Below are 57,671 nucleotides of genomic sequence, written 5' to 3'. Positions count from 1 at the left end.
CCACCTGGCCATCGGCCTCGCGGAAGCTGAAAACGCCGCTGGCGATATAGGCATCCACATCGAAGCTTTCATGCGCATGCGCCGCCTCATCCAGCAGACGCACCTCGGCCATGCGGTGCAAGGCGAACTGGCGCAGATCGCCATAGCCCTCCACCGACGCCAGCAGATAGCTCACCGCATGGCGCGACACCAGCCCAGCCGGGTGCAGACGGAACTGCTTGAGCCCGCCCTTACTGCGGCTGTGATAACTGACCAGCAGCTGCTTGCGCTCCAACAACCCGGCCGAAACCTGCGCCCAGGTGTCTGCGCCCACCGGCGCCGGCAGCAAGGCTTTGCCATTGGGCAGCGAGCGCACCCGCCTGGCCCAGTCCGCCAGACCATTGCCGCCCAGACCGTTGAGGTAGTTGCGAGCGCGGCGGAATTGCGGGCCCAGCTGGTCCAGCACGCTTTGCGGCAGGATCGGGCTCAGGTGGCCTTCGGAGAGGAACAACGCCAAGGCCGTGGGCGCGTCCATGTCTTCCAGCCGCAGCGGCGCTTCGCGGGTGAAGCTCCAGCGGAACGGCATTTCGCTGTCATCGCACTGCAGCGAGAACGGGATCGACAACCGGCTCAGGTCGCGCTGGATGGAGCGCAGGGTCACCGAGAAGCCCCTGTCACGGAGCTTTTCCAGCAGCGTGGGCGTCGCGATCCGATGCGGTTCGGTGGGGATCAGCCGGAGCAAGGCGAATAGCCTTAGCAACGTGTCCTTGGCTTGGGACATTTCAACTTCCTGTCATTTGTCACAACTGGGCGCCAAGAGAATGGCGTCAAGATGGGGTGGATCGTACTTAAATGGATGGCGTTGTGCTATCAAATATTTCTGGTGTTGGGGTGGGGTGGGTGGGGGGCATTGGGTTTGGCACTTGGGGTGTGGGCTTATGGTCGGGGTCGGGGGCGACAGTCTGTGTCGCGTTGGGGACGAGGGTTGGCAGTGGTGGGATAGGAAGTGGGACAGGCGGGCTTTTAGGGTTTCTTTGTGCGTGGCTGCGCGGCGGGTCGGGGATGGGGTTTGGCAGTTGGGGCATTGGGTGAACCAGTGGAGGTTTGGGGTTAGTACTTCGGTTGGGGGGAGGATGGTTTTTTTCCAGGGGCAGTTTGGGCAGGTTAGGGTGTAGGGGAGGGGGGTGGTTGGCATGGGGGAGATATTCGCGTGGGGAAGGTGGTGCGAGGATGCGGGTGGGGGGCGACAGGGCTTGTCGTCGCGAGAGCCGGGGTAATCTGAACTGGATATGTAAGGCATTGATTTAAAAATATTTTTACGGTTATATTTTTCTTTTGGAATGCCATTTGGAATGCCGATAGGATTTGCTTGGTACCTCGTGCCACCTTAAGGGGGTATAGCTAGCGTTCAGCTAGGTATACTCCAGCGTCAGTCTCCATCCTCACCAGGTTCTCAATAATTTGAGCTCGTTTCAGCCCGTGCGCCTTCGCTAGCGCATCAAGCTGGGCGATCACCGTTTTCGAGAGAATGACGTTGACCTGCTTCTTGTCGGCGGTACGCTCGTCAAATTGCTTACGACTCCATCGCCTTTTGATCTCTCGAAGTATGGCCGTCCGTTCGTGGCGGCCTATATCCCCTTGATCGAAAAACATCAGCAGCTCTTGGTAGTTGCTGATTGGCGTTTGCCTAGTGCGCGGCGACAGATGATTTTTTTTAAGCCACTCCCAGGCACAGGCACAGCGTCTTTCGCTCTCCTTTTTATCGGTGAACCATTCGAACTCACTGTCCTTCTCCTTGTGCCTGAGCCAGTCACGGTGAAGCTGTTCGACCTCAAATGCCTTTTCGACGATATCGATATCCCAAAGGTCGATCATGCCAATGAGGCGATCTCTGCCGATGAGGTGGACTAGGCCGTGAGGCAGGCGCAAGCCAGTCATTTTCTCGGTCTCGCGGATCAGCCATCGATGCTGCCGCTCATCCTCTTCGATCCACTCCAGCTTCTCGTTTGGAAGCAGGAGTCGATCTTTCTCTCGGGGGATGCGGGACAGTGGGTGCCGACGGTCCCTCAGGGCTCTGGCTATCTCGTCACGCATGGTTAGGCCATTGCAGGTTCTGAGGTCAAGCCTCGCCTCTTTGTAATGGTAGAGGTGCAGCCATAGCCAGATGTCGTGGCGATGGTTTCGATGAGGTTCTTGGAGCAACTCGCTCAGCCTGTCTGCATCTTTGTTACGCGCGTAATTGTCAGTCTTCACATTCTTTCAATCCCGATTTAAGGGTGTTTCCGGTACGGGTTTCATCTGATTCTACATCTATTCTAGATTGATTCTAGCCAGGTTCTTTGTGAATTCTATGCAGTCTCTATGGCGATTCTAGAATAGAATTTTTCGTGTGAACGCCATTTTTACTGGGGTTTCAGTAGGTTTTCGACTGTTTTTCGAGTTTTCTAAAGTAGAGTAACTGCGAGCCAGTGCTATGGCCTAAGTCAGCACTCGGGGGGGCAGAGAATTCACGGATGTACGTTCACGGGCTGTAGGTGACTTCGAGGAGCGCCAGCGGATCAGCCCGTCAGTATTTTTTTACCGTCTCTGCCAATCCTCTGAACGAATACGAGGAGCCCCGTTCATGAGGATCATCCGCCTGAAAGAAGTCATCGATTCGACCGGCCTTGCTCGGTCGACCATCTACAAATACATCGGGGAGGGCACCTTCCCGAAACCCGTCTCGCTGGGGGACCGCTGCGTCGGTTGGGTCGATAGCGAGGTGCACGACTGGATTCTGGTTAGGATCGAGGAGCGTGACCTGGCAGAGGGTATTGCGGTGCGCGGCACTGGCCACCTGAGTGTGGCCAGCTAGAACTGAATGACCATTTGCGCCATGACTGGCTACGGCTGGTCATGGCGTTTATGCCGCTTGGGAAGGTTCTGTGTTCTCAGCTAACTCTCCCAGGATGCGATTTGGCAAATCTCTCGGTCGGCAGGGTAATGTTGCTCCCCATTGCTAGGTCTCGCTGGGAGGGTTGATAATGTGCTGGGCTGCTTCTAGTAATATAGCTATTAACTATCAATGAATATAAGTCAATAGTTATTGGTGCCACTCCAGTACGACACCTATTGCAGAGGCAGGGATAGGTCATCGGTTAAAAAAAACACAACACGTGCCTGGTATGCACAACAAGCAACCAGGTACCCATCCATGACCAATCGTAAGACGTACACCCACCTTTCCCAGTCCGACATTGCTCTTCAGATCGAGCGACTTGTCCAGGCCGCCGAAGGTTCCGATTTACCGGCATACCGAATCAAGCAAGCCTGCACAGGGTACGAACGCATCCAAGAGACTCGGCTCTCTTGGTACTTCGATCATATCCAGCAGATGGTCGACCTATTCGAAGGTCGTACCGAATACAGCTACAGCGAGCACCTGCAAGCGTTCAAGGCTGCATGTCAGGACATCGGGCTGGAGCGCCACCCTGATGGCCCTGCCTGTCTGAATGAGGAGGGTACGGCCTACCTGGATCATCATCACAGCATGAACGTCTTGGTCGCCCGGATACGCCAGTTGACTCGTGAACGGTGGTATCTCCGCAGGAAGCATGACCTCCGCCACCAGGCTAAGGAGCAAGAGATCCAAGTCTGCGACTACGCCGATGCCTTATGTGAGCTCTACTCGCGCATCACCATCATCAGGGTCGACTTCCACTACCGTTCTGAGGCGCATGGCAGGCTGCGAGTCGAGCACGTGTTTGATGACCTGGATGAACTGATTGCCAAGCACAAGCGCAATCCGATTTTTGACCACCTCATCGGCCACATCTATTCGGTGGAGCAGGGAGACAAGAATGATGGCGGGGGCTACCACATCCATTCTGCCTATTTCTTCAATGGCAACGTGGTGCAGGGCGATGTCTACAAGGCCATCCAGCTCGGCGAGCTATGGGAAGACATCACGCATGGTCAGGGCTACATCTACAGTTGCAACCACGACAAGGAGAAATACGGTGACGAGTGTGGTATCGGCCGCATCCTGAGGAGTGATCGAGCAATTCGGCGCCATGTGCACAAGGCGGTGAAGTATCTCGTCAAAAATGCTCAACATCTGCGCTTGAGACCCGCGGGGGCACGAGGCTTGAGGGTGGGGCAACTGAAGCGATCTCGCCGGGGTGACAGGTGACGCAGTTGTTGCTGAGTTTTTGCTACGCGCAGCCCGAAGCATCGAGTAGGGTAGGTTGGCGATAGTCACAGCTCACATTGATTGCATACCCGTCACGTGAGTGTGCGATCTGCCTCCTTTGTTTACGGATGAGAAATGGGCAGGTCGCATTGGTCACGAAGTCTCGATATGGTTGAGGCTCGCCAGTGATCAGGAGGCTCCACCATGCTTATCGCTGATAACAGTAAGTGAGCCCTTGTCGATACTGGTCGTCCCACTGTTGTTGCTGGGTTTGGCACGCCTGACATCCTGACATATGGCAGCTGCGTTGATTAAGGTGAAGCGGCGCAACGGTGATGTCCGGTGTGCATGGCGGTGGGGGCGATGCGGTGACCTGAAGAAAATGTGACGGTAGGGGGCATTGTGCCGATTTTCATTGGTTGGGATGTTGGTGGTTGGAACTGTGACAAAAATCCGGCCAGTCGAGATGCTCTGGTGGTTCTGGATAAGCAGTGCCGAATCTTGGGAGCGCCTTGGCGAGGCAATTTGCGCAAAGTGATCAATCAGGCCAACGATAGTGTCGATTTCATCGCGCGGCTGCTGGCGTTGTGCGGGCTGGAAGATCATGAGTATTTCCAGGTCCCGGTGGTGCTGGCCATCGACACCCCACTGGGGTTCTCTGTTGCGCTGAGGGAGCTATTCGCAGGAAAGCCATCCGGTCCCATCGGTAACTCCTCTAGTAACCCCTATCTGTTCCGGTATACCGAGCGTCTCCTGTTCGAAAGGGGGCTATCGCCGCTGTCGGCCATCAAGGACATGATCGGCAGCCAGGCCACCAAGGGCATGCATGTGGTGGCGCGCTTTGCTCCGGTGATTGAACGCTGTGGTGTCTGGACAGACACGCTGCGGTTGAGGGTCATCGAAACCTATCCGGCTGCTTGCAAACATTCGCCAGCCATGGCCGCCCTCCGTGCTGTCAGTGCTACGGACACTGGCCTGGGGCATGCCGACCAGGACGATGCCTTGATCTGTGCGCTGCTTGCGTGGCTCTTCCATTGCCAGCCGGAACAATTGGTACAGCCGGATCCTAGCGTGGATCTGGGGGAGGGCTGGATCTTCGTGCTAGCTGATGGCTTGGCACCTGCGGGCTGAGCTTCTCAGCCCCAGAAGTTGTTGCTGATTCTCCTTACAGCTGTGTTTTCCGCCCGGCGATCAAAGCAGTCACCAACCCTCTTCAGAGCGTTGTGACCTTCCTCGCTGTTGAGCTGTTGGATGCTCTGCCGGAAATTCGGATATGCGTCCCTGCTTGGCGGGGTAAACCAGTTCATGGAGCCGCAGTTCGAGTTGGATGTGGCCTATGCCAACTATGTGGCGAGATTGCAATCGAGCATGAACATCAGGCTGATGTGCATAGGGCGCGGCGATGTAGCGAGAACATCCGTGTCCAAAACTGCCTCCCGGTGAATTGACTGAATCGGCAAAAAAACGCAATGCATTGCTTTACCCATGCTTTGCCAGTGGATAAGGTGATCGTCATCGCGAAATGCTGGGTTGAAATGTTCCAGGGATGGCTCTCTATAGGCGCAGGTTTTTGCCAGGCCCCTAGCGTCAGTTTCCCTCTGATTCCTTCCGGTCTATTTGTCGCCATATTTTGCTTTTGGCTGGCCCGTGTTGCGGCGGGCGGTAGGGGAGTGTCGTGGATGAATGAGTTGGTTGAGGCCTTACTGGCCGCCGTTCCTGCCGATGGTTCCACTATCGGTAACCAGTCGCTATTAGAGCGGCTCAGAGTTCAGTTCCCTCAGTTAACTGATGAGCTCTATTGGGAAACACGCGGCGCTCTGATTGATCAGGGGGTGCTGCAGACCGGTAAAGGTCGTGGTGGTTCCGTGCGGCGCACTGACGTTAAGGTTCCACCAGCAAGTGATTGGGTTCACTTTCTGCGTAGCTATGGACCATCATCGTCCAACTTGGCGATGTTCGACGAGTATGTTTCGAGGGCGTTGGCGCAGGCAGGAGTCCAGCCAATTAGCCTGTCAGCTCCTTTGTTAGAAGACATGGTGCGGCACATTGAATCCAAGGTACCAGGGTCTATTTTGATCGCCGGCACAGCTGGTGATGGTAAGACCTACCACTGCCGTGCCCTGTGGGAGCGCATTGGTGGAGACCCTAAGGATTGGGCCGCCAAGGGCAACGTTAAAGAGTTGCAACTGACGGATGGACGCTTGGCAGTCTTCATCAAGGACCTTTCCGAGCTCAATGGCGAGGAGAGCGATCTGCCCTTGCAGCGACTGGAAAGATCAGTGCTAGAAGGTGATGACTCCGAGGTCGTGATCCTAGCTGCAAACCATGGTCAGATTCTTGATCGTCTTCGTGATTTAGGTAGGCGCCAGGAGCGTGATCACCCACTACGCAAACCTCTGCAAGAACGTTTCTTACAGGCCGGCCCAGCCCCTGAGCGCTTAGCGGTGTTCGATCTTAGTCGCTCGACAAGCCGTAAGACGTTAGACGAGGTGGCTATGGCAGTCGCAGGGCATCCCGAGTGGGCCAATTGCAAGCACTGCGCGCTTCAGAGCGACGGTAGAGTTTGTCCCATTGACGAGAATCGCCGCAGACTTTTGGGTGAGTTAGATGGTGGTCAGCTCTCTCGCCGCTTGGGCGATTTGGTTGAAATTGCCAGGCACAATGGGCTGCATCTCCCTATACGCGACCTACTTGCGCTTTGTTCGAACATGATTCTTGGTTGCTCCGATGCCAAGCAGGCAAAGGACAACCTGATGACCTGCGCTGATGTCGCGAAGATCCAGGAAGGAGGCGACCTTGGCAAAGCTAGTGTCTATGCCAATGTCTTCGGAGCCAATCTCATTAAGCGAAGGACCTCTGGTCGTCCTATCTTCAAGGCGATGTCCAGCTTCGGTGTGGGTGATGAGTCCACCAATGCTGCTGATGGATTGCTTGTTTATGGCAAGGATGATTCACGACTGCAAGCCGACTTCGGCCGCTTGGTCGCGAGCGATCCGATATATGGGTCTACGACTGCCTTTCGCGCAGCCCAAGACGCCTATTTGGAAGGGTATGAGGGAGCTCGCTTGGAAGGAGGGGCCACCGAGTTTTTAGCGATGCTCGAAGACCAGCGACGCAGGCTGTTCTTCACACTTCCTGATGGGGAAAGGGGCTATCCGCATTGGTCGATGACAGCCTTCTGCTTTGCTGGGGACTACTTGCAAATCATCGCGGCGCTCAAAGCGCAGAAGCCTGTGAGCGAGACGATTCGTGGGCGCATCACTAAGGGCCTGAACCGAGTATTAACAGGTCTTCTTCTCGAGAACGAAGATCGCATCTTCATCGCCAGTTCGGGCGGTTTCACTCAAAGCAGGGTGAGTGTGCTTTGTGACTACGAGACGCTTTCCCGTAGGCAGAGTGGCGTTGGTATGGCGATCAGGCTTGTCGAGGAGACAGGCCGTCCTCGACTCGACATTTCGTTTGCTACGGGGCCGGGCAATTCGGTCGCATTCGACTTGACCCCTATCCGTCATGAGTTTCTCTCGCGTGTGGCTGAGGGCGCTTTGCCCGCTAGCTTCTCTAACGAGTGTCTCGAAGATCTGTTGGCTTTCAAGGCGAGGCTCTTGCGTAAGGCTGAGATCGTCAAGAAGGCCAGCGTGACTGGAGACGATGACGAAATCGGTGGCGAGACCTCCGTGCTGACACTCAACTTCATCGATATTGAGCCCGGTGGTCGAGGTTTTTCGCGCCCTGTGACTGTGAGGGTCTCTGAATGAGTGCAATTATCAAAAGGCCTGAGATTAGAAGCGTCGATTTTTGCGTCGACGAGAACATCTGGGGGCATCGTCTTTATGATGAGCAGCTTCCTCACCTGACGGTTCTGGAGTTTTTGGGCGTACTTGGCTCGAATCTGGATCAACCGCTTATGCCTCACCAAGAGCAGGGCGGCGCGGTCATGTTCAAGCCTCAGCGGCAAGTCCGCTTACGTGGGTTGCTGTTCAACAATCCCTACGTCGAATCGATTGCGCAGAGCGCCGCGTCTGATGAGGAGAAATGGAAGCAGTGGTTTGAGCGATTTAGGCAGGGAGCTACTGGTAATGGTGATGAAGATATGGCCTATCTGCGTCGCTCATTTACCAGCTTTGACGACTTCGCAAAGGCCATTGAGCTGCTGCGCTCGTCGTCATTCGAGTCTCGCAGTAACAAGCGTTGGAGTTCCAAGTTCGTCTTTCCTTTCGGCCCCGATGCTCTTTATGAGGACTTGGCGATCAATGCGAAAGGGAGCATGAGCAACGATCGTCGCTTCTTTGCTCGTACAGGTGAGCTGCTCTATCTCATGCTCACACGTGCCAAGCGTGGAGCGGAGCTCGGTGACAGCCTCGCCAAGCGTCTATTTGATCATGAGGCCCCGATGAATCGTTTGGTCAGGGCTTTGCAAGGAGCGCCGCAGAGTGCCGAAGAACCACGGCTTTCGGGTTATCTACCGGAGGTTGCCAATAATCGTTTCGACCAAATCTGCAACGACTGGTTATCGATCTTGAACAAGGATATGCCGATCTACGATGCCTTGGAGCATTTGATCGCGATCACTGGCCTAAACATGCTGCTCTACTTCTTGGAACGAGCTAAGCGGGTAGCAGGTGATGACGATCCGGTTGAAATCGTCTGCGAAATTGTCTCCAAGGAGCGCACGAAAGTGAGAGCGCTCTCTGGCGATAGCTATCAATTCAATCACGGGTTGCCAGCAAAGGCAGTGCGGGCTCATGTCGAGTCGATCCGGTTGGATGTTGGGTGGGTTGGGGCTGAATCTAGGGGCTCCCCAGATGCTGAGCGAGTGAAACTCATGCGCGATCGCTTTCAGTGGCCACCGACTGATGGTGGCGACGATGAGGACGTTGCCGATAAGAGTCCAGAAGAGTTGGTAGCCAAACTGGTCGAGAATGCCTTAGCGCGTCATGAACAGCATGTCGGCAAGATTCATGCGTCATGGTCGCGTGCAATCGGGCTCAGCTCACGCAGGCTCTCAAGACGCACCCGCTACGCCCCGAACGATAGGTTGCTTAAGTCGATCGTGGTGTCCATCGTGGAAGACCGGATGCAGTTCGATGAGTTTCTTGCTGAAGCCAAGAGCCGATATGGTCTGGTAATTGGTGATGCCGAGGGGGCGCGCTTAGTCGGTGCCAAGCTTGTTGACCAAGAAGAGCTCAGCGAAAACCGGAACAATCTTGAAGCCCGTCTCGTCAGCTTGGGCTTAGTTCGCAGGCTTTCCGACTCATGCTCGTTTGTAGAAAACCCATTCGCGTTTCAGGGAGAGGTCGCATGCTGAACGATCGCATTATTGGGCGCGTCGGTGCAGACATTCTCGCCCAGCGCATATCGAATCCTAGTCAGTCTGGTGATTTGGCCGCGCTCTTCAGGCTAGACAAGCTTTCAGCCAGTCAGATTGCGGCAGTCGCGCGAGCTATTCTCGCCAATCCGGATCTGCTCGCCCAAGTAGACCTCATGATCCCAGAGGCTCTGGTAGGAGGCCAAGGTCTACAGCCGGACATTCTGATTCCACATAACGCTGGCTACGTGCGGAACAACGCTCTCACCGCCAAGGCGGCGATTCTTACGGCCAATGGCAACGAGCACAATCTTGCGGACACGTTGGGTCACGTCATGGCCGTAGGCGCCAAAGAGATGCGGGCCGATCCTGAGCCGTGGGTCGAGGCCACGCTCCACTCGGGCGGCATTTCACCAGTGTCCGAGGACCGAGCGGTGTTCCATGCGGCACTTGGCGGGCTATTAGCAGCCTCGGAACTTTCGTTAGTGCAGCTTGGAGAATTTTGCTCTGCAATCGTCGAGGCTGTCGCCACACATGGGTTGCCCATCCGTGATGCGGTTGGCTTCGCTTTGCCATGCGCAGGACTTCCCAGAGACAGCACCTTCTTCTCTAATGCCAAAACTTTTGGAGCATTGCGCAAGCCATGGCACAAAGCATTTATCAAGCTCTTTGCTCAGCGTGCCCCACTGCTCAAAAAGCTCCGCCAGAATGGTTTACCTCTTGACTCGGAAGAGATCACCGAGCGAATCGAGGCGAATGCTGCAGAAATTTCGGAGGGGGCCCGCCAAGCTCTCGAAGCCTTCGCCGCCGCCCCCGCTGGAGATCAAGAGACATCCGAGGCCCTCGCCCGATTCGAGTGGGAAAGCGATGGCGTATACCTTGCCTTCGACAAGCCCAAAGATAAACAACTTGGCTTAGCAGAGTCGACAATCCGCTTCTTCGATCATGAGTGCGACCAAGAGGACTCACTTGATGCTGAGAGCCGTAAGCTATTGGAGGACTTGAAGGGCCGTGAGCGACGCTCAGACTTCACTGAGGAGGACGAAGAGTTTTTCGTGAAGCTGCGAAGACTCTTGGAGCAAGACGCCAAACTTTGCTCTCGGTGGGAAAAAGCTCTCTATGGCAAGCCCATCGATTGCAATGACTTCTTCGAGGGCTTCGCCCGGGTGGTCAATAGCTTGCATGCCGGCCTTCGCGATCCAGAGGGAGAGCGGATTCTGCGCTTCACGGTGACCAAGGGTCGCAAGGAGTGGCGCGAGCGATTCAACTACGACGCCGGTAGTTACTTCTCTGCAATGTACCGAGGCTTAAAGGAGCTCATGGGCTCCAAGGTTGAGTGGAGGGTCGAGCGGCTGGGAAACACAAACTTGCCTGACCCCCTCTTCGACTATGAAGCCTTCTTCGCCAAGGAGAAGGAGCTTCGTAACGATAAGAAGAGCAAGGTTCGACCGAACCAGTCACTATCGCGCTTAGCCCTGCAGATCAAGTTTGATGTGGCTTTAATTCAGGTTGCTAAGGACAAAGAGACTGTGCTGGCTAAGACGCAGCTCCTTTGGAGCTACAAGCCCACAGCGATTGGCTTGTCGCTGACTGCTGACATGCGTCGCCTCTTGGAGAAAGGAGCAGTAGGTTGTACTGAGGTTCCCCGCAAATTAGTGAGTAAGAAGGGGGGCGTACAAAACGTCTCTTTGCTCGACACCGGGACGTTGGAGGCGACGTACTCGACTGATGCAGGTTCACTGGTTCCTGCGGCTAGTAAGCTCCAAAGCCTGCGCCATGTGATTAAGACTCGGGTCAAAGAGCTCGCCGAAGAGGGTAGGCTGACGGCTCATCAGCACAGCGAGGTAAAGGCTTCTTGGAATAAGTTCGAGGAGGATTATATCAAGGCGATGGAGGACTTCGTCGCGACTGGGCTGCATGGCGATGCCGTTTTGCGTCAAGCGGAGTCTTACGCCGAACTGTTGAACACCCTGATGACACATGCTCGTGGTGACGTTTGTCGTTCGCGACTGGTTTCCGAAGTACTATCGGCGGGCACGGTTCGTGTTGCTGGCGACAACCCAGCAATTATCATCCCGCCGTGGCATCCAGAACGAATGAAGGCCCTTGCAGTAAAGACGCGGCGCGTTGCTGGTTTCGCCACCCACTTGCTATCCAGCGATAGCATTCTCTATGGCGATCGCGAGATTTTCATGCGGGAGCTCTCTGACGAGATCGCTCATCCATTCTATCCAGAGATTGCAGTTCTCAAGCAGGGCGGCGCTTTGGCGCTGGTTTCGGAAAGCAGCACAATCAATGGATATAGCCTTTTGGAGTCGCCCACGCGTGGTAGTGCGGAAGCTATGACCGATGTTGATCCAACGGCTGCAGCCAAACAGGTGCATGAGCTTTTGGGGCGCTATGTGGGGCTGCAGCCCCACGAGGCAAACAACCTGAGCGTCGTACTTTACAACGCTGATGCAGCCGAGCTGCCGCTGGCCACCGTGCGCGAACTATCCTCACTCCAAGAGGATGGCCAGTTCCAATGTAGCGTTTCTGTACGCCACTCAGATCCAGGAAAGCTGCGACGAGTCTATGGTGAGCTGGTTAACAAGGCCGGGGACGATCCGGATCTGCCAGTGGTCAGCGAGACCAGCGATAACTTTATCTCGAAGTTACGTATTTCTGTGACACCCCTCTCGGCGACCCCTATCGTGAGTGCGCAAGGTTTCAAAGCTTTTGATGTGGCTTTCCTGCATGACGTGGTCGCGCGGGAGGCTCAAACAGAGTGGCTTCCTGTGCAGTGGACTAATGACCGACCAATCTTGGATCATGCGCCGTCGCGCTGGTCTTACCGAAGCGTTTCGGGCGAGAACGAGCTGAAGTCGACCACATTCCTTGCCTGTCCGTGGCAAACGGCTTCAGGCTGGGCATATGTGTCGGCTGTCGCCGCGGTGTGCCGTCAGACGGACGCTATGCCAGAAGAGCGATTCCTACCGGCGCGTCGTATTTCCCTACAAAGTCCGGCGTTGGCTGCAATGATCAAGGACGCGCACGATCTGGCCGAATGGGTGGCCACATACGACGAGCTACTCGACAAGCGCCAGCTCCAGCACAACAACATCACAGTGGTGCGCTACCGTCGAGGCTCGACGAACGGCCGCAATATGATCGTAAGCTCGACCTCGGAACTCCGGTTGTTGGGCGTGTTGGTTCGCAGGCGATTGGAAGAGTTGAATCTTCAGCTCGGATCCGATGAGCTCCAAGCCGCTGCCGATAAGGCGAAGCGCGACGCGCTTTCAGTCTCCGGAGATATCGTACTGCGTGCGGCCAAGCGAGGCGTCTCTGCCGGAGAGATGCTTGGGCTTGTGCTAAGTCGTTACTTGCTCGCAGAGGAGTTCCTGGCCTCTGCGAAGGGTGGGCAGGTTTTGACCGCCTATTTCCTGCTTGATGATTACGCGAGTTGGTTATCCCAGCCGGAAAGCCGCATCGCGGACATTTTGGCGCTCAACGTTGAGGAGCACGAGGAAAGCGTCCGCGTCGTCATTTCAATTGTCGAGTCGAAATATGTCAGTGCCGATGCTCTGGCTCAGGCTCGACGAGGCTCCAAGGATCAATTGCTGGCAACATTGGGCATGTTCCGAGAGGCTCTTTTTGGTAATCCAGGACGTCTTGATCGGGACGTTTGGTTAGCCCGTTTAGCCGATATGCTTTTGGATGCTGATGTTCCGCCGGGTATGACGGGCTTGATGGAGCGCGCTCGTGCCAAGCTGCGAGAGGGCGATGTAGATATCTCGCTGCGTGGCTATTCGCATGTCTACGTCCATACCTCGGACGCGGGCTCTGCCTCAGCGTCTGAGCAAGAGCTCCTGGATGAGTCTGAAGGCGTGATGGCTTGGCAAGAGGTATTTGATCGACCAGATCTGCGAAAGCTCGCCGAAGCTTATGCCAAAGGTTCTGGTGGCCACGAGGTTCGAACAGAGCTTGGGCCCCAGCAGCCTTGGAGGGGACACTGCTTCAAAATGCCAGCCCCACGAGTACCATGGTTGTCCGCAATCGGACAGCTATCGGGTGGACAGATTGATACCTTTGTTGAGGACACTCCGCTGTTAGACAAAGGGAAAACGGTGGCGACGTTGGATGGCCTTATGGCCGCTTCCTCAATGCCGACAGAGGAGCAGGCTCTCGCCCCTGCAGCTAATGTTGACTCAGTCTCTAACCTGATTTCCGACACGCCACCCAGCTTTGGGGGGGAGCTCTCTTATCTGGTCGCATCGAAATTTTCTGGCGGTGCACAAGCCGATGCCGAACGGGAGGAGTGGGCTCAAGACGTCACTAAGAAGCTCAAGTCTGCGCTCAACAGCTACGGTCTGCAGGCGGCGATCCTCGGCACTCGATTGACTCCAAACGGCTGCCTCGTTCGTTTGGCGGGCTCTGATCGGTTACGTGTCGAAGATATCGAAAACAAGCGAACGCAGCTCCTCACTACCCACGCGATCAACCTCGTAACTGTCCAACCTAAGCCAGGCGAGATTGTAGTGACAGTTGCTGGCGCAAAGAGGCAGGCTGTGTCGCTGTGGGAGCTTTGGTCGCGTCGAGAACTTAATAGAAACGTCGCAGGTATCAATACCTCATTCCTTCTGGGCCTTCAGGAGATTAATGGCGGGCTGCTGTATCTGAACTTGGGGGCGGAGTTCGGTGGGCTTTCATCTCATGAACCGCATTCATTGGTGGCCGGGGCTACGGGGAGTGGCAAATCAGTACTAATCCAGGCTCTTCTCTTGGATATCGCTGCAACCAATCCCAAGGAGCTGGCCCAAATCATCTTGATCGATCCAAAGATGGGGGTGGACTACGCGCCATTGGCCGATTTGCCACATATGCGTGATGAAATCATTACCACCAAGGAAAAGGCCGCCGAGGTTCTCGACGCTTTGGTTCAAGAGATGGAGGATCGCTATCGCTCCTTTGCCAAAGCTAGGGCTCGCGACTTACCGACCTATAACTCGAAAGTCTCAACCGAAGAACGTCTGCCAATGGTCTTCTTGGTTCATGACGAGTTTGCTGACTGGATGCTTGACGATGCTTACAAAGCAGCAGTGGGGGCAGCGGTTCAGCGATTGGGCGTAAAGGCCCGCGCGGCAGGTATCCATCTGATCTTCGCGGCACAACGGCCTGACAAAGATGTCATGCCTATGCAGCTTCGAGAAAATTTAGGCAATCGCTTGATCTTGAAGGTATCCAGCGAGGCGACCTCAAAGATCGCGCTCGATCGGCCGGGCGCTGAGTTGCTGTTGGGTAGGGGGCATCTTGCAGCCAAGCTCAATGGAGAGCAGGGACTGGTTTTCGCGCAAGCCCCATTCCTTTCCGATCAGGATATTGAGGCTACAGTAGCCGCCATCCGTTTGGAAAATTCAAATAAGTAATTCAGGAGATTTTCGTGGCTCAGCCATTCAAACACGATGCAGCAAGCTTGCTCGATTTCTTTTCCCAAAGCGGTCGCGGTTTTTATGTCCCCTACTACCAGCGCAACTATTCGTGGGACGAAGAGAACGCCACGAAGCTGATCGAGGACATATTTTCCAGCATAAAACGCACTCTCACCAAGCCCGACAACAGCATCTTTCTGGGCACGGTCATCCTTCATGACGAGAAGAATGTTCAGGCTGGAGTTCACTCGGATACTCCGAATCTTTTAACCAAGGTGGCGAATGTTGTCGACGGGCAGCAGCGCATCACATCGATTGCGATGCTGGCTTGTGTAATCGCTGAGCAGATTGCTCAGACGGCGAAAAGGCTCAAATCATTGGCAGGGGCGGCGGCTGAGTTCGATTCTTTGGCAACAGAGCTGGCCGATGAGTTGCCGAACATCCGCAAGTTTTTTTCAGTCGAGATCACCAAAACCGGTGCTCAGCCTACATTGAAGCCGAAGATCATCAGGGCTGGCGATGTGTCTGCGAATCCTGTGTCGGATCAGTGGACGCTCAGCGGCAACATCGACAACTTCTATCGCTCCAACACGTCGAGCTTTCTTTCCAAGACCATTGCGGGGATCCCGCTCGATGCAATCCCGACTGATGAGCGCGTTGGCTCAGTGCTGAGGGTCTTTCGGGAAAAAATAGTGGAAGAGATCCAATCGGCCGATGCGGGGCTTGCCAGCGGGCTCTTGTCAGCCAATGGCGTCGCCGATGGGAGTCTACAGAATTTCATGACGTATCCTCCATCCTGGACGACCATTGATGCACTTCCGCCAGATGAGCAATCTGTCTATTACGGAGGGATGTTGCTCTTGGCTGTTTGCTCGTTCTTGAAGAATTCGTGTCACTTGGTTGTCATCGAGTGTCCTGACCTTGGATTGGCATTCGATATGTTCCAGTCTCTGAATGCCACCGGCACGCCCTTGACTGCCTTCGAAGTATTCAAGCCTCAGATTGTTAAAGCTTGGGGCACGGGTTACTCGACAGCGATTAAGCCGCAGGTTGATCGAATCGAAAAGGTGTTTGAGACAGAGAGCAACTCGGCGGACAAAGAGGAGCTGACCGATAAGGTGATCGTGTCTTCTGCCTTGATCTTCAATGGGATGGAGCGCAGCCGAAGATTCAGCGAAGAGCGCGATTGGCTGACTGACACGCTTGAAGGTTCGCTGTCGGCCGGAGTTCCGACACAAAAATCGATCGATTTCGTGACCTCCATTGCCGATCAGGCTGAGTATTTCCTGACCTTTATCAAGCCTCGAAAGTCACCGAAGAATTCGAACACTTTTGGCCTGTGCAATAACTTGGTGAGCATGGGACTCTCGCCGCAACAGGCTGATCGGGCCGGGCTGTGCGTGTTCTATCTCAAGGATGCGGGACATCTATTTGCTCATGCGGTGCTAAGTGTCTTCTACGCCAAGCTGCTTCGCTCGCAATCCAATGCTGCCAATAGGACTGTTGCCGCTGCTGAGTTTGTTGCGGTGTGTGAGGCCACTGCGGCCTTCTTTACGCTCTACATGGGAGCCCAACAGGGTCGATTTCCCGACTCAGACTATCGAGCCTTGTTTCAAGCGGCGGCTGGGAACATTTCTGTCGCAAGTGGAGCGGCTAATCAGACCGCTGCGTTCGTCAAAGCCGCATTCAGGCAAGCCTTGGAAAACCAGAAAGTCTACGACGCCGCAAACGCTGCCGCAGCACGCCAGATCTGGGTGGACTTGGCCAAAGAGAACGCGTGGTATTCCCGCAAAGCGGTTTGCCGGTTCGCGTTGTTCGCTTCGGCCCACGACGCTGCTCCGGACATCGCCGTCGACAATGAAGGCCTCTTCACCAACGGCATGGTCAGCTCGGCGGATCTGCTCAACTGCCGAGTCTGGCACTCGAGTGCCTATGAGGTCATTGAGCACGTTGCCACCCGCGATCAACCATCTTCGATCAAGTTCCCCACGCACTTCGACGCGACGATCTATCCAGGTAACTATTCGATCGTCGACAAGCTTGGCAATCTGACCTTGCTTTCGGGGCCAGTGAACTCGTCGATCTATTCGGAATGGCCTGACAAGGTCTTCTACTACTGGAACCTCACCACTCCTGGATCAACAGCTGCTGGTCCGAGCGGGGCTGCTTTAGCTGCGACTCTCGGTATCGGAAGCGTACCGCCGGCGCTGTCGACGCTGGCATCGGCTTCCAACTACCTCTCGCATTTGGCGCCGCTGGCGTTTCGAGGGCAGGCCGGGCTTAAGTGGGACGCGGCTTTCATCGCAAAGCGCTCCGAGCACTTATGCGAGCGCGTTTTCGACACGCTTGACGCTTGGTTGCGGTAATTGGATTGAACTCGGTGCGGCCCGTGGTCGGATAAGTCGCGCTACGTCTGATTTGAACCTGGTCGATAGATGACGACTTAGATGTCGTCATCTTCCTCGTCGTAAACGTAGGGATCTTGGTGAAGAGCGAAATCGCTCTTCAGATGTAGATCCAACACGTATTCGAGAGTGCACTTTTCGAGAAAGCGATCGAATTCTTTGCTGTGGGAGTCCCGGATGGAGTTGTAGTCCCAGGACTCAAATCCTGGGCTGAACCATCTGAGGATGATCTGTGTGTAAAGAGCCACTACTCGACATGCATGCCTGAGCATGAGCACCAACTCTTCGCTGTCCTTATAGCCGCCATAGTCCGAGGGGGGGCCTAAAGGGAAGGTGCCATGTGCGACATGGTTTCGAAGATTGCGTACGAGTTGGAGTGCGTAGCTGGGAAGCTTTTCTGCGCCGGGATCGATCCCGCCTACTGCAGCGTTGTGCTCAGCTTTATATCGATTGAAGAACCCGATGAAGTTTCCGCAATGGTGCTCGAAGCTCCGAGGCATCACCGCGGCTCCCGCTCTTTCAAAAAGATCATCCAACAACACCACCACCCGCAAGCTGCTGGTCCTTTTGAACTGACCCTTAGCTATACCCATACGGACAGTTATAGGTCCATAGAGGTGATCGATGAAGCGATAAGCCTCTTCCAGTGCATTGCAGACAAAGATGAAGCGCGTGAGTGCTGTCGCGTGCTTCGTATAGTGCTCCGAATGGGCGTTGATGTTATCTGCCACAGTCCCGCAGTAAAAACCAGCCTCGGAAGATTCGAACTTCCATGTGTTGACTTCAACGTTTTCTAGCTGCGCGGCTAACCGGAACCAATCTCCGATCGTCTCTGTCCGAATCGTTGCGGTGCCGTGTTCGCTTGTGTAGGTGGAACTGTTCCCGAGGTAGCTCGCTGCGAGACCTACTTCAACCAAGTGCTCGGATAGCCCACGAGTCGCAGAGCAGATAGAGCAGGATTGCGGAGCGTCGAGTTTAGAGTCATCTGCGCTCATCCGGTCATTCTCCATGAATTACTTGTGGCAGATGAGGCACGAGCTATTACCTTCGTCCTCCCCGTAGACATCATCGATGTCTTCGGGGCAGGTTTTCACTGGGCGCAGGGGATTTACCGGGATGTTTCTGCGAAGGCGAGCACGGCGAGACTCATATTCAGCCTTAATCTCAATAATCCGAGCGGGCTTTTCTAGATCCCAAAGCGACTCTCCCTTAGACCAGGTAAAAGGTGAACCGTGCTCTAGTGCATCTTTTTCTAGCTCCTTAGCCTTTTCGTAGTCCTCGGGGTGACGCTCTTTTAGACGAACCCATTCAATCTTCTGTTGGAAGAAGCAGAATGTGCAGCCACTGCGCGAGCGCCATTCGTAGTACTTCGGATAGCCCAATCCAGAGGATTCGAGTATGTCGACGACTCCAGCTTTATCGATGCCAGCCTGGCGGAAGGGGAATTTCACAATCATGTTTTCGGCTTTAGCCGAATACCCTTCGCGATACTCCTCATCAGCTCGGATTGCCACATAGGAGAACACTTTATCTCCTGCAGCCAGCCATGGTTTGACCCATTGCTCGAACGGCGCCAATTTAAGTTGACGAGTACACCAGCGAGTCTGCGGGCTAGGGAGGAAATGGTTGAATTCTCGCAGCCAAAAGCGGAAGTCGCGGCGAGGATTGAGCCGTTCGATGGGTTTGCCCAAATAGCCCTCGAGTCGCCCCAGGAACTCATAGACTTCGGGAAGCTCTTCACCGGTGTCAGTAAAGAAGTAGTCGATGTCTAGCTCAGGGTGGTGGTCTCGCATCCAAACGGCTAAGGCCGCGCTATCCTTTCCTCCGGACAAACCTAGTACGTGTCGCTCAGCCATCCATCTGCTCCTTTTCGCTGGCTAGGCTCATTCCTGCTTTAGCAAGAATGGCCAGCAAGATGTCGGTTTCAAGCCCTTGCTTTTGCAACATCAAGGCGAGTTCAGCGGCCTTGTCTTCGACCGTTTTACGGTGGCGCTCTGAAATCGAGAATGATTTAGAGATCGTTGTGGTTTCCGCTCCTGCGCCAATGACGACTGCGATTGCTTCGCTCCGTGCTGGACGATTTTTGACTGCGACGAAAGCCTCTGCCTCGCGGAAGCGCCGTGCGAACTGAACAAGTTCAAGCACCGCTGCGTCGATGTGCCGGTCAACCCAATCGCGGGGTGGTTTTTCGGCTGCCAGGCTCAGAATGCCCTCCAATGCTGGACGGCTGCCATCGTAAGACGCAAGTCGTGTCGAGAATGCATCGAGTCTGAAATTGCCAGAAACGCCCGCTACAGCTTTCGCTCTTTCACGGAGCGACTCCAAGTTGTCGAGAGATGCATCGAGCGCTTGAAACATCTTAGCTTCGACCTCGGCGAGCATCTTTGGATAAGCCGCGGCGATTTCTTGCAGCGGAGCGCGCAGTGCTTCCACATAGGTCTCACCATCATCAGCACCAAGAAGCGACGCTAGATCGATGAACAAAACTTTATGTGGATCGCTAGCTTTTAGCAGCATGTCGCGTATTGCTTTGGCTGTTTCGCCTAAGCGTTGTGTGCGCCGCGCCCACTCTGGCAGGCTGAAAATCAATGCTACGAGTCCGCGGGCGGCTTCGAGAGGTTCTGCAGAGCCGACTTTTTCCCCGACCTCCTCTAAGAGAGTGGAAATGCCCTCTAGAATTTGGACCTTGTCTTCATCAATCGCGATCCAGCGGAGTGTGAATCGCGTCGGGTCTTGGAGACACTCGTCAATATCCGCATCGCTCAGTCGGGGGATAAACATGCCGTCTTTGTAAACGGCAATGTTGGCTTTGTGCGCAAGCAAGAACGCAGTAAGAAACACAGGCAAAATGCCCTGCTTCATGCCAAATGGAGGTAGGCGCCAGCGGTCGTAGATCGAGCTCACACTCACTCGTGTACTGGCATCGAGGAAGAGCTTTTGCGTGACCTGCCAAAGCTCGTAAAATCCCTGGTGCAAAGCTTCAGGTGGATGGCAGAACTGCCAGATCTCACTTTCTTTGCGGTAGGTGCCAGATGCTACTAGCAATGTTTCGAACAGGCCGCGCTCTGCAGGAAAACCTTCGATATTCAACCGCTCGGTGCCTTCGGCGTTGATCATCGCGTGCAGCAAATCGCGGCGGGCTTTGACACTGTTGCTAGAGAGGCTATCGCGATTAACTAACTCGCTCCACACAGCTGGGCAGGCACAATAGAGCTCGTCAGCAAGCACAGAGGCTATCGGCGAGAGTTTGGTGCCTGGCTCGATGATCGTGTCGCCTCCATCGTGCCATTTGCAAAGTGAAACAGCTGCTTGTAGCTGCTCTTCGAGATCGGATTTGGTTGCGGCCAGGCGCGCAAAGACTTCGCGGCGAGCTACTGGGTCACCTCCGAGTTCGTGACGCTCTTTTACTTGCTCTAGGGCGACTAATTCAGTCGACAGTTCTGCGATGCGGGCATGGTTAGATGGGATGCCTACCAGTACTGGCCAAGGCTCCTCGTACGCGCATGCTTGGGCTCGCTTACGAGCTTCGCGTGCGGACATATCACGTCCTGGGAGCGCAAGTATGAACTGACCGAACTCGCCCCGTTGCGGTGTGTAGGTTTTGGCGATTTTTTCGGCCTGCTCAATACTCTGCAGTGATAGCTCCATCCAGCGCATTGCACCCGTTTCATGGTAATGTCGCTTGGCTACTACAGGGCGTATTCCCATCAGTTGGGAAAGTTTGGCGTAATCGACTCCAGCGGATGCAGCCAGTGCTTGAGCAATGGCCGCGTCGATGTCGAAGTCACTGCCCTCGAATACTGACCAAGAGCCGGTGTAGGTCTTGTATAACGCTACTTTGAGTGCTGAAAGTTTCTTCAGGGCATCCTCAATCTGCCCACCAGGCACATTGTGGAACAGGGCCGCGATAACTGGCAGATCCGCAGAAAGGCCTGAACCGTTGCGGAATAGATCAATCACGGCGATGTTTTTGATTATCGCCACAAGAAGTGGATCACCTGACTTTGCCTCGGCACGCTCTACAGCCTCAACCGCTTGGGACCAGCGATGCCCATCAGGCGAGGCCAGAATTGCAGGCTCTAGATTTGCACGTAGGTAGTCCCAATAGTCACTAGGGCGATACCAGGATGACTGGTCCAAGGGGGTGGACTGGAGGTAAGCGCGGAAGCCGTAGGGTTCAACCGACGATAGGAATCCAAAGGTGCTGCGCTCGTTCTGTCCGAATTGACGCTTAGAAATAGGTCCCAGCAATGCGGCCATGGCTGGGTGTAGTGGCCAACAACGTTCTAGGCCAGTAGAAAAGTCTTTCCCGACAGCTGGGCGGCGAGATCGGATGGCTTCGGCTATTGCGTCAGAAGCATTTTTTGCCCATTCGGGGCGGTGCTTGGCTTCGATCGCGCTGCCGATAAGCTCAACGACCTCGTCGCTTGCGGCGACGAAGGGGAGGTCTAAGTAACGCCCCTGAACCTTGCCCCAGTCGTCTCGAGTGTCGATGCCCAGTCGGTTGGAGTATTGCGCGAATGATTGGTGCAGAACGCCAATTACAACTAGTCTGCCATCGGCGCGAGCAGATGCTTCGGCGAGCTCTTGGAAGAAGTAGACGTCGTCGCCAGAGCCTAAGGCCGATGCTTCGAGAAACTTGCCCATTTCATCGATAAAGACCAAGACACCATCGTTTGGGCGGCTCTTGGCTTCGCTAATCAGATCGGCAATGACGTTTTGGGGGGTGGCCTTACTTCGGCCGTCAACGCTCATGCCCCGGCTTTTTTTGATAGCTGCGTCCAGTTCTTTTACAACACTACCGCGCCGGCCAACCAAAGGAATGACTAGCCACCCCTCTTGGACAGGAAAGGCTTGGTCGAAATCTGGTTTCGAGTCTAGTTTAAGGGCGGTGCGAGCTTTCGTTCGCAGGCTCTCGTCAGGATGGAGTGCGCTCGCCAGGGCGACAGCTAGAGAGGACTTTCCGCCACCGAAGGGCCCGGTCCATGTAAAGCTGCGCTGATTTGTGTTCGCAAGCTGTCTGCACATTCCAGCTATGACGGATGATGCAGTCGCATGGACGATATACCCGTCCAATGCGTCGGAGCGGCCAATGTCAGCGTCAATCCGGATTGATCGTTGGTATTGGCGTGAAATCTGAACAATATCCGAGAGTGTCGACTCTTTTCTCTCAGTCATATGCGCGCCTGACCATTTCTTTTTGATCTTCATTGGATAGAGCTTTTCTGTGTACTTGGCGTAGGCCTGCGGAGTCGGTCCAAGCAAGCTTGCCTCCGGTAAGGTCGGCCAACGAGATTAGTCTTTGAGCGATTGATTCTTCGTCTAGCTTGAAGACGCGGCCGGGAGACCCTTCTGCATAGGCAATAGTTTCGAAGGCTAACGAGCTTTGGCTGCCTGCGGTTCTATTCCAGAAGTCGATGAGCGCGTAGGCGAAAATACCGTCATGGAGAGACGCCTTAGGGCCTCGGCGGAAAGCATATTGGCCTTTGTGGACCTCTTGGAGTAGGCCTAATTCACCGAGTAAGGGTTCGGCAAAGTCTTCGGGCGAACCGGCTGCGGCTTTGGGGGCATAGCTGCGCAAGCAGGTCTCCAAATCTCGCGAGATAGTGGCATTCGAGAGCCGATGTTTAGGGTCGAGGCTGCGAGCGTATTCAGCCAAAGGCTCCTCGAGCTCTTGGCGTGTGAAGGTTGGCGCGGTCACATGGTTGAATAGCCAATACCATGTGGTTGAACGGTGACGCCGCCCGGCTAGCTGCCAATGAACAAGCCATGCTGTAGCAGGATCCTCTGCGTAGGGATCAAGACCTCCATCTTGCAGGACCTCCATGGCGAGGCTTGATATACGGAAAGTGTCTCCTTCGTCATCCATGACGCCGGATGCCAAGGCCCAATGTCGAATGGACGAAACCATGTTCTTACCTACTCCGAAAGCAGCGATAGAGCTTTCGGTAGTAAAGGTTGTCTTTGGGATCAGTCCGTCGCCGGTCGCTTGGTCGAAAGCTTTTTTGAGCCACATTTGACGCAGTGGAAACGTCTCATGGCCTGAGAAGTGAACAGATGCGACCCGACTGATTTTTGAGGAGGTATTTTTCATGGTTCGCAGCTTACCCTGAACTGGTGAATAGCTCCAGTTGCACGTTCATGGTTGATGGAACTGTATCAATATACAGCTATGAGCGCCCTGCGGCGATAGCGTAGGCACGTATCCTCTGTTGGTGCAGATCGTCTGAGAGAACCCGTTTCGATTGGCCCGCTACGAATTTCACATCGATTTGGACCCCTACCTTGCACATCCGGGCACAGATTTAACGGTCATCCGGACACTTTTTCAGGCAGGCAGCTGCTTATGGCTTTCACTGCCATCGGTCTCTTTTTCGAGGCGAAGAAGTCGTTGTGAGATGGGTGGAGTCCGATGTGCAAACCACACCTTGATCGATGTGATGATCCAGAACCCTAGCAATCGGAGTGTAGGCACCTGTCACGCTATTAGCGTAAGGCTCGGTCACATTCACCGAAGTCCGCATCTGACCAGCCCTGTCAGTGGAACGCTGTCCCCTGCACCCTTTGAGGACAAAAAAAAGAGGGAGATCTGGGCTTTCTCTATTGGTAGTACGGCTGTCGATGCAAGTGGGTGAGATAGCCGCGGTGGTCTAGTGGTGTGGATCAGTCTAGTGGAGTTCCGAATCGTTACTGCAGCAGGTAACCTAGGGCTGATCCCTGCTATCGAAGCAAAGGATGGTCCTGCAGTCCCCGCCCACTTACCCTGCTCGGTGGCTGGTTCCTTCCGATTGTTGATATGGCAGTCATCGTCAGTGCGGGGGTTACACCATGCGGAGGTGACCTCCGGCCTTTCCGCTTGGGTAGCCACAGCGCCCTTAGCTACCTGGGTGTGAGTTCCATTCGGATCGGCCGAATACTGCTTAAAGCCTTCGATATAGAGCACGCGGAACAGATCTTTGAGCGTGTTTTTCAGGGGGGCTGCTGTTTCGCAGAAGCCCTGCAGCAGATTGCCAGGTCGGGCGTAGCTGAGGCTATCTTGTCCTTTGGCCGGCCCGCTGTCCAAGCGATAAGCAACGGGCTTGCCGTCGTTGCTCTTGTCGATCTAGTACAAAGTCAATAGGCGATACCGAGTGTTGCCACGGTCAGCGTTGCTGGTGCAGACATGACGCTGTATGCGGCGCCCAGTGTTTCGCCTTGCACCATCGCGCTTTCACGTCGCTCTTGACCCGGCACTTCATCCCCAACTTTTCAATTTTGGTTTCAACCAGCTTGATACCGGGCATGAAGTTGGCCCCGAGGCCTATGATCTCGAAGGACGCCCGGCTGCGCACGAGGCTGTCGATCCGCGCTTCGTTCTGTCCAGTAATGACGTTCATGCTGTTCGGTGCTCCCTGCTAGGGCACATTGTCTGTTCATCTTCATGCTCCCTGGGGAGGGTTTGAGCAACCAGGGTTTACCTGGTTGCTTACGGGGGACGGTCACTGCAAGGAGGTGGGCGGCTTTGTCGGTGCTGCCTCTGACGTCCGGAACGGTTTCAGCAGTCGCCAGAGGATCCAGCACGCCAGTACCACGGCGATCAGCAGTGGAGGAAAGCGCGCCAGCAGAATCACCAACAGCAGGAGCGCCAGACAGCCGGCGAGAATGCCAACGAACATAAACGCGGCAGCCAAGATCCGTAGTAGCGTCATCTTCGTTTTCTCCTCACAGGTGACCCGGTTCTGCCAGCGATAGGCAGCCTTCGCGACCGACGATGATGTGGTCCAGCGTCCGCACCCCAATCAAGTTCAGTGCCTCCTTTAGCTTGTGGGTTAGGTTGTGGTCCGCCTGGCTGGGTTCGGAGTCCCCGGAGGGGGTGTGCACCAGGACCATGGCGGCAGAGTTGTGCTCCAAAGCTGCCTTGACGACCTCGAGTGGATAGACGCTGGCACCGTCGAGCGTGCCTCGGAACATTTCCTGGAAGGCAATGACTCGATGGCGGCTATCAAGGTGGAGAAGGGCAAAGACTTCATGCTCGTAATCGCTCAGCAGCGCCTGCAGGGGGTTGAACACCGCCTTCGGTGAGGTCAGTGCTGGTCCCCGACGCAGACGCAGGTTCGCCAACTGCCGGGCCATCAGCAGGATGTCGGTTTCGGTGACCGGCGACTCCACCAGGTAGGTGCCGGTCGAGTCACTGGCTTTCAGTTTGTGCAGGCGCATGGTCGGCTCATTGGTGGTGATCAGTCGGTGGGGTATTGCGCTGGGCTTGCGCCTCCAGCTTCTAGGCCAGGCTGTTTTTCACGGATCGCTGGGGAGTGTTGGCGATAGGGGATTGGCTTTCTTCGACGGGGTAGAACTCCTCGACGATGGTGCCGGCGTCTTCCGCGCTGTCCTCGAACGCACCATTGGCGAAGCCACGCTGCGCCGCCTCATCCAGAGCGGCTTGATCGAAGCCTGTTGCTTGCCGCTGCGCATCGAGCTCATTGGCGGCCTGTAGCGCCTCGGCCATGTCCATACCGCCACGTACTGTCAGGTCGACGTAGAAGATCGGCGTGCCGTGGCTCTGGCGAGTGGACTTGCCACGCAGGCGCAGTTCCAGCGGCAGGCACGCCAGACGGTTGCCAGAGATGGCCTGGAAGTAATGCAGCCGGGCGGCGAGGGTGCGGATGCTGTTGAAGCCGGTGGTGCGAAACACAAAGCTACCGAGCGGATCCTCATCGCCAATGACCACGTTCAGCCGTCCGTAGGGCCTGCAGGCATTACCCTTGGCCAATGGGCAGGCATCCGGCGAAGGGCAGAGCAGCGACTGCATACCGTCTTGGGTGATGCGCTTGCAGGTCTCACCGTTGCCCACGCACAGCGGTCGTCCGGACTGCCGATCAAACAGGGTGTAGTCGGCACGAAAGTTCAGCTCCGGCTCGTTGAACAGAAGGCGCATCGGGATGCTGCGCAGCTTGTCGTCCTTACCCTGACGCAGCCCGTCGTTGAGCGGGTGCAGCAGCCAGCCGTCCTTGCCTTGTACCTGGGAGGTGATGGTGAACTGGTCATCCTTCTCCGGCAGGCGCTTGCCGTTCTTCTCGATGACCTTGCCGATGGAAATCCGCCCGAGCACTGGGGGCGTCAGGGCTAAGCCTTTCAGCATGGTGGTTCTCCTAGAAATGAAAAGGCCAGCCACGCAGCGCGAACTGCATGGACTGGCTAAGGGGGAAGGGAGTGAGGGAAGTGAAAATCAGCCGACCAAGAAGCGCCGCGCACCGGGCTTCAGCAGTGGGTACCTAGCCTGCAGGTAGGGCTTGTCCTGGAGCAACTGAGCGACATCGAGGCCAACACTGTCCTTGGCTTTGCGCCAACTGACGTAGCCGCTGGTGAACTCCGCCCGGCTGGCATCGCCCATGGCCTGCTGCAGCATCTGCTTGAGCTCGGCCTCGCGCTTTTCCTTGTCGGCAATCGACTGGCGGACGGCCTTGAACTCGATGTAGGTCGCTGTCAGCCCAGCATGACTGCTGAAGTCGACGACCTGGCCGTTGTCCTCCGGATAAAGGCAGCGCAGGGCGGATTCAGCAGAGGCGGTACCATCGGCTGGCGGTGGCGTATCGGTCTCCACGTACTGCCAGAACGTGCGCTCCAGTTCGATCAGGCGCGCGATGAGATGTTCGTCCTTCTCTATTCGATGGACCTCCAGCGTCTGGCCGCCGAGCAGCACCGCGACATCTGCCGCCTGCTTGCCGGTGACGGCGAGCTGGTGCATAACTTGAAGCTGAACATACTCGGGCACGCCCTCTTTCCAGAGGCGTGCCCCGTTTATGCCGGCGGTCTTACATTCGAGGATCTGCACATCGTCGGCACCGATCACCTCGCGGTCGATATTCGCGAGCATCCAGGGCAGCTCCGGATCCGGATGCTGCAGCACGGCGTTGATGCGGCGGACCCTGTGCTTGGTGCGTTTTCTGTAGTGCCAAGCCACGATGGGCTCCAGGACATTGCCCCAGTACATCGGGTTTTCCTCATCGTGAGGATCAACCTTCGGTAGCCCAGCATCGCGACCGGTTTTCTCCAGCCACAGTTCTAGCTGCGACTTGTAGGGATTCAGCCCCACGGCGGCGGCGGCATCCGAACTGCCGATACCTTGCTTGCGGATCTGCAGCCAGTCCTCGCGCGGCAGCTCCTTGGTGTTGACCAGGCGCAGGGCAGGGCGTTTCTTGCGGGTGCTGCAGTCCAATGGCGTTGTTTTCATGTTATTCACCTGCAGACATAAAAACGCCCGAGCAGCACAAGGCTGACCGGGCGCGAGGGAAGAGGTAAGTGAGAGTTAAGCGGCGAGCTGCAGCGCGGCATCCAAGGCGCGTTGCTTGATCTGCGCGCCCTGGCCGAACCAGGCCGAGTCCATGCGGTACTCGTTGCTACGCGCGCGGCGTTCGTGGTCGACAAACTCGGTCACGGCATTGAGCAAGCCCCAGGCGGTGCCGCGTGCCGAATCCAGCTGGCTACCGCGACCATGGCCTTCGTACAGTTCCTGGACCTTGCGCAGGGCACGCTCGTTGGGCAGTTGCTCCGGCAGAGCACCGGTCGGGCTGGTCTCGCACAGCACGGTCATAAAGAAGCCCAGCGCCTCATGCCACTGCACTTTGCGCTCGGCCAGCGCGCGCATGCGGTACATGAAGTCGTCCCATTGCGAGACGGCGATACCGAGTTGCTTCTTTACCGCCTTGGGGTCGAAGCGGGTGTTGTGCGGCACCTTGATCGCTCGGCTGGTGCCGTCCAGGGCGATGGTCAGGGTGTTGTTGCAGACCACCCGCACGGTAGTTGGCGTGGCGGTGGTGGCCAGGGTGCCGTCGCAGGAGGTCGCCAGCAGCAGATAGCCATTCACTTGGTCGTTGCCCTTGAGCGCCGCGACTTGCCCGGTACGCGCCAGCGCCCAGAACTTGCGCCCGCCCTTGAGTACGCCGGCCGTTTCCAATTCGTAGCCGGAGACCTCTGTGAGGTCACGATAAAATTCGAGTACCTCTCGGGGCTGCACCGTGTGGTAGCGCTGAGATACCACCGACAGCGGCGCTTTGCTGTCGGAGCGGTAGAGCACCTTTTGCTCGGGGAAGGAGTGGATCGCACCCAAGTGGCCGACGGCATCCGATTTGAAATGCACGGGGCTTTCCTGAATCTGCCAGTCCATACCAGCTTCGCGTTGCCAGACTTCGATAGGTTGCTTCTGAGTGAGCTGATTGCCCAGGCCATGCCACGGGGTAGCGCCAGCGTAGGCCATGGTTTCGATGAGATGTGCCATGTGAGTGATTCCTTTTAGTGCAGGCCGGCACAAAGCGCTGCGCGAGGCGCAGCACTGACCGGACGAATAAATGGAAGGAGAGAGGGCCAATCAGGTCGGCAGGTTGAAGCGATGACCGCAGAGCAGGCAGAGGTTGTGGGCCAGGACGTGGCGGTCGAGTGATTCACCGAGCTGAGCGCCGAGCGCGCAGCCACCGGCACCGCCGGCCAGGCCGCCGAGCATGGCACCCGATACGGAACCGAGGGTGATGCCAACTGGCCCGGCGATAGCACCAATGGCTGCGCCTGCCTGACCACCGGCGAGGGCAGCGCTGACGCCGCGCGCAACACCGCCCACGGTGCCGATGGCCGCGCCGACTTTCATGGCGTGATGGAAAGAAGCGACTTTGGGGGAGTGACAGCGAGGGCACTGCAATGACATAGGACTAACCTCCTTGGGGCTGATATCAGTGCAGTAATGTGTGGCTAAGATTTCTTTGAATCGAACTGCTGTTTTAAACGGTGAACTCACAACCCAAAGGAGGCACTTGGCTAGAGCTGTGGAGCTAGGGAGGTATTGGCCAACAGATCCTAGCTATGTTTGTAAGGCTGGCTCACCAAGTAGCGGTCATGGACAGAAAGATGGCATTTTGCATACTCTGAGCATTGACCATGCACTCGGGTATTAAGGAAGCAAAATGCCAACCCTGGGATGGATTCAAGAAACAGGTCTGGACCGCTTCTGGGAGAGAGGTAGTGAGCCAGGCACCTCGGCCTTGCCGTCTCACTATGGATGTCGTTATTGCCACCAGGTTTTCGACTCGATTGCAGCACGCGAACAGCACGAGCTTGAGCATCCTCTACTCAATCCCACCATGTTCTATCGCGACCGTGAGCTTGGAGGTACGCATCTACTGATCAACACGCCGATTCAGCTTGGCGATATTGGTGCACGCAATGTCAGCAGGCTTGAGCTCAATGGTCAGCCACTTGGCTCTGTCGCCGAGTTGACGCAGGCTTTGCAGTCCGTCAGCAAGGGCTTTTTCAGGGTCACCTATTCCAATGAGGCGCTCGAAAAATGCCTTAAGATTGAGGTGTGCATTGCTGATCCTCAGCAACTGGCTGAGGTTGACCAAGCCTTCAGGATGCACTTTTCCTCCGGCAGCATTGCTGATCCGTTGTTGGAGGCATTCACTGCCTCCGTAAAACACTGCAACAGTGTCAGCCGCTACATAGATGGGCTGGTGCGCTACCTGCACGGATTGAAAGCCAAAGACCACCAATCTGATATCACTGCGTTTGAAAGTTTCGACAAACGCTTCAATCAGGCACTGGCTTCTTTGAATGATTACACTACGCCGCTTGCAGCAGCTTTGCGCGCCGTGATCCGGTTCAACAGAAACGATTTTGGTTTGATGCATTGCGCTTCAGGTCTGCCAGACCTAGACAGGGCGATTGCCTTTTTCTACGGCGACGACTTGGCCAGCAGTACATTCGCATCGCCAGATGCACAGCTGCCCGTCGATCAGGCTTCTGAGTTCATTCTTGCGAATCTGATTCCAGTTTTTTCCGACTCGAAGCTGGCAGATATCGAGGAAAGGCTGACCTGGCTGCCAGTCAAGTACCGGTCATTGCAGGACACCAGCAAACTCAACTATCTGTGTTTCCGTAAGGCGGTGGCGGTCGAGGATATGGGCGCAATCGAAAAATATCGCAAGAAGCTCCGGCACGATGACGTTTTCAACACCCTCATTGGAGAGACATGACCCCATGACCGGGCATGAGCTAGATACTGCATTACCACAACAGCAGGCTGCTGAGGGCAAGCCTGTTCGAAAACGAAAGCCAGCCCCACAAGGCAAACCGATTACGGAGATCATTTCGCAGATTTTCGAAGTTAGTCTGGATAAAGACCAGAGCATCAAGCCTGCTACCCTGAGCAAGACCGACTTCAAGATCATCGTTAGCTGCCAAGCCACTGGTGGCTTTGATGCTCAGCTGGCGGATAAAGTGGCTGAAGATGCGAGCAAAACTGACCCACAACTCAGTGCGCTGACGCAACTGGCGGTTGCTGCCAGCAGGTGCCGTGAGGACGCACTGCGTTATGCATTGCTGACCTTTTGTGTTCGCCTTGCCAGTGCTCTGTGGATAAACCGACACCGCGAGTCGCATGACCTGTTTCTGAACATTTTGGACGGTGACAAGGGGCTTGACTCCACCCCGCTGCGATTCCTGCGCAATTCCCTCGCAGCGCTTTACCAGAAGCGGATCGAATATGTGCGGAGCAGCCCGCCTGTTACACCTCCGGCGGCAACAGGCAGCGTAAAAGCCCTTGCTGGTTCGGAGCTCTTGACTCCAGCCGAACTAGTTCGTCAGCTCGACAATCTGCTGCTGATCGGTGGCCTTTGGCTGCTTGCCAAAGGAAAGAGCAATCCATCTCAGGCGATTGAGTTTTTTGCAGAGCTGCTTGAGGAGCGTCAATCACGCACTCCGAGCAACCGTGACGTGGCTCTTTATCTGGCCGAGCAGTATGTCCAGCACGAGAGCTTGCTGGCCGATACTCTCGACTACTTCAAGCAACGGGCCAAAGAGCAGGAAACGCATGGCAAGCGCTTGCAGTCTGCACTTGAGCATAGCGAGCATGAAGCTGCGCGCCTCAAGGCCCAGCTAACTGAACACAAGCGAAGAACTGCAGAGCAAGCGCAGCTGATTGCTGAGCTGGAAGCTGAAATTTCCCGGCTACAGCACACGTTTGAAGAGCAGCAGTTGGACGAGCGGGCCAAGCGCACCCATCTGCGTGACAACACTGGGCAGGTCAAAGCAAAGGCTTTCAATCTGTTGATTGAGAACGTGCTTGAACCTCTCAAGCTCTCACTCTCAGCCTTGCAGCGGGAAAAACCGAAAACGGAAGTCGCCGCGCATCACATTGAACTGGCTGTGGAAAGCATCGAAAGGGATATCAAATGGTTCAAAGAATAGGCATCGACTTTGGCACTACCAACAGTCTGATTTCTGTCGTTACCCGCGAAAGAAAGATCTCTTCGTTTGATGATACGGGCCGCCCGCACCCCTCAGTGGTGCGCTATGAGGGCGAGCAGGTAATTTGTGGTCGGCGAGCCCGCGATAAGCTAGATCAGTTGGGTATAGGGGTTCTGGGCAATACAGTCCGCGGCCCGAAAAAACTGCTGGGCAAGGAGCACGTGAACATCGATGGACGGGTGATGACGCCTGTTGGGGTAATTGCTGACTACATCAGTCATCTGATTGAGCATGCCCGTGCATCGGACGAAGAGCAGGTGGCCGACTTTACCCGTGCAGTCGTGACCATCCCGGTTGCCTTGGATGGCCAGGGCCGTCAGGACTTGCGCGAGGCCTTGCTTCAGGCGGGCGTACATGTTGAGACCTTTGTACATGAGCCGCTAGCGGCGCTGTACGGTTATTTCAAGGATCTAGATAACACTCACGACGCCCTGTCGTTCCATGAGGGCAGGATGATCTTGGTATTTGACTGGGGTGGCGGAACACTGGATCTCACACTGTGTAAAGTGGTCAATGGTGCTTTGGTACAAATCCTTAATCGGGGCAACAACTTGGTTGGCGGTGACTATCTTGATAATACGATCCTTACCTATGTCACCGATCAGCATGCGGCTAAATCTGGTTGGACTGCCGAGAGTAAGCTGTCAGTCAATCCTGGCATGCGTGCCAAGCTGTTGACTCAATGTGAGCGAGCCAAGATCACTCTGTCCTCACGTGAGAAAACTCATATTTTTCTGCCGGATTACTATCAGGGCGATAACGCCGAAGAAACCGAAATTGATATATGGCTGACGCGTAGTGAGCTTGAGAAAGTCTGCACCAGACTAATCAATCAGGGTATCAATGAGATCAATGCTCTGCTTGCGCCAGACAACGCAGATGTCGATCCACAAACCTTGGCGCTCTGCCTTGCGACTGGCGGCATGGTCAACATGCCGCTCATAAAGAGCAAGCTGACAGAGATATTTGGTATTTCTGCCCTGCACATTTCCGATAAAGGTGACCGCATCATCTCAGAAGGTGCAGCTTGGATCGCCCATGACAACCTGCAATTGGCGTTGGCAAAGCCCTTCGAACTGATCGAGGCAAGAAACTCTTTATTGACCATCATCCATGAAGGAACACGCTTGCCTCTGCGCGGTGAGTCCATCCAGAAGAAGCAGTCGATGTACTGTTCTGATCCGCGTGATGGCAAGGCCATCTTCACCTTCAAACGCCCTCAAATGGTTCAGAAGTCTGCTGCTGCAGATCCCAGAACCACCTTTGGTAGCCTAGTAGTGGAAGTGAATCCGGCGTTCCCTCCGCTGGGTGAGCGTATTGAACTGACTGTGACTGTCGACGACAACCTGATCTTGCATACGCGAGCGATTGCCAGTGATCGGAAAGAAGCGGTCGGGATTCAGTTCTACGATCTTGAGTTCTCGCTTGTAGTCAATGAGCAGCCCGCCAATGTGGAGCAAAAAAAAAATAGAGTAATCCAGCGCATTGATTCCAAAGGCCCAAAGCAGCTCGTGGTTCAGGCCAACGTGACCAATGACTGCGAGCATTGGGCTGCCGTACCTGGTGAGTTACTAAAGACCTATAACGACCGGCACATCTACCTTCGCAAACAACTCACAGCCCTACAGGGGGATGAATGCGTCAGATATCAGCCATGCTCCAACTGCGGCGCTCAGTGGTCCGAAAAGTGCTGTGGCGGCGATCTTACGAAGTGAATAGTCTGTGATTTTGTAGGCGTCCTATGAGCAGCTCCACATAACCGGAAGCTCTTTGATTAGCGTATCGGGACGACTTTTCTGTCCCGATTTTCCTTGATGGCTGACATCGAAAGGTTACCGGTAGCTGCCCCCTGAATGTGCTCACTCCACCAGGTCATCATGGGGCGTCTGCGCTCTATGTAGTCTGCCCGGTTGTAGGCGCTGCGAACCTCGTCTTTATCGACGTGGGCAAGTGCTACCTCGATCAATTCGGGATCCCAGCCGTGTTCGTTGAGGATGGTGCTGGCCATCGACCGCATGCCGTGGCTGACCAGACGCCCCTCGAAGCCCATTCGTTTCAGCGCCATGTTGGCGGTCTGGCTGTTGCAGTGGGTACGTGGGTTTCGATCTGCTGGAAACACAAATTCCCGATGTCCACTGTAGGGCTTGATCGCTTCTAGGAGTGCAAGAGCCTGCTCTGTGAGCGGGACAATATGCGCGCGGCGCTTTTTCATGCGCTCCGCAGGAATCGTCCAGATCTTCTTCTCGATGTCGATATCTGCCCAGCGGGTGGTCGCTGCCTCGACTGGTCGAGTCATGGTGTGGAGCTGCCACTCGATCAGGCAGCGGGTTGTTCTTTTTATGCTGGCATTGGCGATTGCCACCATTAGCTCTTTCAGCTCATCGGGTGGGAGTGCTGCCATGTTTTTCTTTTTCGGCTTCTTGAAGACGGAGCGGATACCGCTGAGCGGGTTTGCATGAATCAGTCCCGAGTTGACCCCATAGGTCATGATCTCGTTGAGCCGCTGGGTCAACCGCTTCACGGTTTCAAGGCTGCCCTTGGTTTCGAGTGGCCGGAGTAGATTGATGACTTGCGGTGCGCTGATGGCTGGGATCGGTGTGGAGCCCAAGTCCGGGAATACATGCAATGTTAGCGAGCGCCAGATGTCCTCAGCGTAGGCCGGCGTCACAGCATCCTTCTTCAGTTCATACCAGGACGTCGCCACATTCTGGAATGTGTGCTCAGTGGCAGCTTGCTTAGCTTGCAGCACAGCATCCCGTTTCTCTTTAGGGTCGATGCCGTGGGCAAGTGCTTCCCTCGCTTCAACGGAACCCTTGCGTGCTTGCGCTAGCGAGACTTCGGGGAAGGTTCCCAGTCCCATGTTGATCCGCTTTTTCGTCACAGGGTGTCGATAGTTGAAGTTCCACAGCTTAGAGCCATTGCTTCTCACTCGCATCTGGAGTCCTCCGCCATCAAATAGGACGTAGTCCTTTTCAGCAGGCTTGGCAGATTTGACTTTGAGTTCAGAGAGGCGGGTAGCTTGTGCGCACATTGGCATTCCAGACTTGATTTTGGCATTCCAAAAATTAGCACCTACGGGCTTGGAATGCCATTTGGAATGCCAAAAGGTGTAGCTGCTCATGGACGTCCGTGGACACCAATCGCCTTGAAAGCCGCGTATTCACTGTCTTTCAGGCACAAAAAAAGACGTCCGTGGACGTCTTTAGATGTAAATGTGGTGGAGCCGGGGGGATTTGAACCCCCGTCCGCCAGTACTCCGCTGTCGGTACTACATGCTTAGCCGTGTCTATTGAGTTAATCCGCAGCCGCCCGACGGGCAGGGTGCTTTGGACGAGTTGGGTAAGTTTTAGTCGCTTTGCCCCCAACCTGCTACACGACGATCCTGTTCTGTATGACAATCATTTCGGGTTTACAGGCATCCCCTGATGATTGCTGGAGCCGAAGCTACCAGGAGAGCGGGCTCAGCTGCTTACGCAGCGAGAGCGTAACCCTCGTAGTTTTCGTCATTGGCAACTATAGAAAGTTGCAACAGTGGATTTACGAGTTCTGTTACCAACTCGGCATGCACCTAGAGTTTCGCTACCGGCGTCGAATCCTGATCGGCCCCACACTAGCTCTAAGCTAACGCACCTTACGGCACGTGAGACGGAGTATACGCCATTGCGCGGGCGGCGTCGACAACCGCTCTACCAGCCCGCGCCCTGCGCCTTTACGCGCCGCTACCGCCGGCAGAACCGCTGCCTTTCTCGGTTTTTTCCAGGCGCTGCAGCACTTTGCTGGTGATCGCGATGCATTCCTTGGTGTCGCCCGACGCCTGGGCGGCCTTGGCTTTGTCGACTTGTTCGGCCATTGCCTTGTCCAGGCCCTCGGACGTGGCACCGGTGGTGGCCATGGCATCGTTGATCTTCTGCATGTTCATGGTGCACAGATCGTCGGCGGCGAAGACCGGCGAGGCGAGGAGGGTGGCGGCGGCGAAGAGGGCCGAAAGCGCGGTACCTTTCATGGGTGTCTCCTTTAATGGCCGCTGGGAGGTGGGCCTGTAAAGGTGGACTGTCGGGCTTCGGCAAGGGTTCCGTTTCGCTGATGGCTTCGCGACATGGCGGAGTGTGGCGGGATGTTGCCAGGACGGGCTCCGGCATTGCCCGTTTTCGCGGGCAAGCCGGAGCGGGAACCTCAAAGGCGGCGTGGGCGGGTGACGCGGTCCACCAGGTAGACCAGGCCGTGGTAGTCGATGCCGCTGTGGCTCGACAGGCCGATCTCGCAGGTGCGGCTGGTGGAGATGCCTTCGTTGCAGTGCTGCACGGCGTCCTTCAGGCTGCGCAGGGCGTGGGCGTTGAGTTCGGGGGTGGTGAAACCCTTGTCGCCGGCGAACCCGCAGCAGTGGATGCCTTCGGGGATCACCACCTGCTTGCTGCAGCGCCGGGCCAGGTCGATCAAGGACTGGCTTTCGCCCAGGTGCTGAGTGCTGCAGGTGACGTGCACGGCCACCGGTTCGTCCTGGGGCGTGAACTCCAGTTTGTCGAGCAGGTGGGTGCGGATGAAGCGCACCGGGTCGTACAGGTCGAGGCGGGTTTCGGCGAGGTCCTGGACCAGGCGCAGGGTGCACGGGCTGGTGTCGCAGTAGATCGGGTCGAGGCCGCCGCGGCTGGCGTGCAGCAGGGCGGCGATCAGCTCCTGGCGCTTGTGTTCGGCTTGCTCGGGGTAGCCCTTGGAGGCGAACGGCTGGCCGCAGCACAGGCTGTCGGCGTTGTCGGGGAACACCACCTGGTAACCGGCTTTTTCCAGCAGGGCGCGGGTCTTGTCGAGCAGCGAGCTTTGCTCGCGGTCGGCGTAGGCTGGGCCCATCACGCGGGATACGCAGGCGGCCAGGTACACCACGCGGGGGCGGGCGTCGTTGCTCAGCGGGCTCAAGCCTTGGGTGCGCAGGGGCTGCGGCATGGCGGGGGTCCACTGCGGCAGGCGGCCTTTGCTGGCGGTGCTCAGGGTTTTGCTCAGGCGCGCTAGGCGCGGCGCGCCCAGCCATTTGCGCGCGCTGTTGGCGGCGCTCAGGGTCAGGCGCGTGCCGCTCAGGGCTGTGTCGAAGTGATCGGCCAGCCAGTTGGCGGTGGCGGTATGCGTGGCGGCCTGGCTGCGCAGTTTCTTCACCAGCTCGCCGGTGTTGATGCCCACCGGGCAGCGCTGGGCGCACAGGCCGGTGGCGGCGCAGGTGTCGATGCCCTGGTACTGGTAGGCCTGCATCAGCTCGCGGGTGTCGATGCCGTCGCGTTGCTTGGCCTGGATGTCGCGCCACATGACGATGCGCTGGCGCGGGCTCAGGGTCAGGCCCTTGGACGGGCAGACGGGTTCGCAGAAGCCGCATTCGATGCACTTGTCGACGATTTCATCGGCGGCGGGCAGCGGCTTGAGGTGCTTGAGGTGGATGTCCGGGTCTGTGCTGAGCACCACATCGGGGTTGAGGATGCCATTGGGGTCGAGCAGGCGCTTGAGCGTCCACATCAGCTGGTAGGCCTCGTGGCCCCACTCCAGCTCCACGAACGGCGCCATGTTGCGGCCGGTGCCGTGCTCGGCTTTGAGCGAACCGCCGAACTCGACCGCCACCAGTTGCGCGACGTCGTCCATGAACGCCTGGTAGCGGGCAACTTCGGCCGGGCTGTTGAAGCCCTGGGTGAAGACGAAGTGCAGATTCCCTTCCAGGGCGTGGCCGAAGATGATCGCTTCGTCGTAGCGGTGCTTGTCGAACAGCTGGATCAGCCGGTTGACGCCCTCGGCCAATTGCTCGAGGGGGAAGGTGACGTCTTCGATGATCACCGTGGTGCCGGTCTGGCGCACGGCGCCGACGGCGGGGAAGGTGTCCTTGCGGATTTTCCACAGCTGGTTGTAGATCAGCGGGTCTTCGCTGAACTCGACTTTCTGCTCCAGCGCGAAGTCAGCGATCGACGCCATCACCTGCTGCAACTGCTCGTGCAGCAGGCTCTGGCTGGCCGCGCGGGATTCGATCAGCAAGGCGCAGGCATGGGCCGAGAGGTCTTTGACCCACAGCGGCATGCCGGGCATGTTCTGCACCGAGCGCAAACTGCGGCGGTCGAGCAACTCAACGGCCGATACCGGCTGGCGCTTGAGCAGCGGCACGGCGCGGCAGCAGCTTTCGACGCTGGGGAACACCAGCAAGGCGCTGGCCTTGTGCGGGTGGTCGGGCACGGTGTCGTAGGTCACGGCGCTGATGAAGCCCAGCGTGCCTTCGGAGCCGACCAGCAAGTGCTGGAGGATATCCAGCGGCTGGTCGTAGTCCACCAGGGCGTTGAGCGACAGGCCGGTGGTGTTCTTCAGCCGGTACTTGTGACGGATGCGCTCGGCCAGGACGGTGTTGGCGCGGGTTTCGCGGCCCAGGTTGGCCAGCGCTTGCAGCAGGCCTGCGTGGCTGCGCTCGAAGGCGGCGACGCTTGCCGGGTCTTCGCTGTCCAGGCGGGTGCCGTCGGCCAGCACCAGGCACATGCCGGCCAGGGTGTGGTAGGTGTTCTGCGCGGTGCCGCAGCACATGCCGCTGGCGTTGTTGGCGACGATACCGCCGATCTTGCAGGCGTTGATCGAGGCTGGGTCCGGGCCGATCTTGCGCCCGAACGGGGCCAGCCAGGCATTGGCCTGGGCGCCGATCACCCCAGGTTGCAGGCGGATCTGCGCGCCGTGGCCGCGGATTTCCCGGGCGTTCCAGTTATCGCCCAAGACGATCAGCACCGAATCGCTGATGGCCTGGCCGGACAGGCTGGTGCCGGCGGCGCGGAAGGTCACCGGCACGCGCTGGCGCTGGGCCATGTGCAGCAATTCGACCACTTCATCCTCGGACTCGACCCGCACCACCAGCTTGGGTATCAGCCGGTAGAAGCTGGCGTCGGTACCGAAGGCCAGGGTCGAAGTGGGGTCGTCGAAACGGCGTTCGGCGGGTATCAGGCGCTCGACATCACGCAGGAACGCGGCGGGCAGGCTCATGCAATCTCCTCGCGGGGCCGCGGCGTCTGGCGCGCGGCGTGCCCCGGTCATTCAGGCGGTATTTCCAGGGCGGGTTCAGGCGCCCAGTTCGCGGACCAGCGAATCACGGGTGATGTCGCCGATGGTCTTGGCGCCGGTCAGCACCATGGCCACGCGCATTTCCTTCTCGAACAGCTCGAGCAGGTTTTTCACCCCGGCCTGACCGTGCACGGCCAAGGCCCAGAGGAAGGCGCGGCCGATCAGCACCGTGTCGGCGCCGAGGGCGATCATGCGCACCACGTCCAGGCCACTGCGGATGCCCGAGTCGGCGAGAATCTTCAGGTCACCTTTGACCGCGTCGGCAATCGCCGGCAGGGCGCGGGCGCTGGACAACACGCCATCGAGCTGGCGCCCGCCGTGGTTGGATACGACGATACCGTCGGCGCCGAACTTGACCGCATCACGGGCGTCGTCGGCATCGAGAATGCCTTTGATGATCATCGGGCCGTCCCAGAATTCGCGGATCCACTCCAGGTCTTTCCAGGAAATCGACGGGTCGAAGTTGGCCGCCAGCCAGCCGATGTAGTCGGCCAGGCCTGTGGGGTTGCCACGATAGGTGGAGATGTTGCCCAGGTCATGCGGGCGGCCATTGACGCCAACGTCCCAGGCCCACTGCGGGTGGGTCATGGCTTGCAGCATGCGGCGCAGCGGGCCGTGCTTGCCGCTCATGCCGGAATGGGCGTCGCGGTAGCGCGCACCGGGGGTGGGCATGTCGACGGTGAACACCAGGGTCCTGACCCCGGCTGCCTTGGCCCGCTCCAGCGCATTGCGCATGAAGCCGCGGTCCTTGAGCACATACAGCTGAAACCACATCGGCCGGTCGATGGCCGGGGCCACTTCTTCGATCGGGCAGACCGACACGGTCGACATGGTGAATGGGATGCCATGGGCAGCCGCCGCACGCGCCGCCTGCACTTCACCACGGCGGGCGTACATGCCGGTGAGGCCGACCGGGGCCAGGGCCACCGGCATGCTCAGGGTTTCGCCGAACAGCTGGGTTTGCAGGCTCAGCTCGGACATGTTCTTCAGCACGCGCTGGCGCAGGGCGATGCTGGCCAGGTCCGAGACGTTGTGGCGCAAGGTGTGCTCGGCGTAGGCACCGCCGTCGGCGTAGTGGAAAAGAAACGGTGGCAGCTTGCGTTGGGCCGCGGCGCGATAGTCGGTAGAGGCGGAAATGATCATGGATTCTCGCAGCGTGGGTTGAGGGAGATGCCGGGCACGTCGTGCGCCCGGCCCCTTTCACTTTAGTGATGAACCAGCATGCCGGTCAGCCAATAGGCCTGGACCAAGGTGATCAGGCCGACGATGGTGGCGAAGAACAGGCTGTGCTTGACGGTGAAGCGGAACAGATCGGACTCCTTGCCGACCAATCCGGTGGCGGCGCAGGCCACGGCGATCGACTGCGGCGAGATCATCTTGCCGGTCACGCCGCCGCTGGTGTTGGCGGCGACCAGCAAGGTGTCGTTGACGCCGATCTGGTGCGCGGTGGTCGCCTGCAGCGAGCTGAACAGGGCATTGGACGAGGTGTCCGAGCCGGTCAGGAACACGCCCAGCCAACCGAGGAACGGCGAGAAGAACGGGAACGCCGCGCCGGTGCCGGCCAGCACCAGGGCCATGGTCGACGACATGCCGGAGTAGTTGGTGACGAAGGCGAACGCCAGCACCATGCCGATCGACAGGATCGGCCAGCGCAGCTCCCAGAAGGTTTCCTTGAAAGTGGTCAGACCAGTTTTGAAGTTGATCTTCAGCACGGCCATGGAAATCAGCGCCGAGAGGAAGATCGCCGTGCCGGTGGCAGAGATCGGGTCGAGCTTGAACACGGCCGGCATCGCGGTAGGGGCGGTGACGATCGGCGCGGTCTTGATCACCAGCTGGTCAAGGTGTGGGATGGCGAAGTTGAACACGAAGTTGTACATCGCGCCGCCCGGGGCGAAGGCGGCCTTGAACGGTTTCAAGGTCCAGAGGGTGACCAGCACGGTCAGGATCAGGAACGGCGACCAGGCTTTGAAGATTTCGCCAAAGCTGTACGGGCTTGGCTGGCTGCCGCTCGGCTGCACCACGGCGGCGCCGACGCTGGCCTTGGCTTCGGCGAAGGCGCGCTTGGGCTGCCAGACCTTCAGGAACAGCGTCAGGCAGATCAGGCTGGCCAGGGCCGAGGTGATGTCCGGCAGTTCCGGGCCGATGAAGTTCGAGGTGAAGTACTGGGTCACGGCGAAGCTCAGGCCGGCGACCAGTGCGGCGGGCCAGGTTTCCTTGACGCCGCGCATGCCGTCCATCATGAACACCAGCCAGAACGGTACGAACAGCGACAGCAGTGGCAGCTGGCGGCCGGTCATGGCGCCGATGTGGAAGGCGTCGATGCCGGTGACCTGGCCGGCCACGATGATCGGGATGCCCAAGGCGCCGAAGGCCACCGGTGCGGTGTTGGCGATCAGGCACAGGCCGGCCGCGTACAGCGGGTTGAAGCCCAGGCCCACCAGCAAGGCAGCGGTGATGGCCACCGGCGCGCCGAAGCCGGCCGCACCTTCGAGGAATGCGCCGAAGCAGAAGCCGATCAGCAAGACCTGCAGGCGTTGGTCATCGGTGATCGACAGCACCGAGCTGCGGATCACTTCGAACTGGCCGCTCTTGACCGTGAGTTTGTACAGGAACACCGCGGCGACGATGATCCAGGCGATTGGCCACAGGCCGTAAAGGAAGCCATAGCCCGCTGCGGCCAGGGCCATGTCCACAGGCATCTGGAAGGCGAAGATCGCCACCAGGATCGACAGGCCGAGGGTGATGCTGCCCGCCACATGCCCTTTGAGGCGGAACACGGCCAGGGCCAGGAAGAAGAACACGATGGGCACGACCGCCGCCAGTGCGGACAGGCCGAGGCTACCAAGCGGGGAATAGAGTTGTTGCCAGGTTTGCATATGGGGTGGCCCCTAATTGTTGTTGGTCAGGCACTGCCCTTGGATAATTGGTAAGACCAATTTACAATGGCTGGTCGCTAGGTTAAAAGCGCCGTCGTGGGTGTGTCAATTTGTCCTGAGCAAAACTTTGGTCGAGTGGCGATGAATGGCGCTGTGCTCAGCCTGGAAAAATCTCACCTGATGAGTGTCTGCCCGGCGCAGATCGGCGAGAATGAACCTTGCCTGCAAGCGGTCAGGAATTTGTGGAGAGCATGTGATGGTTTTTGATCAGGTCCGCCAGCGGCGCCTGTCCGACGACATTGTCGATCGGCTGGAGGGGATGATTCTGGAAGGCACGCTGACCTCGGGGCAGCGGCTGCCGGCCGAACGCGTCCTGGCCGAACAGTTTGGCGTGTCCCGCCCATCACTGCGCGAGGCCATTCAGAAGCTGGTGGCCAAGGGGTTGCTGATCAGCCGCCAGGGTGGCGGCAACTACGTTGCCGAATCGCTTGGCTCGACCTTCAGCGACCCGCTGCTGCAGCTGCTCGAGCACAGTGCCGAGGCGCAGCGTGACTTGCTCGAATTTCGCCACACCCTGGAGGCGTCATGCGCCTACTATGCGGCCCAGCGCGCTACCGAGCCTGATCGGGCGCGGCTGAAGGCGGCCTTCGATACGCTGCAGGACTGCTATGCGCGGGTCGATGAAGTCACCCGTGCCGAAGAGGGCGCGGCCGATGCGCGTTTTCACCTGGCCATCGCCGAGGCAAGCCACAACGCCGTGCTGCTGCACACCATTCGTGGCTTGTTCGACCTGCTCAAGCGTAACGTGGTAACCAACATCGGCGGCATGTACCAGCAACGCAGTGAAACCCGCGACATGCTGATCAGTCAGCACCGCGAGCTGTACCAGGCGATTGTCGAAGGCAGGGCGGAAGATGCCCGCGAGGTGTCCAGCCGGCACATTCTGTATGTGCAGGAGGTGCTGCAAGAGGCGCAACACGAAGCGCAGCGGGTAGCCCGGGCCGAGCGGCGCGGCGGCTGTTGAGCTGCACCGCCGTGCTCAATTAAAAGCCTGGCGCAATTTGCCGTGGGAGCGGCCTCGCCTGGGCGAGGCCGCACAGGGCAGGAATTACTCTTCCTTGCCCTTGTTGCGCACCGCCCGTTGCAGCTCGCGGTTGGAGTCGCGCTCGCGCATGGTGTCGCGCTTGTCGAACTCCTTCTTGCCCTTGCCGAGTGCGATCTCGCACTTGATCAGGTGCTTGCTCCAATACAGCGCCAGGGCCACGCAGGTGTAACCCTTTTGCGCCACGGCCGCTTCCACGCGCTCGAGCTCGCGTTTGTTCAGCAGCAGCTTGCGCGTGCGCATCGGGTCGGCGATGACGTGGGTGCTGGCGGTATTCAGCGGGGTGATGTGGCTGCCGAACAGCCAGGCTTCGCCATCCTTGAGCAGCACGTAGCTGTCGGTCAGGTGCGCCTTGCCGGCCCGCAGGCTTTTTACTTCCCAACCGGACAGGACCAGTCCGGCCTCGAACTTGTGTTCGATGAAGTAATCGTGTCGCGCCTTTTTGTTTTGCGCGATGGTCCCGGTCGGATGTTTCTTTTGTTTAGCCATAGGGCCGGCATTATAGGCAAGTCAATGCGCGGTCGGCTACGGGATTTCGGTATGCTTGAGCCACTGCAATGAATACCGGACAATGCAAGGCCTGTTCTTTGTACAGAACCCGTTTTCGCCCCGCTGCGAAGCGCCGCCCACCAGCCTTGGAAATGACGCCTGGATGACTACTCATATTCAACGTTCCGCCCTGCTGCCGTACCCGGCCCAGGCGCTGTACGACCTGGTCAACGACGTGGCCAGCTATCCCGAATTCCTGCCCTGGTGCTCGGCCTCCACGGTGATCGAGGCCAGTGAAACCCTGATGCGCGCCAAGTTGGAAGTGGCCAAGGGCGGCATCAGCCAGCACTTCGTCACGCGTAACGTGCTAGTGCCGGGGCGCTCCATCGAGATGAACCTGGAGGAAGGGCCGTTCACTCAGCTGCATGGCCTGTGGGTGTTCAAGCCGCTGGGCGAGAAGGCCTGCAAGATCAGCCTGGACCTGACCTTCGACTACGCCGGCGCGATCGTGCGCGCGACCCTGGGGCCGCTGTTCAACCAGGCTGCCAACACCTTGGTCGACGCGTTCTGCCAGCGTGCCAAGCAACTCAACGGCTAAGCGCCTGGCAGCGCCTGGCGGCTCGAACAGGCAATAAAAAAGCCCGGACCATGGTCCGGGCTTTTTCATCTGGCCGATAATTACTGCGGCGAGGTTTCCAGCGGTGCCGGGGTCGGCACTGGCGTGGTTTCGATGGTGTCGATCTCGCGCTGGATGGATTCTTCCACCGAGCCTGGCTTGGCGGGGGTCTCTTCTGGCTGCGACGTACCCTGCTGCGGCTGGTTGGCCGGGCTGACCGTGGTGTCGCTGCTGCCACCGAGGATTTCCTGGTCGCGGCTGACGCCTGGCATGAAGTCGCCAGACAGGCTGACCAGTTGGTCGCTGTCGTTGAAGAAGATGCTCATCCGCTCCTGCTGGCGCTGACCGCCACCAGGCTGAAGGCTGTACAGGTAGTCCCACCGATTGGTGTTGAACGTGTCCTGCAGCAGGGGGTTGCCCATGATAAACCTTACTTGCCGGCGGGTCATTCCCGGCCGCAATTGGTCTATCATGTCCTGCGTGACGACATTGCCCTGCTGGATGTCGATTTTGTAAACCCCGGGAAACGAGCAACCGGCGAGTGCGAGCAGTCCCACGAAGGTGAGGCTGGTTAGCAAGAGCTTGGTGTTTTGCATCGGTGGGCGACTTCCACTATCTTGGCTGGACAACGTAAACCCCGATCATACCCGTATTAAGAGAAGCTGCGAAGCAGCATCGGCGAGAAAGCTGACCATGGTTGAAAATAGCGAATTGCGCAAAGCCGGTCTCAAGGTAACCCTGCCTCGAGTCAAGATCCTTCAAATGCTCGATTCTGCCGAGCAACGTCACATGAGTGCCGAAGATGTTTACAAGGCACTGATGGAGGCTGGCGAGGACGTCGGTCTGGCAACCGTCTATCGCGTACTGACCCAGTTCGAAGCAGCGGGTCTGGTGGTACGCCACAACTTCGACGGCGGCCACGCGGTGTTCGAGCTGGCTGACGGCGGTCACCACGACCATATGGTCAACGTGGAGACCAGTGAAGTAATCGAGTTCATGGACGCAGAAATCGAGCGCCGCCAGAAGGAGATCGTGGCCGAGCATGGCTACGAGCTGGTGGACCACAATCTGGTCCTCTATGTGCGTAAGAAAAAGTAACGATTTAGCTCGCTAGAAATAGCAAAGGCGACCCCAGGGTCGCCTTTTTGCTTTCTACAGCGTGAAGAAAAGTGCGAATCAAGCCTTGCCCGACACGACCATCTTGCGCGCATGGGCCAGCGACTCCTTGGTCAGGTCGATGCCACCCAGCATGCGCGCCACCTCTTCGACCCGCTCGCGCTTACCCAGGCTCGCCACCGCTGTGTGGGTGGTCTCACTGTTGCGCACCTTGTGCACATACAGGTGATGATGCCCTTGTGCGGCCACCTGCGGCAGGTGGGTCACGGTAAGTACCTGGCCGCGCTCGCCCAGGCGGCGCAGCAATTGGCCGACGATTTCCGCCGTGGGGCCACCGATGCCCACGTCCACTTCGTCGAACACCAGGGTCGGGATGCGTGAGGTCTGCGCGGTAATCACCTGGATCGCCAGGCTGATACGCGACAGCTCGCCACCGGACGCTACCTTGGCCAGGCCTTTGAGTGGCTGGCCCGGGTTGGCGCTGACCAGCAGCTCGATCTGCTCCAGGCCGTGGGGCAACAAGTCGTTACCCTCAACCGGTGTCAGCTGAATGCAGAACCGCCCGCCAGGCATGCCCAGGCGCTGGATTTCCTGTTCCACGGCAACGGCCAGTTGCTTGGCTGCTTGCTGGCGCAAGGCGCTCAGCTCCTTGGCCTTCTCCTTATAGTGCTGGGCAAAGGCGCCGAGTTCTTCGCCCAGGCGTTCGACTGATTCATCACTGGCGTTGAGGCCTTCGAGCTCGTCCATCAGCTGCTGCTGCAGGCGCGGCAGCTCGGTGGGGTGCACGCGGTGTTTGCGCGCCAGGGTGTAGATGGTGTCGAGGCGCTCTTCCAGTGCCTGCAGGCGCATGGGGTCGGCGTCGAAGTTGTCGAGGAAGCGATTGAGTTCGCCCACGGCTTCTTCGACCTGGATCTGCGCGCTGGCGATCATGGTCGCCGCTTCGTTCAGCGCGCGCGGGGCATTGGCCGCCGCGCCCAGGCGATTGAGGCTGGCGGTCAGCGCGCTGAGCACGTTGCCCGAGTCGCTTTCGCTGCACTGGTCGATGACCTGGCGGCAGATGCCGAACAGGGCTTCGGCGTTGGTCAGGTTCTTGTGTTCCTGCTCGAGCTGTTCCAGCTCGTTTTCGCCCAGGCCCAGGTTGTCGAGCTCTTCGAGCTGATAGCTGAGCAACTGATGACGGGCGCGCTGTTCATCGCCCGAGTTGCTCAGCCGCTCGAGCTCCAGGCGCGTCTGGTTCCAGCGCTTGGAGGCCAGCTGCACCTGGCGCGACAGATCGATCGCGCCGGCGTACTCGTCCAGCAGGCGGCGATGGGTATCGGTCTTGAGCAGGGACTGGTGTTCGTGCTGGCTGTGGATGTCGATCAACAGCTCGCCGAGCGCCTTCAGGTCGCCAAGCGGGCAGGGCGTGCCATTGATGTAGCCGCGGCTGCGCCCCTCGGCGGTGATGACCCGGCGCAGAATGCACGGGCCCTCGTCGCTCAGATCGCGCTCGGCCAGCCAGGCATGGGCTTCGGGAATGTCCACCAGGTCGAAGGTGGCGAGGATGTCCGCCTTGTCGGTGCCTGGGCGCACCACGCCACTGTCGGCGCGGTCGCCCAGGGCCAGGCCCAGGGCGTCGAGCATGATCGATTTACCCGCACCGGTTTCACCGGTGATGACGGACATGCCACGGGCGATTTCCAGGTCGAGGTGCTCGACGATGGCGTAGTTGTGAATGGACAGGTGCACCAGCATGGGGGCGGCTCCCGAAGTTCAGGTCTGGTTATTTATACAGTACTTTTTTCAGCCCTGCCAATGCCCCTCGGCGGATTTTCTCTTCGCCCGGAAAACCACCTTGCCCCTTGAACCTGGGTTTTCCGGCCCCATATAGCCGGCAGACAGGCGAGCTTTGCTCGTCCAACAGACATTGCGGAGGAGATAACCCATGGCTGATGAACAGCTGGATCAAGAAAACCTAAACGCCGAAGCGGCAGGTGCCGACGATCTGGGCACCCGCGTTCAGGTGCTCGAGGAGCAGCTGGCCGCCGCCAAGGACCAGTCCCTGCGTACTGCTGCCGAAGTGCAGAACATCCGTCGCCGCGCCGAGCAGGATGTCGAGAAGGCACACAAGTTCGCCCTCGAGAAATTCTCCGCCGACCTGCTGCCGGTGATCGACAGCCTGGAACTGGCCCTGGCCCACTCGAGCGCCGACGACGAGCACGTCAAGCAGATCCGCGAAGGCGTCGAGCTGACCCTGAAGATGTTCCAGGACACCCTCAAGCGCTACAACCTCGAAGCGGTCGATCCGCACGGCCAGCCGTTCAACCCCGAGCATCACCAGGCGATGGCCATGCAGGAGAACGCCGAGGTCGAGCCGAACAGCGTGCTCAACGTCTTCCAGAAGGGCTACCTGCTCAATGGCCGCCTGCTGCGCCCAGCCATGGTGGTGGTGAGCAAGGCGCCGGCTGCGCCGCAACCTTCTATCGATGAGAAGGCTTGAAATCTTCCGGGCCACCCCCATCTAGGTGTCAAGCGTTCAAGTATTACCGCAGTTGGCCAAGCAGGGTAACTGCCACCAAATTCAAGTTTCGGGAGAGTTAACATGGGCAAAATCATCGGTATCGACCTGGGGACCACCAACTCGTGCGTCTCCATTCTGGAAAACGGTAACGTCAAGGTCATCGAAAACGCCGAAGGCGCGCGTACTACCCCTTCGATCGTGGCCTACGCCAACGATGGCGAAATCCTGGTCGGTCAGTCGGCCAAGCGTCAAGCCGTCACCAACCCACACAACACCCTGTTCGCCGTCAAGCGCCTGATCGGTCGCCGCTTCGAAGAAGACGTCGTGCAGAAAGACATCAAGCTGGTGCCCTACAAGATCGTCAAAGCCGGTAACGGCGACGCCTGGGTAGAAGCCAGCGGCAAGGAAATGGCGCCCCCACAGATCAGCGCCGAAGTCCTGAAGAAAATGAAGAAGACCGCCGAAGACTACCTCGGCGAGCCAGTCACCGAAGCGGTCATCACCGTTCCGGCCTACTTCAACGACAGCCAGCGCCAGGCCACCAAAGACGCCGGCCGTATTGCCGGTCTGGACGTCAAGCGCATCATCAACGAGCCAACCGCCGCTGCACTGGCGTATGGCATGGACAAGGCCAAGGGCGACCACACCGTCATCGTTTATGACCTCGGTGGTGGTACCTTCGACGTTTCGGTCATCGAAATCGCCGAAGTCGATGGCGAGCACCAGTTCGAAGTGCTGGCTACCAACGGCGACACCTTCCTGGGTGGCGAAGACTTCGACATGCGCCTGATCGACTACCTCGTCGACGAGTTCAAGAAAGAGTCCGGCATGGACCTGAAGAACGATCCTCTGGCTCTGCAGCGCCTGAAAGAAGCCGCTGAAAAAGCCAAGATCGAGCTGTCTTCGGCGCAGTCGACCGACGTCAACCTGCCGTACATCACTGCAGACGCCACCGGTCCGAAGCACCTGAACGTGAAGATCTCCCGCGCCAAGCTGGAGTCGCTGGTCGAAGACCTGGTCAGCCGTACCATCGAGCCTTGCCGCATCGCCCTGAAAGATGCCGGCATCGACGCCAGCAAGATCGACGACGTGATCCTGGTCGGTGGCCAGACCCGTATGCCGATGGTGCAGAAAGCCGTTGCCGACTTCTTCGGTAAAGAAGCGCGCAAGGACGTCAACCCGGACGAAGCAGTGGCCATGGGCGCTGCCATCCAGGGCGCGGTACTGGCCGGGGACGTCAAGGACGTGCTGCTGCTGGACGTCAGCCCACTGACCCTGGGTATCGAAACCATGGGCGGCGTGATGACCGCGCTGATCGAGAAGAACACCACCATTCCGACCAAGAAGTCGCAGGTGTTCTCGACGGCCGACGACAACCAGAGCGCCGTGACCATCCACGTGCTGCAAGGTGAGCGTAAGCAGGCTGCGCAGAACAAGTCCCTGGGCAAGTTCGACCTGGCCGACATCCCACCTGCGCCACGTGGCGTGCCACAGATCGAAGTGACCTTCGACATCGACGCCAACGGCATTCTGCACGTCGGCGCCAAGGACAAGGCCACTGGCAAGACCCAGTCCATCGTGATCAAGGCCAACTCCGGCCTGTCGGATGAAGAGATCGAGCGCATGGTGCGTGACGCCGAGGCCAACGCCGAGGAAGACCGCAAGTTCGAAGAGCTGGCTGCCGCCCGTAACCAGGGTGATGCACTGGTTCACTCGACCCGCAAGATGGTCGCTGACGCGGGTGACAAGGTCACCGCGGAAGAAAAAACCGCCATCGAAGCGGCCGTGGTTGCCCTGGAAGCCGCTGTCAAAGGCGACGACAAGGCGGCGATCGATGCCAAGGTCGAAGAGCTGTCCAAGGTCTCCGCGCCCGTTGCTCAGAAGATGTACGCCGAGCAGCAAGCCGAGCAGCCTCAGGGCGGTGCTCAGCAGGCCGAGCCTGAAGCCAAGCAGGATGACGTGGTTGACGCCGAGTTCGAAGAAGTCAAAGGCGACGACAAGAAGTAATCGCTGCATGTTGTCGACCCGTTCACCGGCTTAGGCCGTCGAGCTGGTAGGATGTCGCCGCGCGGGGGCTTGCTCCCGCGTTGGCGTATCTGGAATTCGAGATTTTTTACAGCATTTGTCCGCGCCATTGACGGCGCGCAGGCAGGTGCTGATGGCGCGGCGCAGATGCCGTACGCCCAACAAGGTGCAAATGACCTATGTCCAAGCGTGATTATTATGAGGTCCTAGGTGTCGAGCGCGGCGCCAGCGAAGCTGACCTCAAGAAGGCTTACCGCCGTCTGGCAATGAAGTACCACCCGGACCGCAACCCGGGCGATAAGGAGTCCGAAGACAAGTTCAAGGAGGCCAACGAGGCCTACGAAGTGCTGTCTGACGCAAGCAAGCGCGCGGCGTTCGACCAATACGGCCACGCCGGCGTCGACCCAAGCATGGGGGGTGGCGGTGCCGGCTTCGGCGGCGCCAACTTCTCCGATATCTTCGGCGACGTATTCAGCGACTTCTTCGGTGGTGGCCGCGGTGGCGGTCGAGGCGGCGCCCAGCGCGGCAGCGACCTGCGCTACACCCTGGAGCTGAACCTTGAAGAAGCCGTGCGCGGCACCACCGTCAGCATCCGCGTGCCGACCCTGGTCAATTGCACGCCGTGCGACGGTTCCGGCGCCAAGAAAGGCTCCACGCCGTCTACCTGCCCAACCTGCGGCGGTATCGGTCAGGTGCGCATGCAGCAGGGCTTCTTCTCGGTGCAGCAGACCTGCCCGCGTTGCCATGGCCAAGGCAAGATCATCACCGACCCGTGCTCCTCGTGTCATGGCGAAGGCCGTGTCGAAGAGTCCAAGACGCTGTCGGTCAAGGTGCCGGCCGGTGTCGATACTGGTGACCGCATTCGCCTGTCTGGCGAAGGCGAAGCCGGCACCCACGGTGGCCCGACGGGCGATCTGTACGTGGTGATCAGCGTGCGCGAGCACGAGATCTTCCAGCGTGACGGCAAGCACCTGTACTGCGAAGTGCCGATCAGCTACACCGACGCTGCCTTGGGCGGCGAGCTGGAAGTGCCGACCCTCGACGGCCGGGTCAAGCTGAAAATCCCCGAAGGCACGCAAACCGGCAAGCAGTTCCGCTTGCGCGGCAAGGGCGTTGCGCCGGTACGCGGCGGTGGCGCTGGCGACCTGCTGTGCCGCGTGGCGGTGGAAACCCCGGTCAACCTCAGCCGCCGTCAGCGTGAGCTGCTCGAAGAGCTGCGCAGCTCGCTGGAAGGCGACAGTTCCCATTCGCCCAAGGCCAACGGTTGGTTCGACGGCGTAAAGCGCTTCTTCGGCGATCTCTGACAAGGAATTAGCTATGCGACGTATTGCAGTGATGGGCGCGGCAGGGCGGATGGGCAAGACGCTGATCGAAGCCGTGCAGCAAAACCCCGGTGCCGGGCTGACGGCGGCGGTCGATCGTCCGGACAGCTCGCTGGTCGGCGCCGACGCTGGTGAGCTGGCAGCCCTGGGCCGCATTGGCGTGCTGCTGTCGGATGACCTGGCGAAAGTGGCGGATGAGTTCGATGTGCTGATCGACTTCACCCACCCTTCGGTGACCCTGAAAAACCTGGCCTTCTGCCGCAAGCACGGCAAGGCCATGGTCATCGGCACCACCGGCTTCAGCGTCGAGGAAAAACAGCTGCTGGCCGACGCGGGCAAGGACATTCCCATCGTGTTCGCCGCCAACTTCAGCGTGGGCGTCAACTTGAGCCTCAAGCTGCTCGACATGGCCGCTCGCGTGTTGGGTGATGATGTCGACATCGAGATCATCGAGGCGCATCACCGGCACAAGGTCGATGCCCCGTCGGGCACGGCGCTGCGCATGGGTGAGGTGGTTGCCAATGCCCTGGGCCGCGATTTGCAGGAAGTGGCGGTGTATGGCCGAGAAGGCCAGACCGGCGCCCGTGATCGCAAGACCATCGGCTTTGCCACGGTGCGCGCCGGCGACGTGGTGGGTGACCACACCGTGCTGTTTGCCGCCGAGGGCGAACGCCTGGAGATCACGCACAAAGCCTCGAGCCGCATGACCTTCGCCAAGGGTGCAGTACGTGCCGCGCTGTGGCTCGATGGCCGCACGCCGGGCTTGTACGACATGCAGGACGTGCTGGACCTGCGCTGAACACGCGCGGCAGATGCTGGTTTTTCTTGTGGGCGTGCCTGCGAGGAGACCAGCATCGATGGCAGTCTGTCGCAATGATGTGTTTTAGAGACACATATACGGTAGACCGAAAACGCACTTTTCTGTAAGCTACAGCTTTAGTGTGTCCACTAAAAGCGCGCAGCGAATTGAATTCAGCACATAAAAGCGGGGTGACGTGTCCATACGTCACTCCGCTTTTTTGCAACCTGCGATCGCCCTTTCATGCTTGATCTACGGGAGGTCTTCTTGACAAAGCCAGCCATACTCGCCCTTGCCGACGGCAGTATTTTTCGCGGTGAAGCCATCGGTGCCGACGGTCAGACCGTTGGTGAGGTGGTGTTCAATACCGCTATGACCGGCTACCAGGAAATCCTTACAGACCCTTCCTACGCGCAGCAAATCGTTACCCTGACCTACCCGCACATCGGCAACACCGGTACCACCCCGGAAGATGCCGAGTCCAACCGTGTCTGGTCTGCTGGCCTGGTCATCCGCGACCTGCCGCTGCTGGCCAGCAACTGGCGTAACACCCAATCGCTGCCGGACTACCTCAAGGCCAACAACGTCGTCGCCATCGCTGGCATCGACACCCGTCGCCTGACCCGAATCCTTCGTGAAAAGGGCGCCCAGAACGGCTGCATCCTGGCCGGTGACAACATCAGCGAAGAAGCCGCCATCGCTGCCGCGCGCGGTTTCCCGGGCCTCAAGGGCATGGACCTGGCCAAGGTCGTTTCCACCAAGGAGCGCTACGAATGGCGCTCCAGCGTGTGGGAGCTGAAAACCGACAGCCACCCGACCCTCGACGCTGCCGACCTGCCGTACCACGTGGTCGCCTTCGACTATGGCGTCAAGCTGAACATCCTGCGCATGCTGGTCGCCCGCGGCTGCCGTGTGACCGTGGTGCCGGCCCAGACCCCAGCCAGCGAAGTGCTGGCGCTCAACCCCGATGGCGTGTTCCTGTCCAACGGCCCAGGCGATCCGGAGCCTTGCGACTACGCGATCCAGGCGATCAAGGAAATCCTCGAAACCGAGATTCCGGTGTTCGGCATCTGCCTCGGCCACCAGTTGCTCGCCCTGGCGTCCGGCGCCAAGACCGTGAAGATGGGCCATGGCCACCACGGTGCCAACCACCCCGTCCAGGACCTGGACACCGGCGTGGTCATGATCACCAGCCAGAACCACGGTTTCGCCGTTGACGAGGCAACCCTGCCAGGCAACGTGCGCGCCATCCACAAGTCGCTGTTCGACGGCACCCTGCAGGGGATCGAGCGTACCGACAAGAGCGCGTTCAGCTTCCAGGGCCACCCTGAGGCGAGCCCAGGCCCGACCGACGTCGCGCCACTGTTCGATCGTTTCACCGATGCCATGGCCAAGCGCCGCTGAGCATCCTGCATCAAGGCCCCGGGCCGGCTCGCGCCGCGCCCGGCAGCGCCTGACCCAGATTGTTCAAGACGGCTTGCCGACTGACCCGCGGATTTGAGTGACCACCATGCCAAAACGTACAGACATTAAAAGCATCCTGATTCTCGGCGCTGGCCCGATCGTGATCGGCCAGGCCTGCGAGTTCGACTATTCCGGCGCCCAGGCCTGTAAAGCCCTGCGCGAAGAAGGTTTCCGGGTCATCCTGGTGAACTCCAACCCGGCCACCATCATGACCGACCCGGCCATGGCCGATGCCACCTACATCGAGCCGATCAAGTGGCAGTCGGTGGCCAAGATCATCGAGAAAGAGCGCCCAGACGCAGTGCTGCCGACCATGGGCGGCCAGACCGCGCTGAACTGCGCCCTGGACCTGGAGCGCCACGGCGTCCTGGAAAAGTTCGGCGTCGAGATGATCGGTGCCAATGCCGACACCATCGACAAGGCCGAAGACCGTTCGCGTTTCGACAAGGCCATGAAGGACATCGGCCTGGAATGCCCACGCTCCGGCATCGCCCACAGCATGGAAGAGGCCAATGCGGTACTGGAGAAGCTCGGCTTCCCGTGCATCATTCGCCCCTCGTTCACCATGGGCGGCACCGGCGGCGGCATCGCCTACAACCGTGAAGAGTTCGAAGAAATCTGCACCCGTGGCCTGGACCTGTCGCCGACCAAGGAACTGCTGATCGACGAATCGCTGATCGGCTGGAAGGAATACGAGATGGAGGTGGTCCGCGACAAGAAGGACAACTGCATCATCGTCTGCTCGATCGAGAACTTCGACCCGATGGGTGTGCACACCGGCGACTCGATCACCGTGGCGCCAGCACAAACCCTGACCGACAAGGAATACCAGATCATGCGCAACGCCTCGCTGGCGGTGCTGCGTGAAATCGGTGTCGAAACCGGCGGTTCCAACGTGCAGTTCGGCATCTGCCCGAACACCGGGCGCATGGTCGTCATCGAGATGAACCCGCGGGTTTCGCGTTCCTCGGCGCTGGCCTCGAAAGCCACCGGCTTCCCGATCGCCAAGATCGCTGCCAAGCTGGCCATCGGTTACACCCTCGACGAGCTGCAGAACGACATCACGGGCGGTCGTACCCCGGCATCCTTCGAGCCGTCGATCGACTACGTGGTGACCAAGCTGCCACGCTTCGCCTTCGAGAAATTCCCCAAGGCCGACGCCCGCCTGACCACCCAGATGAAATCCGTGGGTGAAGTCATGGCCATCGGCCGGACTTTCCAGGAGTCCTTGCAGAAAGCCTTGCGCGGCCTGGAAGTCGGCGCCTGTGGCCTCGACCCGAAAGTCGACCTGGGCAACCCGGAAGCCGCCAGCATCCTCAAGCGCGAGCTGACCGTGCCTGGCGCCGAGCGTATCTGGTACGTCGCCGACGCCATGCGTTCGGGCATGACCTGCGAGCAGATCTTCGAGCTCACCGGCATCGACATGTGGTTCCTGGTGCAGATGGAAGACCTGATCAAGGAAGAAGAGAAGGTCAAGACCCTGGCCCTGTCGTCGATCGACAAGGACTACATGCTGCGCCTCAAGCGCAAGGGCTTCTCTGACCAGCGCCTGGCCAAGCTGCTTGGTATCACCGACAAGAACCTGCGTCGTCACCGCCACAAGCTGGAAGTGTTCCCGGTCTACAAGCGCGTCGACACCTGCGCCGCCGAGTTCGCCACCGACACCGCCTACCTCTATTCCACCTATGAGGAAGAGTGCGAAGCCAACCCGTCGACCCGCGACAAGATCATGATCCTCGGTGGCGGCCCGAACCGTATCGGCCAGGGTATCGAGTTCGACTACTGCTGCGTGCACGCGGCCCTCGCGCTGCGTGAAGACGGTTACGAGACCATCATGGTCAACTGCAACCCGGAAACCGTCTCCACCGACTACGACACCTCCGACCGCCTGTACTTCGAGCCGCTGACCCTGGAAGACGTGCTGGAAGTCTGCCGCGTCGAGAAGCCCAAGGGCGTCATCGTCCACTACGGTGGCCAGACCCCGCTGAAACTGGCGCGCGCCCTGGAAGAAGCTGGCGTACCGATCATCGGTACCAGCCCAGACGCCATCGACCGCGCCGAAGACCGCGAGCGCTTCCAGCAGATGGTGCAGCGCCTGAACCTGCTGCAGCCGCCGAACGCTACCGTGCGCAGCGAAGAAGAAGCCATCAGCGCTGCTGGCGGCATCGGTTACCCGCTGGTTGTGCGCCCATCCTACGTACTGGGTGGCCGCGCCATGGAGATCGTCTACGAACTGGACGAACTCAAGCGCTACCTGCGCGAAGCCGTCCAGGTGTCCAACGACAGCCCGGTACTGCTCGACCACTTCCTCAACTGCGCCATCGAGATGGACGTGGATGCGGTGTGCGACGGCACTGACGTGGTCATCGGCGCGATCATGCAGCACATCGAGCAGGCCGGCGTTCACTCCGGCGACTCGGCATGCTCGCTGCCGCCGTACTCGCTGAGCCAGCACGTGCAGGATCAAGTCCGCGAGCAGGTCAAGAAGATGGCCCTGGAGCTGGGCGTCGTCGGCCTGATGAACGTGCAGCTGGCGCTGCAGGGCGAGAAGATCTACGTGATCGAGGTCAACCCGCGCGCATCGCGTACCGTGCCGTTCGTGTCCAAGTGCATCGGCACCTCGCTGGCCATGATCGCCGCCCGCGTCATGGCCGGTAAGACCCTCAAGGAGCTGGGCTTCACCCAGGAAATCATCCCGAACTTCTACAGCGTCAAGGAAGCCGTCTTCCCGTTCGCCAAGTTCCCAGGGGTTGACCCGATCCTTGGCCCTGAGATGAAATCCACCGGCGAAGTCATGGGTGTCGGTGACAGCTTCGGTGAAGCCTTCGCCAAGGCCCAGATGGGCGCCAGCGAAGTGCTGCCTACCGGCAGCACCGCCTTCATCAGCGTGCGTGACGACGACAAGCCGCAAGTGGCCGGTGTCGCTCGCGACCTGATCGCCCTGGGCTTCGAAGTGGTCGCAACCGCAGGCACCGCCAAGGTCATCGAAGCGGCGGGCCTGAAGGTGCGCCGCGTCAACAAGGTGACCGAAGGCCGTCCACACGTGGTCGACATGATCAAGAACGACGAAGTGTCGCTGATCATCAACACCACCGAAGGGCGCCAGTCGATTGCCGACTCTTACTCGATTCGCCGCAACGCGCTGCAGCATAAGATCTACTGCACCACGACCATTGCGGCCGGTGAAGCCATCTGCGAGGCGCTGAAATTCGGTCCCGAGAAGACTGTTCGTCGCCTGCAGGATCTGCATGCAGGACTCAAAGCATGAGCATGACCAAGTACCCAATGACCGTCCAGGGCGCGCGCGCCCTGGAAGAGGAGCTGACGTTCCTGAGCAAGACCGAGCGCCCGCGCCTGAGCCAGGCGATTGGCGAAGCGCGCGAGCTGGGCGACCTCAAGGAAAACGCCGAATACCATGCTGCCCGTGAAGAGCAGGGCATGGTCGAGGCGCGTATCCGCGACATCGAAGGCCGTCTGCAGAACTCGGTGGTGATCGACGTCACCACCATCGCGCACACCGGCAAGGTGATTTTCGGCACCACCGTGGTGCTGGCCAACACTGAAACCGATGACGAAGTGACCTATCAGATCGTCGGCGAAGATGAAGCCGACGTGAAACAAGGCAAGCTTTCGAGCAGCGCACCCATCGCCCGTGCCATTATCGGCAAGGAAGAAGGTGACACCGTCGTGGTGAAGACACCGAGCGGTACGGTCGAGTACGAGATTGTCGAAGTCAAACACATCTGATCGGCGCCTGCGCGCGCCATCCCTGGAAGGGATCCTCTGGCAGCTGGCCCAGGTTTTCTGGGTCGGTGGCCTGTGGGTGTTCCATGTAGGGCTGGTGCCGGCGCTCAAGGTCAGCGGCCTAGCGCCGCTGCTGGTGCAGGACATCGCCGGGCAGATCGACCGCTGGTTGATCGGCGTGGCGTTGCTTGGCTTGTTGACCCAGCTGGCGGTGCTGGCGCGCGTCGATGGCCTGGCGGCCTGGTGGCGGCAGTTTCGTGGGCAGATGTTGCTGATGGGTCTGGCGGCTTGCGTGGGGTACTACACCTTGCGCTACGGCATCTCGGTCGGCGAGCGCTGGCAGATGTTCTGCTTCCTGGTGCTGGGCTTTTCCGGCATCGTGCTGGTGGCCCAGCCGGTGCCGGTCAAGGCTCGCCGCTAACCCCGTCAGTTGCGATCTCTTGTGAGAGCGTCCAGCCAAGGTCGCTCCCACAACTGCAGCATCGGGCTAGCAGCCCGGGCCGTTACTTGTAGCGGTGGATGTTCGACAGCTGCTTGTTCGGCTGCGGGTTCTTGCGGTAGATCAGCGCCTTCTTGCCGATGGTCTGCACCAGCTCGGCACGCCCGGCCTTGCACAGCTCGGCGATGACCGTCGCGCGCTCTTCGCGATCTTCCGAGCGAATTTCGACCTTGATCAGTTCGTGATCGACCAGCGCACGCTCAAGCTCGGCGATCACGCCTTCGTTCAAGCCGTTGCCGGCAACGATCAGAACCGGCTTCAGGTCATGACCAATGGATTTGTACTGTTTCTTCTGCTCGTTATTGAGCGGCATAATCTGACCCTTTTCGTCTGATTCTGTAAAATTGACGGGCATTTTACCCGAGGGCCTGTGGCTCCGCCCAGTCATACACGACGCATATCATCGAGGTGCCCCGTGGTACAACGTTCCAAAAGCAGCGCAAACTGGCTGCGCGAGCATTTCAACGACCCTTTCGTGAAGCAGGCACAGAAGGACGGCTACCGTTCGCGTGCCAGCT

43 protein-coding genes, 1 other RNA gene and 1 pseudogene (2 of these 45 running past the window's edge) are annotated in these 57,671 nt (G+C 58.5%); 22 read left to right on the top strand and 23 right to left on the bottom strand.

What is annotated here, in order from left to right; all coding sequences use genetic code 11:
- Together ACLEJW_RS20155 and ACLEJW_RS20150 are read right to left on the bottom strand one after the other, a co-directional pair.
- Nucleotides 1–760, bottom strand: the 5' portion of a protein-coding gene (locus ACLEJW_RS20155) for a helix-turn-helix transcriptional regulator (protein ID WP_313299927.1). 278 nt of this gene lie to the left of the window's left edge; only the first 760 of its 1,038 coding nucleotides appear in the window; the start codon lies at nucleotides 758–760; the stop codon falls past the left edge of the window.
- A gap of 620 nt (nucleotides 761–1,380) precedes the next feature.
- Nucleotides 1,381–2,232, bottom strand: a complete 852-nt coding sequence (locus ACLEJW_RS20150; protein WP_440778125.1) for a hypothetical protein — start codon at nucleotides 2,230–2,232, stop codon at nucleotides 1,381–1,383.
- 370 nt (nucleotides 2,233–2,602) lie between these two features.
- On the opposite strand from ACLEJW_RS20150, the gene ACLEJW_RS20145 reads away from it, so the two are divergent.
- From ACLEJW_RS20145 to ACLEJW_RS20115, 7 genes are all read left to right on the top strand, one after another.
- Nucleotides 2,603–2,833, top strand: coding sequence for an AlpA family transcriptional regulator (locus ACLEJW_RS20145; RefSeq protein WP_440778124.1), 231 nt, complete (start codon nucleotides 2,603–2,605; stop codon nucleotides 2,831–2,833).
- A 339-nt stretch (nucleotides 2,834–3,172) separates the two neighbouring features.
- A complete protein-coding gene (locus ACLEJW_RS20140; protein WP_440778123.1) occupies nucleotides 3,173–4,150 on the top strand; it encodes a hypothetical protein in 978 nt (325 codons plus the stop codon).
- Nucleotides 4,151–4,552: 402 nt separating this feature from the next.
- Entirely contained in the window at nucleotides 4,553–5,281 is a 729-nt protein-coding gene (locus ACLEJW_RS20135; RefSeq protein WP_440778122.1) for a hypothetical protein, read from the top strand.
- 548 nt (nucleotides 5,282–5,829) lie between these two features.
- Nucleotides 5,830–7,905: a hypothetical protein gene (locus ACLEJW_RS20130; protein ID WP_440778121.1), complete on the top strand. Its 2,076-nt coding sequence runs from the start codon at nucleotides 5,830–5,832 to the stop codon at nucleotides 7,903–7,905.
- Nucleotides 7,902–9,455 carry a hypothetical protein gene (locus ACLEJW_RS20125; protein WP_440778120.1) on the top strand — a complete coding sequence of 518 codons (1,554 nt, stop codon included), beginning with the start codon at nucleotides 7,902–7,904 and terminating at the stop codon, nucleotides 9,453–9,455. The genes ACLEJW_RS20130 and ACLEJW_RS20125 overlap by 4 nt, the downstream gene beginning before the upstream one ends.
- Complete coding sequence (locus ACLEJW_RS20120; protein WP_440778119.1) at nucleotides 9,449–14,860, top strand: FtsK/SpoIIIE domain-containing protein; 5,412 nt, start codon at nucleotides 9,449–9,451, stop codon at nucleotides 14,858–14,860. The genes ACLEJW_RS20125 and ACLEJW_RS20120 overlap by 7 nt, the downstream gene beginning before the upstream one ends.
- Nucleotides 14,861–14,874: 14 nt before the next feature.
- A complete protein-coding gene (locus tag ACLEJW_RS20115; RefSeq protein ID WP_440778118.1) occupies nucleotides 14,875–17,229 on the top strand; it encodes a GmrSD restriction endonuclease domain-containing protein in 2,355 nt (784 codons plus the stop codon).
- 77 nt (nucleotides 17,230–17,306) lie between these two features.
- On the opposite strand, the gene ACLEJW_RS20110 is transcribed toward ACLEJW_RS20115, so the two are convergent.
- From ACLEJW_RS20110 to ACLEJW_RS20060, 11 genes and pseudogenes are all read right to left on the bottom strand, one after another.
- Nucleotides 17,307–18,263, bottom strand: a complete 957-nt coding sequence (locus tag ACLEJW_RS20110; RefSeq protein WP_440778117.1) for a hypothetical protein — start codon at nucleotides 18,261–18,263, stop codon at nucleotides 17,307–17,309.
- 18 nt (nucleotides 18,264–18,281) lie between these two features.
- The gene (locus ACLEJW_RS20105) at nucleotides 18,282–19,124 is read right to left on the bottom strand and encodes a phosphoadenosine phosphosulfate reductase domain-containing protein (RefSeq protein ID WP_440778116.1); all 843 of its coding nucleotides are present in this window, start codon (nucleotides 19,122–19,124) and stop codon (nucleotides 18,282–18,284) included.
- Nucleotides 19,117–22,479, bottom strand: coding sequence for an ATP-binding protein (locus ACLEJW_RS20100; RefSeq protein WP_440778115.1), 3,363 nt, complete (start codon nucleotides 22,477–22,479; stop codon nucleotides 19,117–19,119). Before ACLEJW_RS20100 ends, ACLEJW_RS20105 begins: the two co-directional genes overlap by 8 nt.
- Nucleotides 22,439–23,362, bottom strand: a complete 924-nt coding sequence (locus ACLEJW_RS20095; protein ID WP_440778114.1) for a DUF4007 family protein — start codon at nucleotides 23,360–23,362, stop codon at nucleotides 22,439–22,441. The genes ACLEJW_RS20100 and ACLEJW_RS20095 overlap by 41 nt, the downstream gene beginning before the upstream one ends.
- Nucleotides 23,363–24,410: 1,048 nt before the next feature.
- A complete protein-coding gene (locus tag ACLEJW_RS20090; protein ID WP_440778113.1) occupies nucleotides 24,411–24,644 on the bottom strand; it encodes a hypothetical protein in 234 nt (77 codons plus the stop codon).
- A 102-nt stretch (nucleotides 24,645–24,746) separates the two neighbouring features.
- On the bottom strand, nucleotides 24,747–24,956 hold the full coding sequence (locus tag ACLEJW_RS20085; protein WP_440778112.1) for a hypothetical protein: 210 nt from the start codon (nucleotides 24,954–24,956) through the stop codon (nucleotides 24,747–24,749).
- Nucleotides 24,957–24,969: 13 nt separating this feature from the next.
- Nucleotides 24,970–25,464 carry a JAB domain-containing protein gene (locus tag ACLEJW_RS20080; protein WP_440778111.1) on the bottom strand — a complete coding sequence of 165 codons (495 nt, stop codon included), beginning with the start codon at nucleotides 25,462–25,464 and terminating at the stop codon, nucleotides 24,970–24,972.
- 7 nt (nucleotides 25,465–25,471) lie between these two features.
- A pseudogene (locus tag ACLEJW_RS20075) lies at nucleotides 25,472–26,386 on the bottom strand (recombination directionality factor).
- An 87-nt stretch (nucleotides 26,387–26,473) separates the two neighbouring features.
- The gene (locus ACLEJW_RS20070) at nucleotides 26,474–27,478 is read right to left on the bottom strand and encodes a YqaJ viral recombinase family protein (protein ID WP_440778110.1); all 1,005 of its coding nucleotides are present in this window, start codon (nucleotides 27,476–27,478) and stop codon (nucleotides 26,474–26,476) included.
- A 75-nt stretch (nucleotides 27,479–27,553) separates the two neighbouring features.
- Nucleotides 27,554–28,522: a DUF932 domain-containing protein gene (locus ACLEJW_RS20065; protein ID WP_440778109.1), complete on the bottom strand. Its 969-nt coding sequence runs from the start codon at nucleotides 28,520–28,522 to the stop codon at nucleotides 27,554–27,556.
- A gap of 90 nt (nucleotides 28,523–28,612) precedes the next feature.
- On the bottom strand, nucleotides 28,613–28,942 hold the full coding sequence (locus tag ACLEJW_RS20060; RefSeq protein ID WP_440778108.1) for a hypothetical protein: 330 nt from the start codon (nucleotides 28,940–28,942) through the stop codon (nucleotides 28,613–28,615).
- Nucleotides 28,943–29,198: 256 nt separating this feature from the next.
- On the opposite strand from ACLEJW_RS20060, the gene ACLEJW_RS20055 reads away from it, so the two are divergent.
- Genes ACLEJW_RS20055 through ACLEJW_RS20045 form a run of 3 tightly spaced genes read left to right on the top strand, consistent with a single transcriptional unit; the run spans nucleotide 29,199 to nucleotide 33,254 of the window.
- Nucleotides 29,199–30,266: a hypothetical protein gene (locus ACLEJW_RS20055; protein WP_440778107.1), complete on the top strand. Its 1,068-nt coding sequence runs from the start codon at nucleotides 29,199–29,201 to the stop codon at nucleotides 30,264–30,266.
- A gap of 4 nt (nucleotides 30,267–30,270) precedes the next feature.
- Entirely contained in the window at nucleotides 30,271–31,479 is a 1,209-nt protein-coding gene (locus tag ACLEJW_RS20050; RefSeq protein ID WP_440778106.1) for a hypothetical protein, read from the top strand.
- Nucleotides 31,464–33,254 (top strand): Hsp70 family protein, encoded by a 1,791-nt coding sequence (locus ACLEJW_RS20045; protein WP_440778105.1) that lies wholly within the window; start codon nucleotides 31,464–31,466, stop codon nucleotides 33,252–33,254. Before ACLEJW_RS20050 ends, ACLEJW_RS20045 begins: the two co-directional genes overlap by 16 nt.
- Before the next feature lie 59 nt (nucleotides 33,255–33,313).
- Here the strand turns inward: ACLEJW_RS20045 and ACLEJW_RS20040 are convergent, their stop codons facing one another.
- The 6 genes from ACLEJW_RS20040 to ACLEJW_RS20015 all read right to left on the bottom strand — a co-directional run bounded on the left by ACLEJW_RS20040 (nucleotide 33,314) and on the right by ACLEJW_RS20015 (nucleotide 41,477).
- Nucleotides 33,314–34,570, bottom strand: coding sequence for an integrase domain-containing protein (locus ACLEJW_RS20040; RefSeq protein WP_440778129.1), 1,257 nt, complete (start codon nucleotides 34,568–34,570; stop codon nucleotides 33,314–33,316).
- 184 nt (nucleotides 34,571–34,754) lie between these two features.
- Nucleotides 34,755–35,146, bottom strand: a transfer-messenger RNA (tmRNA) gene (ssrA, locus tag ACLEJW_RS20035).
- A gap of 102 nt (nucleotides 35,147–35,248) precedes the next feature.
- The gene (locus tag ACLEJW_RS20030; protein WP_440778104.1) at nucleotides 35,249–35,542 is read right to left on the bottom strand and encodes a hypothetical protein; all 294 of its coding nucleotides are present in this window, start codon (nucleotides 35,540–35,542) and stop codon (nucleotides 35,249–35,251) included.
- A 170-nt stretch (nucleotides 35,543–35,712) separates the two neighbouring features.
- A complete protein-coding gene (locus ACLEJW_RS20025; RefSeq protein WP_440778103.1) occupies nucleotides 35,713–38,523 on the bottom strand; it encodes an FAD-binding and (Fe-S)-binding domain-containing protein in 2,811 nt (936 codons plus the stop codon).
- A gap of 75 nt (nucleotides 38,524–38,598) precedes the next feature.
- Nucleotides 38,599–39,744, bottom strand: coding sequence for an FMN-dependent L-lactate dehydrogenase LldD (gene lldD / locus ACLEJW_RS20020; protein WP_313299883.1), 1,146 nt, complete (start codon nucleotides 39,742–39,744; stop codon nucleotides 38,599–38,601).
- A 62-nt stretch (nucleotides 39,745–39,806) separates the two neighbouring features.
- Nucleotides 39,807–41,477: a lactate permease LctP family transporter gene (locus ACLEJW_RS20015; protein ID WP_440778102.1), complete on the bottom strand. Its 1,671-nt coding sequence runs from the start codon at nucleotides 41,475–41,477 to the stop codon at nucleotides 39,807–39,809.
- Between the two features lie 256 nt (nucleotides 41,478–41,733).
- Here ACLEJW_RS20015 and ACLEJW_RS20010 point away from each other — a divergent pair, with 256 nt between their 5' ends.
- The gene (locus tag ACLEJW_RS20010) at nucleotides 41,734–42,501 is read left to right on the top strand and encodes an FCD domain-containing protein (RefSeq protein ID WP_145190708.1); all 768 of its coding nucleotides are present in this window, start codon (nucleotides 41,734–41,736) and stop codon (nucleotides 42,499–42,501) included.
- Between the two features lie 84 nt (nucleotides 42,502–42,585).
- Here ACLEJW_RS20010 and smpB read toward each other — a convergent pair whose 3' ends face one another.
- A complete protein-coding gene (smpB, locus tag ACLEJW_RS20005) occupies nucleotides 42,586–43,068 on the bottom strand; it encodes an SsrA-binding protein SmpB (RefSeq protein ID WP_027917703.1) in 483 nt (160 codons plus the stop codon).
- Between the two features lie 163 nt (nucleotides 43,069–43,231).
- Between smpB and ACLEJW_RS20000 the strand changes: the two genes are divergently transcribed.
- Nucleotides 43,232–43,666 carry a type II toxin-antitoxin system RatA family toxin gene (locus ACLEJW_RS20000; protein ID WP_313457912.1) on the top strand — a complete coding sequence of 145 codons (435 nt, stop codon included), beginning with the start codon at nucleotides 43,232–43,234 and terminating at the stop codon, nucleotides 43,664–43,666.
- An 80-nt stretch (nucleotides 43,667–43,746) separates the two neighbouring features.
- Here the strand turns inward: ACLEJW_RS20000 and ACLEJW_RS19995 are convergent, their stop codons facing one another.
- Complete coding sequence (locus tag ACLEJW_RS19995; protein ID WP_145190714.1) at nucleotides 43,747–44,280, bottom strand: outer membrane protein assembly factor BamE; 534 nt, start codon at nucleotides 44,278–44,280, stop codon at nucleotides 43,747–43,749.
- A gap of 97 nt (nucleotides 44,281–44,377) precedes the next feature.
- Between ACLEJW_RS19995 and fur the strand changes: the two genes are divergently transcribed.
- A complete protein-coding gene (gene fur / locus ACLEJW_RS19990; RefSeq protein WP_145190717.1) occupies nucleotides 44,378–44,782 on the top strand; it encodes a ferric iron uptake transcriptional regulator in 405 nt (134 codons plus the stop codon).
- A gap of 78 nt (nucleotides 44,783–44,860) precedes the next feature.
- Here the strand turns inward: fur and recN are convergent, their stop codons facing one another.
- A complete protein-coding gene (gene recN / locus ACLEJW_RS19985; RefSeq protein ID WP_440778101.1) occupies nucleotides 44,861–46,534 on the bottom strand; it encodes a DNA repair protein RecN in 1,674 nt (557 codons plus the stop codon).
- A 190-nt stretch (nucleotides 46,535–46,724) separates the two neighbouring features.
- Between recN and grpE the strand changes: the two genes are divergently transcribed.
- The 8 genes from grpE to ACLEJW_RS19945 all read left to right on the top strand — a co-directional run bounded on the left by grpE (nucleotide 46,725) and on the right by ACLEJW_RS19945 (nucleotide 57,075).
- Nucleotides 46,725–47,279 carry a nucleotide exchange factor GrpE gene (gene grpE, locus ACLEJW_RS19980; protein ID WP_145190723.1) on the top strand — a complete coding sequence of 185 codons (555 nt, stop codon included), beginning with the start codon at nucleotides 46,725–46,727 and terminating at the stop codon, nucleotides 47,277–47,279.
- A 102-nt stretch (nucleotides 47,280–47,381) separates the two neighbouring features.
- Nucleotides 47,382–49,307 (top strand): molecular chaperone DnaK, encoded by a 1,926-nt coding sequence (gene dnaK, locus ACLEJW_RS19975; protein ID WP_145190726.1) that lies wholly within the window; start codon nucleotides 47,382–47,384, stop codon nucleotides 49,305–49,307.
- Between the two features lie 197 nt (nucleotides 49,308–49,504).
- Nucleotides 49,505–50,629 (top strand): molecular chaperone DnaJ, encoded by a 1,125-nt coding sequence (gene dnaJ / locus ACLEJW_RS19970; protein ID WP_145190729.1) that lies wholly within the window; start codon nucleotides 49,505–49,507, stop codon nucleotides 50,627–50,629.
- Between the two features lie 13 nt (nucleotides 50,630–50,642).
- Nucleotides 50,643–51,446: a 4-hydroxy-tetrahydrodipicolinate reductase gene (gene dapB, locus ACLEJW_RS19965; RefSeq protein WP_145190731.1), complete on the top strand. Its 804-nt coding sequence runs from the start codon at nucleotides 50,643–50,645 to the stop codon at nucleotides 51,444–51,446.
- A gap of 267 nt (nucleotides 51,447–51,713) precedes the next feature.
- Entirely contained in the window at nucleotides 51,714–52,850 is a 1,137-nt protein-coding gene (gene carA / locus ACLEJW_RS19960; protein WP_145190734.1) for a glutamine-hydrolyzing carbamoyl-phosphate synthase small subunit, read from the top strand.
- A 106-nt stretch (nucleotides 52,851–52,956) separates the two neighbouring features.
- Complete coding sequence (gene carB, locus ACLEJW_RS19955; RefSeq protein WP_440778100.1) at nucleotides 52,957–56,178, top strand: carbamoyl-phosphate synthase large subunit; 3,222 nt, start codon at nucleotides 52,957–52,959, stop codon at nucleotides 56,176–56,178.
- Entirely contained in the window at nucleotides 56,175–56,657 is a 483-nt protein-coding gene (gene greA / locus ACLEJW_RS19950) for a transcription elongation factor GreA (protein WP_177326679.1), read from the top strand. The genes carB and greA overlap by 4 nt, the downstream gene beginning before the upstream one ends.
- Nucleotides 56,635–57,075 carry an MFS transporter gene (locus ACLEJW_RS19945; protein ID WP_145190740.1) on the top strand — a complete coding sequence of 147 codons (441 nt, stop codon included), beginning with the start codon at nucleotides 56,635–56,637 and terminating at the stop codon, nucleotides 57,073–57,075. Before greA ends, ACLEJW_RS19945 begins: the two co-directional genes overlap by 23 nt.
- Before the next feature lie 82 nt (nucleotides 57,076–57,157).
- Here the strand turns inward: ACLEJW_RS19945 and yhbY are convergent, their stop codons facing one another.
- Nucleotides 57,158–57,466 carry a ribosome assembly RNA-binding protein YhbY gene (gene yhbY, locus ACLEJW_RS19940; protein WP_145190743.1) on the bottom strand — a complete coding sequence of 103 codons (309 nt, stop codon included), beginning with the start codon at nucleotides 57,464–57,466 and terminating at the stop codon, nucleotides 57,158–57,160.
- A 102-nt stretch (nucleotides 57,467–57,568) separates the two neighbouring features.
- On the opposite strand from yhbY, the gene rlmE reads away from it, so the two are divergent.
- Nucleotides 57,569–57,671, top strand: the start of a protein-coding gene (rlmE, locus tag ACLEJW_RS19935; protein ID WP_145190746.1) for a 23S rRNA (uridine(2552)-2'-O)-methyltransferase RlmE. Its footprint extends 524 nt past the window's final position; 103 of the gene's 627 nt are visible here — the first part of the coding sequence; its start codon is at nucleotides 57,569–57,571; the stop codon falls past the right edge of the window.

Origin of the sequence: Pseudomonas sp. SMSB3 (genome assembly GCF_052041965.1) — a bacterium.
GTDB lineage: Bacteria > Pseudomonadota > Gammaproteobacteria > Pseudomonadales > Pseudomonadaceae > Aquipseudomonas.
The sequence above is the reverse complement of the archived record's forward strand: the minus strand, read 5'-3'. Positions and strand labels throughout refer to the sequence as shown.

Bases quoted from the DNA above. Each gene is read 5' to 3' on its own strand.
- fur (WP_145190717.1), top strand. From the start codon at position 44,378: ATGGTTGAAAATAGCGAATTGCGCAAAGCCGGTCTCAAGGTAACCCTG.
- ACLEJW_RS20070 (WP_440778110.1), bottom strand. From the start codon at position 27,478: ATGAAAACAACGCCATTGGACTGCAGCACCCGCAAGAAACGCCCTGCC.
- ACLEJW_RS20065 (WP_440778109.1), bottom strand. From the start codon at position 28,522: ATGGCACATCTCATCGAAACCATGGCCTACGCTGGCGCTACCCCGTGG.
- dapB (WP_145190731.1), top strand. From the start codon at position 50,643: ATGCGACGTATTGCAGTGATGGGCGCGGCAGGGCGGATGGGCAAGACG.
- ACLEJW_RS20030 (WP_440778104.1), bottom strand. From the start codon at position 35,542: ATGAAAGGTACCGCGCTTTCGGCCCTCTTCGCCGCCGCCACCCTCCTC.
- ACLEJW_RS20085 (WP_440778112.1), bottom strand. From the start codon at position 24,956: ATGACGCTACTACGGATCTTGGCTGCCGCGTTTATGTTCGTTGGCATT.
- ACLEJW_RS20060 (WP_440778108.1), bottom strand. From the start codon at position 28,942: ATGTCATTGCAGTGCCCTCGCTGTCACTCCCCCAAAGTCGCTTCTTTC.
- dnaJ (WP_145190729.1), top strand. From the start codon at position 49,505: ATGTCCAAGCGTGATTATTATGAGGTCCTAGGTGTCGAGCGCGGCGCC.
- yhbY (WP_145190743.1), bottom strand. From the start codon at position 57,466: ATGCCGCTCAATAACGAGCAGAAGAAACAGTACAAATCCATTGGTCAT.
- greA (WP_177326679.1), top strand. From the start codon at position 56,175: ATGAGCATGACCAAGTACCCAATGACCGTCCAGGGCGCGCGCGCCCTG.
- ACLEJW_RS20010 (WP_145190708.1), top strand. From the start codon at position 41,734: ATGGTTTTTGATCAGGTCCGCCAGCGGCGCCTGTCCGACGACATTGTC.
- ACLEJW_RS20050 (WP_440778106.1), top strand. From the start codon at position 30,271: ATGACCGGGCATGAGCTAGATACTGCATTACCACAACAGCAGGCTGCT.
- smpB (WP_027917703.1), bottom strand. From the start codon at position 43,068: ATGGCTAAACAAAAGAAACATCCGACCGGGACCATCGCGCAAAACAAA.
- carB (WP_440778100.1), top strand. From the start codon at position 52,957: ATGCCAAAACGTACAGACATTAAAAGCATCCTGATTCTCGGCGCTGGC.
- ACLEJW_RS20045 (WP_440778105.1), top strand. From the start codon at position 31,464: ATGGTTCAAAGAATAGGCATCGACTTTGGCACTACCAACAGTCTGATT.
- lldD (WP_313299883.1), bottom strand. From the start codon at position 39,744: ATGATCATTTCCGCCTCTACCGACTATCGCGCCGCGGCCCAACGCAAG.
- dnaK (WP_145190726.1), top strand. From the start codon at position 47,382: ATGGGCAAAATCATCGGTATCGACCTGGGGACCACCAACTCGTGCGTC.
- ACLEJW_RS20140 (WP_440778123.1), top strand. From the start codon at position 3,173: ATGACCAATCGTAAGACGTACACCCACCTTTCCCAGTCCGACATTGCT.
- ACLEJW_RS20110 (WP_440778117.1), bottom strand. From the start codon at position 18,263: ATGAGCGCAGATGACTCTAAACTCGACGCTCCGCAATCCTGCTCTATC.
- ACLEJW_RS20145 (WP_440778124.1), top strand. From the start codon at position 2,603: ATGAGGATCATCCGCCTGAAAGAAGTCATCGATTCGACCGGCCTTGCT.
- ACLEJW_RS20055 (WP_440778107.1), top strand. From the start codon at position 29,199: ATGCCAACCCTGGGATGGATTCAAGAAACAGGTCTGGACCGCTTCTGG.
- ACLEJW_RS20120 (WP_440778119.1), top strand. From the start codon at position 9,449: ATGCTGAACGATCGCATTATTGGGCGCGTCGGTGCAGACATTCTCGCC.
- ACLEJW_RS20100 (WP_440778115.1), bottom strand. From the start codon at position 22,479: ATGAAGATCAAAAAGAAATGGTCAGGCGCGCATATGACTGAGAGAAAA.
- ACLEJW_RS20090 (WP_440778113.1), bottom strand. From the start codon at position 24,644: ATGAACGTCATTACTGGACAGAACGAAGCGCGGATCGACAGCCTCGTG.
- ACLEJW_RS20105 (WP_440778116.1), bottom strand. From the start codon at position 19,124: ATGGCTGAGCGACACGTACTAGGTTTGTCCGGAGGAAAGGATAGCGCG.
- ACLEJW_RS19995 (WP_145190714.1), bottom strand. From the start codon at position 44,280: ATGCAAAACACCAAGCTCTTGCTAACCAGCCTCACCTTCGTGGGACTG.
- ACLEJW_RS20125 (WP_440778120.1), top strand. From the start codon at position 7,902: ATGAGTGCAATTATCAAAAGGCCTGAGATTAGAAGCGTCGATTTTTGC.
- ACLEJW_RS20080 (WP_440778111.1), bottom strand. From the start codon at position 25,464: ATGCGCCTGCACAAACTGAAAGCCAGTGACTCGACCGGCACCTACCTG.
- recN (WP_440778101.1), bottom strand. From the start codon at position 46,534: ATGCTGGTGCACCTGTCCATTCACAACTACGCCATCGTCGAGCACCTC.
- ACLEJW_RS20025 (WP_440778103.1), bottom strand. From the start codon at position 38,523: ATGAGCCTGCCCGCCGCGTTCCTGCGTGATGTCGAGCGCCTGATACCC.
- ACLEJW_RS20000 (WP_313457912.1), top strand. From the start codon at position 43,232: ATGACTACTCATATTCAACGTTCCGCCCTGCTGCCGTACCCGGCCCAG.
- ACLEJW_RS20130 (WP_440778121.1), top strand. From the start codon at position 5,830: ATGAATGAGTTGGTTGAGGCCTTACTGGCCGCCGTTCCTGCCGATGGT.
- grpE (WP_145190723.1), top strand. From the start codon at position 46,725: ATGGCTGATGAACAGCTGGATCAAGAAAACCTAAACGCCGAAGCGGCA.
- ACLEJW_RS20040 (WP_440778129.1), bottom strand. From the start codon at position 34,570: ATGTGCGCACAAGCTACCCGCCTCTCTGAACTCAAAGTCAAATCTGCC.
- ACLEJW_RS20015 (WP_440778102.1), bottom strand. From the start codon at position 41,477: ATGCAAACCTGGCAACAACTCTATTCCCCGCTTGGTAGCCTCGGCCTG.
- ACLEJW_RS20095 (WP_440778114.1), bottom strand. From the start codon at position 23,362: ATGAAAAATACCTCCTCAAAAATCAGTCGGGTCGCATCTGTTCACTTC.